The following is a 57,195-nucleotide window of genomic DNA, read 5'->3' as shown; positions in this document are numbered from 1 at the left end:
TTCGAGCCGGAGTCGGGATCAGAAGCCCCCTCCTTGACGTCGAATTCGCGCGCCTTCTCGATGATGAAGGCGACCTTGTCCGCGGAAATCGCAAGCTCTGGCATGGCTTCCCCTTCGGCGTCTGTCTCGGGTTCCGGCGATAACGCCGCACCGCGTCAGATGATCCATTGCGCTCGATGGCAGAAAATGTGCATGTTCCAGCGCAAGAGCAAGAATACGGGGAGGCGCCGGATGCAGTGGAAGGTCGGCAAGGTCAGGATCACGAAATTCGTCGAAATGGAGACGGTCGGCTCGACCCGCTTCATCCTGCCGGCAGCCACCAATGACGAGATCCAGAAGCTGCCCTGGCTGATCCCGCATTACGCCACAGAAGAAGGCCGACTGAAGATGTCGATCCATTCGCTCGTGGTGCAGACACCCTCGCGCCGCATCGTGGTCGATACCGGCCTCGGCAACGACAAGCAGGGCCGCAGCGTGCCCACCTGGAACAACCGCAGCTCGCCGTTCCTGGAGACGATGATTGCGGCCGGCTTTCCGCCCGACAGCATCGACACCGTGCTGTGCACGCACCTTCACGTCGACCATGTCGGCTGGAATACACGACTGGTCGATGGCCGATGGGTGCCGACCTTCCCGAAGGCGCGTTATGTCTTCGGCAAGACCGAATATGAGCATTGGCGTGATGACACGGCCGAGCCGGACAAGGTCGCGGTGTTCAACGATTCCGTGAAGCCGGTGGTCGATGCCGGCCAGGCCGAGCTGGTCCCGAGCGACCACCGGCTCTGCGAGGAGATCAAGCTGATTCCGACCCCCGGTCACAGCCCGGGGCATATGAGCGTCCTGATCGAATCCGACGGCGAGCAGGCGCTTCTGACCGGCGACGTCGCCCATCATCCGTGCCAGATGGCGCATCTGGAGTGGTGCTCGACGGTGGATACCAACCCCGCGCAATCGGCGGCAAGCCGGCGCGCGGTGTTCTCGCGCTTCGCCGACACGCCGACGCTGGTGATCGGCGGGCACTACTCGGCCGGGCATATCAAGCGGGATGGGGACGCGTTCAGGTTTGTGGCGCTGCAATCATAGGCTTCGTAGGGTGGGCAAAGCGAAGCGTGCCCACCGGTCCGGGCTAACTGGAAGAGATGGTGGGCACGGCGCCTTGCGCCTTTGCCCACCCTACGAGCGCCGGAATCGGGGGGCTGCAATGCGCCGCTTTTGAGCGGTTGAATTTCCTGCCGCCCTGTTCCAAGAAGCTATTCAACCGATCGGTCCAATCTCCAGGGAGAAACGAGAATGAAGCTTGTTCGTTATGGCGAGAAGGGGGCGGAAAAGCCCGGCCTGATCGACAGATCCGGCCAGTTGCGCGACCTGTCGGTGCATGTGAATGACCTCACGGGTGAGGCCTATTCGCCGGAATCTTTGAAGAAGCTGGCGGCGCTCGATCCCGCCTCGCTGCCCGCCGTGTCCGGCAAGCCGCGGTTCGGCGCGCCCGTCACCGGCATCTCGAAATTCGTGGCGATCGGCCTCAACTATTCCGATCATGCCAAAGAGACCGGCGCGGAGATCCCGAGCGAGCCGATCATCTTCATGAAGGCCAACACCTCGCTGTCGGGCCCGAACGATCCGGTCGAGAAGCCGCGCGGCTCGACCAAGCTCGACTGGGAGGTCGAGATCGCCGCCATCATCGGCACCCGCGCCAAATACGTCTCGGAAGCCGACGCGCTGAACCACGTCGCGGGCTATTGCGTCTGCAACGACGTCTCCGAGCGCGCCTTCCAGATCGAGCGCCTGGGCCAGTGGACCAAGGGCAAGTCGCACGACACGTTCGGCCCGCTCGGGCCGTGGCTCGCGACCAAGGACGAGATCAAGGACGTGCAGAACCTGTCGATGTGGCTCGACGTCAACGGCCAGCGCCGCCAGACCGGCTCGACCAAGACCATGATCTTCTCGATGGCCAAGTGCATCTCCTATGTCTCGCAGTTCATGACGCTCCTGCCCGGCGACGTCATCACCACCGGCACCCCTCCCGGCGTCGGCCTCGGCATGAAGCCGCCGACCTTCCTCAATGTCGGCGACGTCGTGACGCTCGGCATCGAAGGTCTCGGCGAGCAGCGCCAGGAGATCATCGCGGCGTAAGGCCTCCGCTCTCTCCCCGGCATTGCGAGCGAAGCGAAGCAATCCAGAATCCCACCGCGGCGACACTCTGGATTGCTTCGTCGCCAGCGCAAAATTGCTTTGCAATTTGTCGCGGGCTCCTCGCAATGACGAAAACCAATTGCCGGTCACCGCGCAGGACATTCCCATGAAGCTCACCTTCTCCCCCGCCTCGCCCTTTGCCCGCAAGGTGCGCATCGCTGCGATCGAGCTCGGGCTGATCGACAAGATCGAGCTCGTGCCCGCGAGCGTCGCGCCGGGCACGGCCAACGCGGACTATTCGAAGATCACGCCGCTGAAGAAGCTGCCGGTGCTGATCACCAACGACGGCGACGTGATCCTGGATTCCTACGTCATCGTCGAATATCTCAACGAGATGGCCGGCGGCAGCCTGATCCCGGATTACGGCCCGCGGCGCTGGAAGGCCAAGACCAATCACTCGCTGATCAACGGCATGCTCGATTCCATGCTGCTGTGCCGCTACGAGAAGATGGTGCGGCCGCAAGGCCTGCAATGGCAGGCCTGGTCGGACGATCACTGGAACAGGGCCTGGACCGGCATGGCGCGCTTCGAGAACATGCCCGACGTGCTGAACGGCCCGTTCGACATCTCGCAGATCGGCCTCGTTTGCGTGCTCGGCTATGCCGACTTCCGCTTCGCCGATTGCGGCTGGCGCAAGGCCTATCCGAAGCTCGACGCCTTCCACCAGAAGATGCTGGAGCGGCCCTCGGTGAAAATCTCGGTGCCGCCGCCCGCATAAAATTTCGGGAGTTCTCATGAGCCTCAAATTCTCGGTCGGCGATCTCACCATCCATCGCGTCATCGAGCAGGAGACCTCGTTCGTCCCGGCGCTGGAGATGCTGCCGGGACTGACGGCGGACGTGCTGGCCGAGAACCGGGCCTGGATGCGCGAGGCGAAGGCGCTGGACGAGCAGGACGTGCTGCTGCTGTGCTTCCAGTCCTACGTGGTGAAGACACCGCACCACACCATCCTGATCGACAGCTGCATCGGCAACGACAAGCCGCGCCCCAATCGGCCGAAATGGAACATGAAGACCGACGACACGTATCTGCGCGGCCTCAGCGCCGCCGGGTTCGGGGTCGACGACATCGACTTCGTGATGTGCACACATCTGCATGTCGACCACGTCGGCTGGAACACGCGGCTTCAGAACGGCCGCTGGGTGCCGACCTTCCCCAAGGCGCGTTACATCTTCGCCAGGCAGGAATTCGATCACTGGTCCGAGCAGAATGCGAAGACGGAGGTCCCGCCTTTCGCTGACAGCGTGTTGCCGGTGGTCGAGGCTAACAGGCACGAGCTCGTCGGCAACGACCACGAGATCGGCGACCACGTCCGCATCCTGCCGACACCCGGCCACACGCCCGGCCATATCGCCATCACGATGGGCCGCGGCAAGGACGATGCGGTGTTCTCCGGCGACCTCATGCACTCGCCGCTGCAGACGCTCTATCCGGAGCTGTCGATCAAATTCGACGTCGATCCGGCCGCAGCCGCGAAAACGCGCCGCAGCTTCCTGGAACGCTATTGCGACACCGACACGCTGTGCTGCACGGCGCATTTTCCCTCGCCGTCGGTTGGGAAGATCCGGCGCAAGGGCAACGCGTTCGTGTGTGAGTCGGTGTGATTTAGCCGAGCTCGCACGGCGAACTTCCAGTCCTCCCCTGGAGGGGGAGGATCGGTTCGCATGCAGCGAAGCGGAATGCGAACCGAGGTGGGGTGACGGTCTATCCTCGTTGAATACTGCCCGAGTGGAGAGATCACCCCACCCCGCTCGCGCTTCGCGCGATCGACCCTCCCCCCAGGGGAGGGTAAGAGACGCTCAAGTGGAGTAAACGATGACCGCACTCCCCGACATCCCCCTCCCCGCCGGGATCCGCTCGCGCTACGTCGACGGCATCAACGGCTTGCGGATGCATGTGCTGGAGGCCGGCTTCGAGACCAAGGGCCGGCCCTGTATCCTGCTGCTGCACGGCTTTCCCGAGCTTGCCTTCTCCTGGCGCAAGGTGATGCCGACACTCGCCGCGGCCGGCTACCACGTGATCGCACCGGACCAGCGCGGCTATGGCCGCACGACGGGATGGAACGCGGAGCATGGCGACGATCTCGCGCCGTTCTCGCTCTTCAATCTCGTGCGCGATGCGCTCGGCCTGGTGTCGGCGTTCGGTTACAGGCAGGTCGATCTCGCCGGGCACGATTTCGGCAGCCCGGTTGCGGCCTGGTGCGCCTTGATCCGGCCCGACGTGTTTCGCTCGGTGACGCTGATGAGCGCGCCGTTCGGCGGACCGCCGCCGTTGCCGTTCGGCACCGTCGACAATCCGGCAAAGCCCGCGGAGGAAGACCCCGTGCATCGCGAGCTCGCCGCGCTGCCGCGGCCGCGCAAGCACTATCAATGGTACTACGCGACCCGTCCGGCCAACGCCGACATGCAGCACGCGCCGCAAGGCGTGCATGATTTCCTGCGCGCCTATTATCATCACAAGAGCGCGGACTGGACCGACAACAAGCCCTTTCCGCTGCAAGCATGGTCGGCGCAGGAGCTGGCGAAGCTGCCGACCTATTACGTGATGGACTTGCACGAGACCATGGCGGAGACGGTCGCGAAGGAGATGCCCTCGCCCGCCGCAATCGCCGCGAACCTATGGCTGCCGGACAGCGACCTCACCTATTACAGCGCCGAATACAGCCGCACAGGATTTCAGGGCGGGCTGCAATGGTACCGCTACGGCACGTCGGGCATGCTCAACAACGAGATGCAATTGTTTGCCGGCCGCAGCATCGACGTGCCCTCCTGCTTCATCTCGGGCAAGCAGGATTGGGGCACTTATCAGCGGCCGGGCGTATTCGAGGCGATGCAGGGCCGCGGCTGCACCAAGATGCTCGGCTGCCATCTCGTCGACGACGCCGGCCATTGGGTGCAACAGGAGCAGCCGGCCGCGGTGAGCCGGCTGCTGCTCGACTTCCTCGCAAAAGCCCACACGGCCTGATTTGACCCGCAACCGGCAGCGCCCTATAGTTTAGAACTATTCTAAACTATAGTGACAGGGCCGCCGTGAAGACTTTTGCCGATCTGACTGAGCGCGAGGTGCTGGCGGTCGCGATCTCCTCCGAGGAGGAGGACAGCCGCATCTACATGACCTTCGCCGAAGATCTGAAGGAGCGCTATCCGGACTCGGCAAAACTGTTCGAGCAGATGGCCGAGGAGGAGCGCGGCCATCGCCACATGCTGCTGGAATTGTACGAGCAGCGCTTCGGGCAGCACCTGCCGCCGATCCGCCGCGAGGACGTCAAAGGCTTTCTGCGCCGCCGCCCGATCTGGCTGACCAAGAACCTGCCGCTCGACACGATCCGCCGGGAAGTCGAGACCATGGAGCTCGAGGCCGAGCGCTTCTACGCCAAGGCCGCCGAGCAGGCCGAGGACGTCAACGTACGCCGGCTGCTCGGCGATCTCGCCGAGGCCGAGAAGAGCCACGAGCACACCGCGGCGAGGCTGACCGACGAGATCCTGAAGCCCGACGTGCGCGCCGAGGAGGACCGCACGCGCCGGCGCATGTTCGTGCTGCAATATGTGCAGCCGGGCCTCGCCGGCTTGATGGACGGATCGGTCTCGACGCTGGCACCGCTGTTTGCGGCGGCGTTCGCCACGCACCAGAACTGGCAGACATTCCTGGTCGGCCTTGCCGCCTCGATCGGGGCCGGCATCAGCATGGGGTTTGCGGAAGCGCTGTCCGACGACGGCTCGCTGACGGGGCGCGGCTCGCCCTGGCTGCGCGGCATCACCTGCGGCGCGATGACGACGCTCGGCGGGCTCGGCCACACCGCGCCTTATCTGGTACCCGACAGCTGGGCCAATGCGTTCTGGATTGCAACAGCGATCGCCTGCGTCGTCGTGTTCTTCGAATTGTGGGCGATCGCCTTCATCCGCTCGCGCTACATGGACACGCCGTTCCTCCAGGCCGTGTTCCAGATCGTGCTCGGCGGCGCCATCGTGCTGGCGGTGGGGATCGTGATCGGGGCGGCGTAGTTCGCATCACATTCGCTGTCATGCCCCGGCTTGACCGGGGCATCCAGTACTCCGCGGCGGCAGTTCACTCACACAACTGGCGCCGCGGAGTACTGGATCGCCCGGTCAAGCCGGGCGATGACACCGACTTGGTGTTGGCTGTGCCGCTAAGGGCTAGCAGCATATCAATCTCGATCAAACAGACGTTGCGAGGTTGGGCCAAACTGCGCATCATCCTCGAACAACCAGAGCGGGAGAAGCGCGTGGCCGGATCGGAATGGAGTTTCAAGAGCGCGGTCGAATTGTCGGCCGCATTGAATGCGAGGAAGGTCTCGGCGGTCGAGCTCACGCAGGATGCGATCGCGCGTATCGACCGGCACGACGGCAGCATCAACGCGGTGTGCGTGCGCGATTTCGATCGCGCGCTCGTCGCGGCGCGCGAAGCGGATGCGGCGCTGGCGCGCGGCGAGCGCAAGCCGCTGCTCGGCCTGCCCACGACAATCAAGGAATCCTTCAACATCGCCGGCCTGCCGACGACCTGGGGATTCGTGCCGCAGAAGGACTTCAAGCCCGTGGAAGACGCGCTGGCGGTGGCCCGCATCAAGCAGGCCGGCGGCGTGATCCTCGGCAAGACCAACGTGCCGGTCGGGCTCGGCGACTGGCAGAGCTACAACGACATCTACGGCACCACCAACAACCCCTACGATCTCGGCCGCACGCCGGGCGGTTCGTCCGGTGGATCGGCGGCAGCCCTCGCCGCAGGCTATTGCGCGCTCGCCACCGGCTCGGACATCGGCGGTTCCCTGCGTGCGCCGGCATTTCATTGCGGCGTCTTCGCCCACAAGCCGACCATCAATCTCTGCGCGGCGCGCGGCGAGACCCCGCCGCCGTTTCCAGCGATTCCGCGCGAGGGCGACCTCGCCGTCATCGGACCGATGGCGCGCACGGCGGCGGACCTGTCCTTGCTGCTCGACGTCATGGCGGGACCCGATCCGCTCGACGGGGGGATCGCCTACAAGCTCGACTTGCCTGCCGCACGGCATCAATCGCTGCGGGATTTTCGTGTCCTGGTGATCGACAGCCATCCGCTGCTGCCGAGCGACCAGGATGTCCGCGGCGCGATCGACAAGCTTGCAACCGACCTTGCAAAGGCCGGCGTCGCCGTCGCACGCGAGAGCGCGCGGCTTCCGGACTTCGCGGAGACGTCGCGGCTCTACATGCGCATGCTGCTGGGCTTCCTCGGCGCGTTCTTACCTCCCGACGAACTGGCGGATGCGCAGGCAGGGGCAAGCCAGCTCTCGCCGGAGGACACGAGCCTCGGCGCCGAGCGACTGCGCGGTATCACCGCGAGCCACCGCGCCTGGGTGCTCGATGCGGGTAGCCGCGCCGTCCTCCGCGCGCAATGGCGGGCATTGTTCAAGAGCTTCGACGCGGTGATCTGCCCGATCATGCCGACGCCGGCCTTTCCGCACGATCACTCGCCGGAGCAGCGCCTGCGAACGATCAGCATCGACGGCAAGGACTACCCCTATTCCGACCAACTCGCCTGGCCGGGCATCGCAACGCTTCCGGGCTTGCCTGCGACGGCGGTTCCGCTCGGCCTGTCGAAAGGCGGCCTGCCCGTCGGCATGCAGATCGTCGGTCCGTGGTTAGAAGATCGGACGCCGCTCAAGCTCGCCGAGCTGATCGAGCGGGAGTTCGGCGGCTTCGTGCCGCCGCCACTATTTGGTGATTAGTCCTTCCCGTCATTGCGAGGAGCTCTTGCGACGAAGCAATCCAGACTGCGTCCGCGGAGACATTTCTGGATTGCTTCGCTTCGCTCGCAATGACGGAGTAAGATAACAATCGAGATTCCAGGTTCGCGCTCCGCGCGCCCTGGAATGAGGGGGAGGAAGCACCATGAGTCAGGATCTCGAGCAGCTCACCGCACTCAATCGCGACTACGTCGCCGCCGTGCAGAACTGCGACGTCAAGCGCTTCGACGAGATCCTGGCCCCGGAGTTCTATTGCTCCAATCCCGACAAGACGCTGGTCGACCGCGCCGCCTTCCTGGAGCAGACGGCGCGGCCGATCGCGATCCGCAATTTGCATGCACACGACGTCAAGATCCGCATTATGGGCGACTTCGCGATCATCCACGCCGCGACGAGTTACACGACGGCGGACGGTCAGCAGGCGAGCGGGCGGTACACCGACTGCTGGGCAAAGAAGAACGGCAAGTGGCTCGCGGTGTCCGCGCACGTGTCGCGGTGAAGAAGGCACACTGACCACACACTCTCCGCTGTCATGCCCCGGCTTGACCGGGGCATCCAGTACGCCGCGGCAGTCGTTCATTCACACAAGTCCCGCCGCGGCGTACTGGATCGCCCGGTCAAGCCGGGCGATGACACCGTCACGGCCGCTAATTATCGAACACGATCACGCTGCGCAGCGTCTTGCCGGCTTTCATGTTGGCAAAGCCTTCGTTGATCTCACTCAGCTTCAGCTTGGCGGAGATCCAGTCCTCCAGATGCAGCCGGCCGCGCAGGTAGAAATCGACCAGGCGCGGCATGTCCACGCGGAAATGGTTCGAGCCCATCGAGGAGCCCTGGATCTTGCGCTCGCGCAGGAAGTCGAAGCCGTGCAGCTCGATCTTCTGGCCGAACGGGATCATGCCGACGATCGTGGCGGTGCCGCCGGAAGCGAGCATGCCGAACGCCTGCTCGGCAGTCTCCTTGCGGCCGAGCACCTCGAAGGAATGATGCACGCCGCCATTGGTGAGGTCGCGGACCTGCTTCACGACATCGCCGTCGGCCGGGTTGATGATGTCGGTCGCGCCCAGCTTGGTCGCGAGCTGGAGTTTTGCGGGATTGGTGTCGATGGCGATGATACGGCCGGCGCCGGCGATCTGCGCGCCGTTGATCGCGGCCATGCCGACGCCGCCGCAGCCGATCACGGCGACGGTCTCGCCGGCCGTCACCTTCGCCGTATTCACCACCGCGCCATAGCCGGTGATGACGCCGCAGCCGATCAGCGCGGCGAGATCGAGCGGCATGTCCCTGCGGATCTTCACGATGGCGTTCTCGTGCACCAGCATCTGCTCGGCGAAGGAGGAGAGATTGAGAAATTGGTGCAGCTTCTCCGGCTTCGACCATTGCATGCGGTTGGAGACGCCCGGCAGCATCTTCACCGTCGCGTCGGTGCAGAGCACGGTGCGGCCGGTGGTGCAATTGTCGCAGGTGCCACAGAAGACGGAGAGACACGTGACGACGTGGTCGCCCGGCTTGACATAGGTGACGTCGGAGCCGACCTGCTCGACCACGCCGGCGGATTCGTGCCCGAGCACCGCAGGCAGCGGATGCGGATAGAGCCCTTCCATGAAGTGCAGATCGGAATGGCAGAGGCCAGCGACCGCGGTGCGGATCAGCACCTCGCGCGGGCCAGGCTTCGGCAGGCTGATGTCCTCGATGACGAGCGGCTGGTTGACTTCATAGAGGACGGCGGCCTTCATCGGTGTTTCCTCGTTGTTTTTGTTTCACTCGTCGTCGACTCTGCACCTCTCCCGAAGGGAGAGGTCGGAAGCGCATCGAAGATGCGATTCCGGGTGAGGGGTTCGGGTCTCACGTGAGCGCGTAATCCCTCACCCGGATCGCTTACGCGATCCGACCTCTCCCTAGGGGAGAGGTGAACTGCGCTCGCTGCCACAGTTAGCCTACGCCGCCAGGACCAGTTCGCCAACCTCGCTCATGCTGGCTGCGCGATCGCCGAGCAGAAGTTCGGCGATCTTCGCCTGCGCGGCATTTTCCGTCAGCCGGAACGGATCGCTCGGCGTCACGCGATGGTCGATCACGAGGCGCGACAGCAGCAGCCGGCGCGCATCGCCGCGCATGTCGTGGATTCGGTGTGCTTCCCAGGCGAGGGCGACTGCGCTGGCGACGTGATAGAGCACGCTGGTGGCGCGGCGCGCATCCGCCTCGTTTTCGGACTTAGCCGCGACTTCGCGCGCGAAGCCGACGGCGCGGTCGGTGAGGCCACGCAGATGATCGCGCCAGGCCTGCGGCACCGAGGCGCTGTCGTCGAGCCGGGCGTGCAGATCGGCCGCGAGTGCGGATTCCGCGCCGTGACGACCGACCGCCCGCCGCAGCGCATCGATCGCGACGATGTTGCCGGTGCCTTCCCAGACCGAGCCGAGATGCGCATCGCGCAGCAGGCGGGCGGTGGCGAATTCCTCGATATAGCCGATGCCGCCGCGCATCTCGAGCGCATCGCCGCAGACTTTTCGCGCATCCCGCGTGGCGCGGAATTTCAGCGTCGGGGTCAGGATGCGCAGCAGCGCCGCCGCATCCTGGCTGCCGGCCTCGGCGCGGTCGAGCGCGTCCGCAGTGAGGAAGCTCATCGAGAGGCCCTGCTCCACCGGCAGCATGATCTTCAGCATCTGCCGCCGGCCCAGCGGCAGGTCGATGATGCGCTGGCCGAACACGACGCGGCTCTTCGCCACCGTCATCGCGTCATGATAGGCGCGGCGCATCAGCGCGGTGGACTTGACGCCGTTGGAGAGCCTCGAGGAGTTCACCATCTCGGCCATCTGCACGAAACCGCGGTCGAGCTTGCCGACGGCGTAGGCGATCGCACCTTCGAGCTTGATCTCGCCCGAGGCCATCGAGCGCGTGCCGAGCTTGTCCTTGAGGCGCACGATCCGGTAGTGGTTCTGGGTGCCGTCGTCGAGGAAGCGCGGCATCAGGAACAGGCCGACGCCGCGCGTGCCGGGCCCGGCACCTTCGGGCCGCGCCAGCAGCATCACGACTTTCGCATCGGCATTCGAGCAGAACCATTTCTCGCCATAGAGACGCCAATGGTCGCCCTCCTGCACCGCACGCGTGGTCAGCGTGCCGACGTCGGAGCCGCCTTCCTTCTCGGTCATGAACTGGCCGCCCTGCGTCAGCTTGCTCATGTCGGTCGAGGTCAGGCCGTCGAGATATTTCGCCTTCAGCGCCTCGCTGCCGAAATTCGCCAGGAGCTTGGCGCAGCCGTCAGTGACGTTGATCGGGCAGCCCATGCCGAATTCGGTCTGGTTGAACAGGAAGGTGAAGGCATGCTTGGCGACAACAGGGTATTTGTCCGGCCAGCCCATGATGCCCTTGGCGATCGAGAGCGCGTGGATGCCGAACTGGCCGAACGCGGCGTTCTCCAGCTCGCGATAGGCCGGGTGATATTCGATCCATTGCACGTCGCGGCCGAACTTGTCGCGCTGGTGCAGGATGGGCGTGTGGCGGTCGGCAAGCCGCGCGCATTCGTCGAGATGGCCGCCGGCGAGCTCGCCGAGGCGATCGAGATGCGGCTCGATGTGGCGGAACAGATTCTCCGGCAGATGAATGCGGAGCAGGTCCGTCAGCGCGGGATCGGCGCGGTAGAAATTCATGCCTGATGTATCGGGCGCCAGCAGGCCGGAGGGTGCGGCCGCGATATCTTTTGGCTGCGCTGTGACCGGTCCGGGCATGATCGTCCTCTTCGTTTCCGTCCGACGGCAATTCTTTGCGCTTGCCGCTTTGGATGATGTCGATCATGCTCCCGTCGCGGACAGCGATAAAGCCGCAAAATATCAGGGCGGCATGATCGCCGCGCGGGAGCAATTCGCCCTGCGGAATTGTGGCCGCGCCGGCTGGTTGTCCGCACGGACCGTGCCTAGATCAACGGCTCCTGTCTGCGAGAGATCACCAAATGGAACATCCGAAATACAAGATCGCCCTCATCGTCGGTGCCGGCGAAGGCCTCAGCGCATCGCTGGCGCGCCTGCTTGCGGCGCAGGGCATCCGCCTCGCCCTCGCTGCACGCAAGATCGAGAAGCTTGGCGCGCTCTGCACCGAGACCGGAGCGAAGGCCTATGCCTGCAACGCCACCGAGCCCGACGAGGTGGAGCGGCTGTTCGGCCTGGTCGAGCGCGAGATCGGCACGCCCGACCTCGTCGTCTACAATGCCTCCGGCCGGACGCGCGGGCCGTTCGTCGACCTCGTGCCGGCCGACGTCGCGCAGGCGATCGCGGTCAGCGCCTATGGCGGCTTCCTGGTGGCGCAGCAGGCGGCCAAGCGCATGCTGCCGAACCAGCACGGCGCGATCCTGTTCACCGGCGCCTCCGCCAGCGTCAAGGGCTATGCGCAGTCCGCTCCCTTCGCGATGGGCAAGTTCGCGCTGCGGGGCCTTGCGCAGAGCATGGCGCGCGAATTGTCGCCGCAGGGCATCCATGTCGCGCATTTCGTCATCGATGGCGGCATCAGGAGCGCGACGCGAAGCGAGCCGGCGGACAAGCCGGATTCGATGCTCGATCCCGACGCGATCGCACAGAGCTATTGGAACGTGCTGCAGCAGCCGCGCAGCGCCTGGAGCTGGGAGCTGGAGCTGCGGCCCTGGGTGGAGAGGTTTTGAAGCAAGCTAGCAACAACACCCGTCATTGCGAGGAGCGAAGCGACGAAGCAATCCAGACTGCCTCCACAGAAGGATTCTGGATTGCTTCGCTTCGCTCGCAATGACGATAGAGAGGGAGGCGACATGACCACGGAAACCACCATCGATACCGGCACCAATGAGCTCCTCTGCACGATCCGCGACCGCGTCGCGATCATTACGCTGAACCGGCCGGAGGCGCGCAATTCGCTGTCGGATGCGCTGACGCCGGCGCTGCGCACCATGATCCGGACCTGCGCAGAGGATCCGAACGTTGGCGCGCTGCTGCTGACCGGCGCGGGCGAAGCCTTCTGCGCCGGCGGCAACGTCAAGGGCATGGGCGCGCATCGCGATCCCAAGAAGCTCGAGATGTCGCTGGACGGTCGCATCGCCGATCTGCAGGAGCGGCAGCGGCTGCTCACCGGCGCGCTGGTGTCGGTGCGCAAGCCGACCATCGCTGCGCTCCCCGGCCCCGCGGTCGGCGCCGGGCTTGCCATCGCCATGGCCTGCGACATCCGCATCGCCGCGCAATCGGCCTTCGTCGCCACCGGCTATGCCCGCGTCGCGCTCAGCGGCGATTACGGCATCGCCTGGCTGCTGACTCGGCTGGTCGGCACCGCGCGGGCGCGCGAATTGATGTTCACCGGCGACCGCGTCGATGCCGCGCGCGCCGAAGCGATCGGGCTCGTCAACCGCGTCGTGCCCGACGACAAGTTGCAGACCGAGGCGTTCGCGCTGGCCAGATCGCTGGCCGGAGGCCCGCGCCTCGCGCTGCGCTACATGAAGGACAATCTCGACGAGGCCCTGCTGTTCGACTTCGAAACCGCGCGCGACCACGAAGCCGAACGGCTGGTCCGCCTCACCACGACCGCGGATCACAAGGAGGCGGTGCAGGCCTTCATCGAGAAGCGCAAGGCGGTTTTTACGGGGAAGTAATTAGGACCGTCATTCCGGGGCGATGCGCAGCATCGAGCCCGGAATCCATTGGGCTCCAAAACGCGCGGTGAAATGGATTCCGGGTTCGCGCTACGCGCGCCCCGGAATGACAATGGAGAGAGAGTGCGAAAGCACAAAAAAATGCCCGGCTCTGGCTTGGCCAGGCCGGGCTGCAGTCATGTCAGGCCGAGGCTGAGGGGCTGTCGGCCTGACGGGAAACGGCGGCGAGGCGCCAGCTCGCACAGGGAATGTCCTGCGGCGCGAGGTTGATCTCCTTGTCGAAGCGCACCAGCTTCCAATCATCAGGATGGTTGACGAACGTGAAGCCGGATTTGCGCGCGAGCGAGACCATGGTCTCGTTGGAGCGCAGCGTGTCGCCGAACATGTGCTCGGCTCGAAGCGCGGCGGCGCGGCATTCGAGGTTCTTCATCAGCGCGGTGGCGATGCCGTGGCCCTGCCAGCGGTCGTCGACCGAGAGGCCGAACTCGAGCGCCGCGGTCTCGGCATGGAAGGCATAGCGCGCTTCCGCCACGATAGTCTCGAATCCGTCGACCGTCATCGTCGCCACGACGGTGAAGCGATCGCGCTCGCCGACCTCGAGGAAATCGTGCAGCAGGCCCTTCGGCAATTCGCTGATCGCGCCGAAGAAGCGGTTGTAGCGGGAGCGGGTCGAGAGCGAGCGGAAATAGTGCTGGAGCTCGTCGGTGTCGCGCGGCTCGACGAAGCGGACATTGAGCCGCTCACCGTGCCTTGTGCGCAGCACGTCCGAATATTGCTTGAGGTCTTCGAGGCGAAGGGTGCTCATGACGCATGCCCTGCGGAAAGGGACCGCCGGCGCCCCTGTGCGCAGGCGGCGCCGGCCTGGCGGCCTATCAGGCCCGCCAGAAGGGTTTATCGGCCTCGTAGGCGATGTCGGACCAGGACAGCCCGACGTCGTGGAGGTCGCGGGCAGTCCAGTTGGTCAGCTCGCGCCGGGTCCGGTAGCGTTCGTGCCAGACGTGAAGGATCTCGCCGATCTGGTAGAAGACGCCGTGCGCATGATGATTTGTCATCGAGTTGTCGGTCAATGTAGACATTTTCAGCTCCTGGAGCTACGTTGACCGCTAATATCTGCCTCCTGTTGCGCCGCGACAAACGACAATTTGTACCTTTTCGCATGAAATAACGTCATGTATCCTGCTGCCAAATGACTGCCAGATTGCCCTCCCTGAACGGATTGCGGGCGTTCGAGGCCGCCGCACGCCATCTCAGCTTCACGCTCGCAGCCAGCGAGCTGAACGTGACCCAGACCGCGATCAGCCATCAGATCCGCAGGCTGGAGGAGGAGCTCGGCATCCGGCTGTTCATCCGGCAGAACCGGGCGTTGGCGTTGACGCCGGAGGCGCGCGACTATCTCCCGGGCGTCCGCGCCGCCTTCAACGATTTGCGCCTCGCCACCGACCGTCTCTTGCGCAAGGACGACGACAAGGTGCTGACGGTGTCGACGCTGGCCTCGCTCGCGGCCAAATGGCTGCTGCCGCGGCTGACCGACTTCCAGGAGCAGCATCCCGGCATCGACGTGCGCATCACCACCTCGACCAGCCTCGTCGACTTCCAGCGCGACAATGTCGATGCCGCGATCCGCTATGGCCGCGGCCAGTGGCCGGGCCTGCGTGCCGACTGGCTGATGGCCGACGAATTGTTTCCGGTGTGCAGCCCCTCGCTGCTGCGCGGCGACAAGCCGCTGCGCCGGCCCGAGGATTTGCGCAACCATCCGCTTCTGCACACGTCGAGCACCAACAGCGACGACTGGCGGCTATGGCTGACCGCGGCGGGCCAGCCGGCCGACATCGCACGGCACCCCGGCATCACCTTCGACATGATCTTCATGACCATCCAGGCCGCGATCGACGGCATCGGCGTCGCGATGGGCCGGACCTCCTACGTGCAGGACGATATCGCCAAGGGCCGGCTTGTTGTCCCCTTCAAGATCGCACTGCCCGCGGACGCCGGCTTCTACCTGGTCGCGCCGGAAGGCCATCGGGAGGCGCCGAAGCTGGCCGCGTTCCGACAATGGCTGATTGCTGCAACGCAAAATAAGGCCTGAAAAATCAGCAGCTTCCTCTGCAAAACGGATTGACTCGCCGCTTCTCGCGCGGGAAGGGGTATGACAGATTGTCGCAGCATCAATCTGTCGCCTTGCCGTGGATGATTCCCGGTCCGGCCACGTCTTGAAGGGGAGCAATGCCATGGCTGGACCAGCCACCTCAACCAATTCGCCCGCCATCAAGTCTCGCATCGGCGCGATCCTGCGCGCCACGAGCGGCAATTTCCTCGAGCAGTTCGACTTCTTCCTGTTCGGCTTCTATGCCGCCGCGATCGGCAAGGCGTTCTTCCCGTCCACCAACGAGACGGCGTCGCTGCTCAACACGTTCGGCGTGTTCTGGCTCGGCGCCCTGATGCGTCCGGTCGGCGCCATCGTGCTCGGGGCCTATATCGACCGCATCGGCCGCCGCCAGGGCCTGATCGTCACGCTCGGCATCATGGCCTTCGGCACCGTGGTGATCGCATTCTGCCCGAGCTATGCGACCATCGGCATCGCGGCGCCGATCATCGTGCTGATCGGCCGGCTGCTGCAAGGCTTCTCCGCCGGAGTCGAACTCGGCGGCGTGTCGGTGTATCTCGCGGAAATCGCAACGCCCGGCAATCGCGGCTTCTACACCTCGTTCCAATCGGCGAGCCAGCAGGTCGCGATCTTCGTGGCGTCGATCCTCGGCTTCATTCTTTCCGAGGTGATGCCGGCCGACACCGTCGCCGCCTGGGGCTGGCGCATTCCCTTCTTCGTCGGCTGCCTGATCATTCCCCTGATCTTCGTGCTGCGGCGGACGCTGGAGGAGACGCCGGCCTTCCTCGCCATGAGGAAGCATCCGACGACGCGCGAGGTGTTCGCCTCCGCGCTCGCCAACTGGCGCATCGTCGTCCTCGGCATGATGATCGCGATCCTGACCACGACGACGTTCTACTTCGTCACGGTGTACACGCCGACCTTCGGCAAGACCGTGCTGAAGCTATCAACGCAGGACGCGTTGCTGGTCACGTTGCTCGTCGCCGTCACCAATTTCATCTGGAATCCGGTCGGCGGCGCGCTGTCCGACCGCATCGGCCGCAAGCCGGTGCTGCTCGCCATCGCGGGCCTGTCGCTCGTCACCGCCTATCCGGCGCTGCACTGGCTGGTGGCGGCGCCGACCTTCGGCAAGCTGCTCGCGGTCGAGATGATGTTCTCGTTCTATTTCGGCGTCTACAGCGGCACCATGCTGGGCGCGCTGGTCGAGATCGTGCCGGCGCATGTGCGCACCACCTGCTTCTCGCTCGCCTTCGCGCTCGCCGCCGCCTTGTTCGGCACATTCACCCCGTTCGCCTCGACCTGGCTGATCGAACGCACCGGCGACAAGGCCTCGCCCGGTTTCTGGCTGATGTTCGCCGCGCTGCTCGGCATCATCGCGGCCTCGACGGTATACCGCGGCGGCGGCAAGGCGGTGCCGACCTATGATGCGGTGCCGGAGCCGGTGGCGGGGCGTTGATCGTCGTTCCGGGCGCTCCCTTCACCCTCCCCTGTAGGGGGAGGGTCGGTGCGCATGAAGCGAAGCGGAATGCGGACCGGGGTGGGGTGACGGTCCCTCCGCATCGAACGCCGCCCGTGAGGAGAGATCACCCCACCCCGCTCGCGCTTCGCGCGATCGACCCTCCCCCTCCAGGGGAGGGTAAGAGCGGGGCCTACAACTCCACCACCACGTAATCGCTCTCGACTTTCACTGGGATGGTCTCGGCGACATACGGTCCCTTCACCACGCTGGCGCCTGGCTCGACATGGGCCGGATAGGCCTTGACGCGAAAGCGGCGGGGATCGCAATAGGACTGGCCGGTGCGAATGTCGAACTCCCAGCCGTGCCAGGGGCAGCGGATGATCTCACCCAATTTGGTGTATTCGATCTCGCCGGGATTGCTCGACTGTGCGAGCCCGATCAGTGGCCCCTCGCACAGCGCCGCGCCCTGATGCGGGCAGCGGTTCATCAGGCCGAAATATTCGCCCTTGATGTTGAAGACGGCGATCGGTCGCCCGTCGATCTCCAGGAATTTTCGCGTGCCGGGCGGAAGCTCGTCGACCGCGGCAATCACATGCCGCGCCATCAATTTATGCCATATAGCTTCTTTGCATTGCCGAGATAGAACGCCTCGCGATGGGCTTCGCTGACGCCGGCCGGCAAGACGCGCGAGGGCTCGTCATAGTCCCAATGCGGATAATCGTCGCGAACAGCAGGCGGTCCCAGCCGATCCATTTGATGACGTCGAACAGATCCTCGCGGCTTTCAGGATCCTCCATCGGCTGGGTCGTCCACCACACCTGCTCGCGGATATATTCCGACGGCGGCCGTTTTACATGCGGCACCTCGCTCCTGAGCCGCTGCCAGGCCTTGTCGAGCCGCCACGCCAGCGACGGCGCCCAGCCGAAGCCGGCCTCGATCATCACCATCTTCAGTTTCGGGAAGCGCTCGAACACGCCCTCCAAAACCAGGCTCGCCAGCGCCGATTGCTGGCACTGCGAATGCCCGACCATCTCCTCGATGTAGTAGGACGGCCAGCCCGACGGCGTGATCGGGTTGCCACCGAAGCCGAAGGCGTGGACGCCGACGGGAAGGCCGGCCTCTTCCGCAGCCTGATAGATCGGCCAATAGCGGCGCTGGCCGAGCGGCTCGACATTGCGGCTGAGCAGCAGCACCTGCACGAAGTTCTTGTCGCCGGCGCGCTCGCGGATCTCGGCTGCGGCCGACAGCCCGTCCTCATTGCCCACGACGATCGAGGCTTTCAGCCGCTTGTCCTTGCTGGTCCATTTGTCGATCTGCCAGTCGTTGATCGCCGAGCACAGAGCGGCCGAGAGCTCGTGATTGCGGATACCCTGCCCGGTGTTGAGCGGATTGAGCACGCCGAGCTGGACGTTGTTGGGATCGAGCAATTGCTTCTGCATGAAGGCGAGCGAGGAGCCCTGCGGGCCGCCTTCCGGCGGATAGGCATCGCGGCGCGAGGCGTTGGGCTGGGCCTTCGGATAGGGCGGACCTTCCATCATGCCCTGATAGGCATGGACGCCGTAGACTTCGAGGTGATGCTGCCAGCGTTTGGCGAGATAGGGATAGAGCTCGGTACGGGTGGCGCGTGCCGGATGGATGTCGCAGTCCGCGATCGCGGTTTTGACGGTCAGTGGGGAAGCGGCTTCTTGGTTCTCGCGGAACTGGATATTCATCGCCTTGCCTCCTTTGGCAGCGGGCTCATTTCAGGCGGGGATAGGTTGCATGCGGATTGTCGATCATGATCTTGCGCACGAGATCGGGGGACAGACCTTCGGGCAGCGCGTCCTGGTCGTCGAACTGCCAGTGCGGATAGTCCGTGGAGAATAAGACCAATTCGTCCGACTGCATATGATCAAACAGGCGAATTAATGTCTCGGGTTCCGGCGGCGCATCAAATGGCTGTAACGAGAAGCGGATGTTGCTGCGCACAATCTCCAGCGGTGCGCGATCGACCCACGGCGTCTCCATCCGCACCCCGCGCCAGAACTTGTGCAGGCGCCAGAGATAGGGCGCGATCCAGGACACGCCGGACTCCAGCATCACCATTTTCAGCCGCGGATATTTGACGAACACGCCCTCGACGATCAGGCTGGTGAGCTGGGTCTGGAACGCCTGGGCCTGCCCGACATAATCCTCGATGTGATAGGACCCCCAGCCCACGGCGGTCGGTGGATTGTGATAGGCGGAACCGGCGTGGATGCCGACCGGGAGTTCCAGACGTTCCGCGGCCTCGTAGATCGGCCACAGCGCGCGCTTGCCGAGCGGCGTGTCGCCCATCACCAGCATCAGCACCTGCACGAAGCGCTTGTCCTGTGCGCAGCGCTCGATCTCCGCAATGGCTTTCTCGACGCTTTGCGTGGGGATCACGATGGAGCCACGCAGCCGGGCGTCGCGATCGAGCCATTCCTTCGTCAGCCAATCGTTCAGCGCGCGGCAGAAGGCCGCCTGCATGTCCTCGGAGAACACCATCTGCACGCCATACAGCGGATTGCAGATGGCATGCTTGAGCTGGAAGGGATCGAGCACGTGGCGTTGCATGGCCTGCAGACTCTCGCCGGGCTTGCCGGTCGCGGGGCGCCAGTCCGGCCGCGCGGTGATCGGCGAGTTCTGCGGATAGGATTGCGAGATAAGGTCGACCATGCCGCGCGTCGTCACCTGATCGCGCCAGTAATCGTTCAGGTACGGCAGCAGGCTGGTCAGATGTGGCACGGCCGGATGCACGTCGCAATCGATGCCGCCGGCGATCAGGGATGCCATCACGTCTCCCTTCTCACGTTTCCTCGCATGTCTCTTCTTGTCCCCGCCATTGAAGCAGGCCTGCCCGTCGCCCGCAACTCGGCCAAGCGTCCTGCCATATGCTAGGAAGGCTGAGCTCGGTTGCGAAGGAATGAGGGGTTGCGAAATGAAAGAGCTCGTCGGCATTGCGGAACAGGTCGCGGCCAAATTGATCGCGCGCAAACAGACCATTGCGGTTGCCGAATCCTCCGCCGGCGGCCTGATCGCGGCCAGCCTGCTCGCGGTGCCCGGCGCATCCGCCTATTTCCTTGGTGGCGCGGTGGTCTATACCCGCGATGCCAGGCGCGTGCTGATGGATATTTCGGACGAAGGAATGAAGGGCCTTCGGTCCTCGTCGGAGCCCTATGCGCAATTGCTGGCCGAGCAGATGCGCAGCCGCTTTGGCTGCGACTGGGGCCTGTCCGAAACCGGCGCCGCCGGCCCCAGCGGCAACCGCTATGGCGATGCCGCCGGCCACAGCTGCATGGCAGTTGCGGGACCGGCGTCAGAGGTGATGACGCTAGAGACTGATAGCAACGAACGGCTCGCGAACATGCAGGTGTTTGCAGCGACGGCGCTGAAGTTGTTGTTGAGGAAGCTGGAGGGGTGACGCTGGCTGTGCGGACGAAGTTAGCCAGGACAAGCTCACCACAACACTGCTCATGCCTCGCGAAGGCGGGGCATCCAGTACGCTGGGCCCATGGATTGAACAACAACCGTCTCGGAGTACTGGATCGCCCGGTCAAGCCGGGCGATGACGACCGAATATGACGCGACAGCTACCTTCGCAGATGCCGCATGAAAATCCGCACCACATAGCCCGGAAATCGCGGCGCCTCGTCGTACAGATCCGACGCAATCCGCTCGATGGTCTCGCGCAGCGACAGGAATTGAGCCTGACGCGCGCTGCTTTCGGTGCCCTGCATGCCCGCGAGTTCGTCCATTGCAGCGTCGCTGATCTGGCACTGCACGACCTCACCGTCGTTCAGCATGGTGAAGCGAAAGGCCAGCCGTTCCAGATCATGGCCGATGATCTTGTCGCGCGTCAGCGGCATCCAATTGTCCCGTTCGCGCCCCCGAACGGGACAATGCTGAAAATCTGGCGCCCTGTCACTATCGGAACCAAAGGACATGGCTATCATCTGAAGCCCGTCAGCAGCACGGCTCGCTGAGCCGGCTGCGCTCCAGCCTCAGTAGACGAGCGCCGAGCCTGTCGGCTGATCCAGTGCCGCAGCCAGCGATCTATACTCCTGGCAATCGGTTCCGCAGATCGACGCAATTCGACCGAGGTGATAGAGCGCTTGCTCGCGATTGCCGCGCTCGAGCTGCCACAATCCATAATATTGCCACGTCAGCACGTGGTTCGGATCGGCCTTCAATGCGCGCTCGTACCAGGCTTGGGACTGCTCGTAGTCGCCGAGCTTGCGATAGGAGTAACCGATCAGGTTGGCGACGTTCGGATGGTCGTCATGGCCAAGCGACTTCAATTGCGCGATCGCGGCAGCATAGTCGTTGCGCTCGTAGATGGTGTCATAGGCCATACGGTAGCCGGCCGCGAATGCAGGATCGCCGATGCTGGACTGGTTGTTCGGCTTCTTGCCTTTGTGTGTGGACTTGGCCCCCGGGCGCTTCGGATAGGTCGGCTGCGGCCTCTGATCCGAATAGGTGCTGCCAAACGGATCCGTGCCGGGGCCGCCGCCTCCGCCACCGCCGCCGCCGCCGCCGCCTCCTGCGGCAAGGGCCGGCGGGCTCAACGATGCTGCCGCAAACGTACCAAGCGCGACGAGTCTGATCATTGCTGTGATCATGTCTGTCTCCTGTACTGCTTCGAGCGACCCCGGACGAGGTGATAACCCTGCCTTGGCGGCAATATTCCGGGGCGCTGCGTTCACGGAGACGTCAGCGTTCGTACGACAGCTCTGTTGCCCTTTACTGAAACGCGACTTCCGCAAAGCTGCGGAGCTTGCGCGAATGCAGCCGTTCCGATTCCTGCTGCTTGAGCCGCTCCAGCGCCTTGAGGCCGATCTCGAGATGCTGGCCGACGCGGCGGCGGTAGAATTCACTGGCCATTCCGGCGAGCTTGATCTCGCCGTGCAGTGGCTTGTCGGAGACGCACAGCAGCGTGCCGTAGGGCACGCGGAAGCGGTAGCCGTTGGCGGCAATCGCAGCCGATTCCATGTCGAGCGCGACCGCGCGAGACTGCGACAGGCGGCGGATCACCTCCCGCCCGGAGATCTCCCAGTTGCGGTTGTCGACGCTCGCGACAGTGCCCGTGCGCATCAGGCGCTTGAGCTCGAAGCCTTCGAGACCGGTGACGTCCTCGACCGCCTCCTCGAGCGCGACCTGCATCTCGGCCAGCGCCGGGATCGGCACCCACAGCGGCAGCTCGCGGTCGAGCACATGGTCCTCGCGCACATAGCCGTGCGCGAGCACGTAGTCGCCGAGGCGCTGCGTGTTGCGCAGGCCCGCGCAATGGCCGAGCATCAACCAGGCATGCGGCCGCAGCACCGCGACGTGATCGGTGACGTTGCGCGCATTGGAGGGACCAGTGCCGATGTTGATCAGCGTGATGCCGCGATAGCCGGGTGCGGCCAGGTGGAAGGCCGGCATCTGCGGTGCGCGAGCCGGCGCGGTGCCGCTGATGGCGCCGCCGCTGGTCGTGATCACGTTGCCGGGCGCGACGAAAGCATCGAGCCCGGCTTCGCCGGACTGCAGCCGCTGCTGGCACGCTTGCGCGAATGCGTCGACATAGAACTGATAGTTGGTGAAGATGACGAAGTTCTGGAAATATTCGGGATCGGTGCCGGTGTAGTGATAAAGCCGGCGCAGCGAGTAATCGACGCGGGCGGCGCGGAACAGGGACAGCGGCTCCGGCGCGCCCGGCTGGAGCTCGAAGGTGCCGTCGGCGATCGAATCATCCATCGTCGCGAGATCGGGCACGTCGAACGCATCGCGGAGCGAGCGTGTGACGAGCGACTTCTCGCTGGTGGTGATGGCGGCTTCGATATTGATGTCGCGGCGATAGGCGAAGTGGATCGGGATCGGTTCGGCGGACTCGCCGATCTCGACGGGCACGCCGTGGTTCTGGATCAAGAGGCCGATCTGCTCGGTGAGATAGCTGCGGAACAGATCCGGCCGCGTCACGCTGGTTTCATGCACGCCGGGACCGGCGACGAAGCCATAAGCAAGACGCGAATCCAGCCGCGCATGCGTCGCGGTGGTGAGACGGACGAAGGGATAGTAGGCGCGCACCCGCGTCGTGATCGCTTCGCCACCGACATAGGCCTCGAAACGTTCGCGCAGGAATTTCGTGTTGCGCTCGTAGATTTCCTCGAGGCGGGCAACGGCGAGGTCCGCCTCGGTGAAGGATTGGGTGGCGATGGAAGGAGGGGACTGCATGGTTCGACCGCCGTGTTGCTGGGTTTGAGTCGAACTATAGCAAAGAAGGCGGTGCCGTAGGGTGGGCAAAGCGAAGCGTGCCCACCAATATGCGCGTCGTAAGAAAGATGGTGGGCACGGCGCGTTGCGCCTTTGCCCGCCCTACGAGACTACCAGACTGCTTGCCCTCGCAGTATAGCAAACTGACGGCCAAGTCGTCATTGCGAGCGCAGCGAAGCAATCCAGAAATCTCACCGCGGAGACAGTCTGGATTGCATCGCTGCGCTCGCAAAGACGGGGAAGATGACGCGCTTTTCGCGCGTCACTTCTCGCGGAACGCCCGCATCAGCTGGTCGTGAAACGGCTTCATCAGATAGGACAGCATGGTGCGATCGCCGGTCTGGACGAAGGCTTCCACGGGCATGCCGGGAATCAATTTGACGTCGCCGAGACGGGCGAGCTCCTCGGCCGGCATCGATACGCGGATGGTGTAATAGCCTTGGCCGGTGCGCTGGTCGGTGGTGACGTCGGGCGAGACGCGGCTGACGAGGCCGTTGAGCTCTGGCGTGGTGCGCTGGTTGAACGCGGACAGGCGCAGCAGCGTCTTCTGGCCGATCTGAAGCTTGTCGATGTCGACCGGATTGACCTTGGCCTCGACCTGGAGATCGTCGGCCTGCGGCACGATCAGCATCAAGGTATCGCCGGCGGTGATGACGCCGCCGATCGTGTGCACCGTCGATTGCAGCACCATGCCGTCCTGCGGCGCGCGGATGTCGACGCGGCGGAGCTGGTCCTCGGCCGCGACCTTGCGCTCGATCAGCTCGCCGATCTTGTCGTTGGTCTCGCGCAGGTCCTTGGAGACCTCGCTGACCACGTCCTTGTCGATCTGGATGATCTGCAGCTCGGTCTCGGTGATCTTGCCCTTGGCCTGGGCGCGCGAGGCGATGTACTGCGCGCGCTCGCCGTTGAGACGGGCCGAGTCGCGCTCGAGCTGGGTCAGGCGCGAGATCTGCACCAGACGCTTGTCGTAGAGCTCGCGCACGCCGGTGAGCTCGTTCTGCACCAGCGCGATCTCCTGGTCCTTGGCCTTCTCCTGGGCGCTGAGACCGGCGATTTCCTCGTTGAGCTGCGTGATGCGCTCGCGAAGCTGCGCCTTCTGCCCGGTGCGGCCGTTGACGCGGACCTCGAACAGCTTGGTTTCTGCGGCGAGCAACGCCTTGACGTCGGGATCGCTCGCACGCTCGATGAGGGTTTGCGGGAATTCGATCCGGTCGAGCCCGCGCTGCTCGGCTTGCAGTCGCGCCGCACGCACCTGCGCGGCGTCGAGATTCTTGGTGACGATGGCAAGGTTGGCCTTGGTGACGGTGTCGTCGAGCCGCACGACGATGTCGCCGGACTTGACCAGGTCGCCGTCGCGGGCGCGCACCTCGCCGACCACGCCGCCGGTCGGATGCTGCACCTTCTTGACGTTGGATTCGACCACGATCTGGCCCGGCGCGATCAGCGCGCCCGAGATCAGGACGGTCGAGGCCCAGCCGCCGAGGCCGACCACCAGGACCACCACGATCGCGAGGCCGAGCATCAGGTGAAACTTGATGGAGTCGCGTACGGTCTTCTTCGCGGCCGCCTTCGTGCCGCCGATGGCCATCGTGCTCATGGCTTTGTGCTCATGGTTTGGCCACTCCGCCTTCGCTGACGATCTTGATCGGGGCCGGCGGCGTCACCCGCGGCTGCAGCACCTGGGCGAGCACCTGCTCCTTGGGGCCGAATGTCTGCATGCGGCCGTCGCGCAGCACCAGGATCTGGTCGACCGCCTCGACGCCGATCGGCCGGTGCGCCACCACGACGACGATGGCACCGCGCTCGCGCGCCGCGCGGACGGCGCGGGTCAGCGCCTCGTCGCCTTCGGTGTCGAGATTGGAATTGGGCTCGTCGAGCACGATCAGGAAGGGGTTGCCGTAGAGCGCGCGCGCCAGCGCCACGCGCTGGGCCTGGCCCGCGGAGAGCGCGGCGCCCTGCTCGCCGACCTGCGTGTTGTAGCCCTCGCGCATCTTGATGATCATCTCGTGCACGCCGGCCTCCTTGGCCGCGGCGATGATCGCCTCGGAGGTGGCCTCGGGATCGAACCGGCTGATGTTCTGCGCGATGGTGCCGCCGAACAATTCGACGTCCTGCGGCAGATAGCCGATGTGGCGGCCGAGCGCGTCGCTCGACCATTGATCGAGCGCCGCGCCGTCGAGCCGCACCTTGCCGCGCACCGGCTGCCAGACCCCGACCAGCGCGCGGATCAGCGACGACTTGCCGGAGCCGCTCGGGCCGATCACGCCGAGGCCGTTGCCGGCGGTGAGCGCGAAGGTGACATCCTGCACCACGAGACGCTGATCGCCGGGCGGCACCATGGCGACGCCTTCGACCGAGAGCCGGCTGGTCGGCGCCTGCAACTGGGTCGGCGTCGCCTGCGCCGGCATCTGCTCCAGCAGGCGCGTCAGGCGATGCCAGCTCTGCCGCGCCGCGACGAAGGATTTCCAGTGCGCGATGGCAAGATCCACCGGCGCGAGCGCGCGGGCGGACAGGATCGAGCCGGCGATGATGATGCCGGCGGTCGCCTCCTGGTGGATGACGAGATAGGCGCCGACCGCGAGCACGGCCGATTGCAGCATCATGCGCAGCACCTTTGCGACCGCGCCGAGACCGCCGGCGACGTCGCTCGCCCGCTGATTTCCGGCGAGGTATTTTTCGTTGGCCTCGCTCCAGCGCTGGTTCATCCGGCCGGCCATCCCCATCGACACCATCACTTCGGCGTTGCGGCGGCTGGCCTGGGCGAGGTCGTTGCGCTGGGCGGCGAGGCCCATCGCCTCCTTCGCCGGCTGGCGGGACATGAACTCGGTCACCAGCGTCAGCCCGACCAGGATGACGGCGCCGACCAGCGCGGTGACGCCGATCATGACGTGGAAGGCAAAGCAGATGGCGAGATAGAGCGGCAGCCAGGGCAGGTCGAAGAACGCGCTCGGGCCCATGCCGCCGAGGAAGGAGCGGACATTGTCGAGATCGCGCAGCGGCTGCAGGCCCTCGTTGCGGCTGCCGACCAGCAGCGGCAGACGCACGATGGTGTCGAACACGCGCTTGTTGAGAGCCTCGTCCAGCGAGGTGCCGATCCGCCCCAGGATGCGGTTGCGGATCATGTCGAGCACGCCCTGCGCCATGTAGAGGAAGCTGGCGAGGATGATCAGGCCGACCAGGGTCGGGATGCTGCGGCTCGGCAGCACCCTGTCGTAGACCTCCAGCATGAAGATCGACCCGGTCAGATAGAGCAGGTTGATCATGCAGCTCATCAGGGCGACGCCGATGAAGGCCGTGCGACAAGCGCGCAAGGCATCACCGAGCTCCGAACGGCGGACGCCAGGGATGGCTGCCATCAGTCTGATCTCTTTCGGCTAAAGGGCAAAGCCCTGATTTCAAAGGCGATTCAAGGAGTACTCGCCTCGGATTAACATCTGTTTTCCAGCCGTCCGACACGGCCGAATTTAATCCGCGGCCTGATGGGCCACATCTACCCCCGACAGCCGTCCGCGCAAGTCCGGAATTTCACAGGCTTGCGGCTTTTTCTTGCAGGCTTTCAGCCGCTTCCGGGAAAGGTGCGGCTCGAGTTCCACTCAGCCGAAGGCGGAGCTAGAGCCGGCCCCCGCCGCGCACCAGCCGGACCACCAGCAGCAGGATGACCGCGCCGATCGCGGAATAGACGATCTCGGAGATCAGGCCGGTGCCGAGGCGGATTCCAAGCTTTGGAAACAGCAGGCTCGCCACCAGCGCACCGCAGATGCCGATCACGATGTCGCCGATAATGCCGAACCCGGCGCCCCGCACGATCTTGCCGGCGAGCCAGCCGGCGACGAGGCCGACGAACAGGATGACGAGCAGGCCTTCGTTGGAAATGTGCATCTGTGAGGTCCCTCTCCGTGAGCGGGGGCCATGGAACGGGAACCGGGATGAATGGGGTGTGAATGCTGGGAACGCTGGCGCCGCCCGCGTCAACTCATCCGAACTACGACCCCATGGTGACCGGCTCCGCCAGGACGCATCTGGCCACCCGGCCCGGGCCGACCTCCACATTCCCCGGCAATTGCTCCAGGCAGCGCGGCTCGGCCAGCTTGCAGCGGGGAGCGAACGAGCAATTGTGCGGCTTCTCGGCCAGCGACGGCGGCGTTCCGGGGATGGTCTCCAGCCGCTGGCCCCGCTTGGCGCCGTGTATGGTGGAGGCGAGCAGGCCCTTGGCATAGGGATGCACGGGCGAGCGGACGATGTCGCGCAGGGTCCCCTGCTCCACGATCTGGCCGGCATACATCACCGCGACGCGGTCGCAGATCTCGATGGCGACGCCGATGTCGTGGGTGACGAAGATGACGGACATGCCGAACTCGCGCTGAAGCTCGCGCAGCAGCAACAGGATCTGGATCTGCACGGTGGCATCCAGCGCGGTGGTCGGCTCGTCCGCGAGCAAGATCTTTGGCCGGCAGGCCAGCGCCAGTGCAATCATGGCGCGCTGGCGCATGCCGCCCGACATTTCGTGCGGATAGGCGTCTAACCGCCGCCTGGCCGAGGGAATGCGCACGACCTCGAGCATTTCGAGCGCGCGTGCGCGTCCTTCCGCAAAACTCTTGCCTTCATGGCGCATCACGCTTTCGGCGATCTGCGCGCCGATCGTGTAGACCGGATCGAGCGCGAGCGCGGGCTCCTGAAAGATCATCGAGACAGTCTGGCCGCGGAACGACGACAGCTCCTCGTCGTTCATCGCGAGCACATCGCGGCCCATGACATTGACCGTGCCGGAGATCTGCGTGCGCTTCTTCGGCAGCAGCCGCATCAGCGCACGCAAGGTCACGCTCTTGCCCGAACCGGACTCGCCGAGCAGGCCCAGCACCTCGCTGTTGCCGAGCGAGAGGCTGAGGTCGTTCACGGCATAGACCGTGCGCTCGCCGGTGAAGCGGATGTTGAGGCCTGAGATCTCGACGAGGTTTGTCATGACGGCAGTTTCGGCAATCGGTCGTGATAGTCGGTCGCGCGCTGGAACGCGGCGCCGATGGTGAGCAGGGTGGCTTCATCGAAAGAGCGGCCGATCAGCTGCATGCCGACCGGCAGGCCGGCCTTGGTGAAGCCCGATGGAATGGTCAGCGACGGCAGCCCCAGAAAGTTCACCGGGCGGGTGAACAGCGTGAGCCGCTGCAACAGCGCCGGCGCGTTCGGGCCGCCGCCGACGTCGCTCTCCTCGATCGTCGGCGCCGGCACAGGGGACGCCGGCGCGATCACCGCATCGACGCCTGCCGTCGCGGCATTGTGGGCCGCGAGCGCCGGCCCGCGCCAACGCATCGCCTCGATATAGGTGATGGCGGGAACGGCGAGGCCGTTCTGGAGGCGCATCAATGTCTGCGCGCCGTAATCCTGCGAACGCTCGATCAGCCAGCGCTTGTGGAAGGCGGCGGCTTCAGCGGCCAGCACGAGCTGGCTCGCCGCCTGCAATTGCCGCTGGTCCGGCAGCTCGACCTTGACGATGTCGGCGCCCTCGCGCTTGAGCACCGCGATGGTCTCGTCGAGCACGCGCGCGACCTCGCTGTCGAGATCGTCGACATAGTAGGTCGCGGGCACGCCGATCTTGAGGCCGTTCAGGGATCCCTTGGTCGCGGCGACGTAGTCCGAGAGAGGCTCGAGGCTCGCGGTCGGATCCTCCGGATCCGGGCCGGCCGTCAACGCCAGCAGCAGCGCGCAATCCTCCGCGGTGCGGGCGAGCGGGCCGACCGTGTCGAGCGATTGCGACAGCGGCATGGCGCCGGCGCGGCTGACGCGGCTCCAGGTGGTCTTGAGCCCCGTGACACCACAGAAATGCGAGGGCATGCGGATCGAGCCACCGGTGTCGGAGCCGAGCGCGGCATAGGTCAGGCGCGCTGCGACCGCCGAGCCGGAGCCCGAGGACGAGCCGCCGGTGATGTGCGCCACGTTCCAGGGATTGCGCACCGGGCCATAATGGCTGTTGTGCCCGGTCGCACCATAGGCGAACTCGGCGAGATGCAGCGTGCCGAGCCGGATTTGGCCGGCGTCCTTCAGCCGCTGCAAGGCGGTCGACGTGACGTTCGGCACGAAATCGCGGCGGATCAGCGAGCCACAGGTCGCGACGTGGCCGGCGTCGTAATACATGTCCTTGTGCGCGAGCGGCACGCCATGCAGGGGGCCGCGGACATTGCCCTTGGCGAGCTCGGCATCGGCGGCATCCGCCGCTTTCAATGCCGTCTCGGCCTCGATCGACATGAAAGCGTTGAGATGCGGTTGCCACTGCGCGATGCGCTGCAGCAGCGCGCGCGTCGCTTCGTGCGAGGACACCTGCTTCATCGCGATCGCGCGCGCGACCTCGGTGAGCGTCATCAGAGCGGGCTCACGGCTCATTTCGATACCTTCTGTGTCTGCACGAGCACATAGGTGGCCGGCTCCAGATCGAACGGCAGCGTGCCGGCGATGGCGGCGAAGCCTTCGAAGGCGGGGCCGATGGCATTGGAGATGCGGGTCGCGATCTCGTCGTCAACAGGCACGCCGGCGACATGCGCGATCGGCTTGATCTCTTTTGGTGTCGGTCTCGTCATGCGGTTTCTCCCCTGGGGGCACGGCTATGGCCCGAACCCGGTATCGCCATGTAGCACGCGGCCTCGTGGCCCATATTATCCAGCGCGGTGAGCTTTGGTGTCGCATTTGCGCAGAGCGGCTCCGCAAACGGGCAACGGGTGTGGAAGCGGCAGCCGGAGGGCGGATCGATCGGATTGGGCGGATCGCCCGTGATCGGCGGCGTCTCGGTGCGGCTATCAGGATCGGAGGACGGCATCGCGGCGAGCAGCGCCCGGGTGTAGGGATGCGCCGGGCTGTCCCAGACCTGGTCGACCGGGCCAAGCTCGACGACCTCGCCGAGATACATCACCAGCACGCGGTCCGAGATGTAGCGGACGACGTTGAGGTCGTGGCTGATGAAGAGATAGGTGAGGCCGAATTCGCGCTTGAGATCGGCGAGCAGGTTGAGCACCTGCGCCTCGACGGATTTGTCGAGCGCGGAGACGGCCTCGTCCAGGATCACCAGCCGCGGCGACAGCGCCAGCGCTCGCGCGATGTTGACGCGCTGGCGCTGGCCGCCGGAGATCTCGTGCGGGTAGCGGTTGGCGAAGTTTTCCGGGCGCAGGCCGACCTTGCCGAGCAGCTCGCGCGCCAGGTTGCGCGCCGCGCCGTCGGCCATGCCGTGAACCTTGGGGCCGAAGGCGATGGATTCCTCGATCGTCAGGCGCGGATTGAGCGAGGCGTAGGAGTCCTGGAACACCATCTGCATGCCGCGGCGCAGCTCGCGCAAGCTCAGCGACTGGCCGACGCTCATGCCGTCATAGATGATGTCGCCATCATCGCGCGGCATCAGGTGCATCAGGAGGCGCGCGGTGGTGGACTTGCCGCAACCGGACTCACCGACGATGCCGACCGTCTCGCCCTTGGCGACGGAGAAGGAGACATTGTCGACGGCACGCACGGTGCGTTTTGCGGCGAACAGGCCGCCGCGCACCGGAAAGTGCTTGGTCAGGCCGTTGACCTGAAGCAGCGGCTGCGCGACGCCGCCGCGGTCCTCGACCGGCTCCAGCATGGCGACGGAGGCGTTGGTCTCGCTCATGGCCGTTGTCCTTCACCTCTCCCCATCGGGGAGAGGTGTACGGAGGACGCCGCGACAGTGTGCTTGCGCATCATGATCTCTAGTTCCTGATGTCCATGGCGCTGCGCAGGCCGTCCGAAAGGAGATTGAAGCAGATCGAGACTGCGAAGATCATCGCGCCCGGCAAGGCTGCGACCCAAGGATTGACGTAGATCGCGGTGCGCAGGGTGTTGAGCATCAGGCCCCATTCCGGCTCCGGCGGTTTGGTGCCGAGGCCGAGGAAGGACAGGCCGGCCGCCAGGATCATCGAGACCGAAATGAGACTGGTGGCATAGACGAAGATCGCGCCCAGCACGTTGCCGAGGATGTGCACGCGCATGATGGTGAAGGCGCCCGCGCCGGAGGCACGCGCCGCCTCGACGAAGTCCATGTTGCGCACGCCCGTGGTGACGCTCTCGGCGACGCGGGTGATCTGCGGCACGAACACGATGGTGAGCGCCACGATGGAATTGAGGATGCCGGCGCCGAGCGCGCCGGAGATCGCGATCGCCAGCAGCACCGAGGGGAAGGCGTAGAACACGTCCACCGTGCGCATGATCGCGGTGTTGAGCTTGCCGCCGACATAGCCGGCAATGATGCCGAGCGAGGTGCCGATGCAGAAGGCCAGGATCACCGGCAAAATGCCGATCACCAGCGACAGCCGGCCGCCATAGATCAGCCGCGCCAGCATGTCGCGGCCGAGCTCGTCGGTGCCGAGCGGATAGCCCGTGGTGCCGATGTGGCGGAGGCGGCGGATCATCGAACCCTTGTAGGGGTCTTCGAGACCGAGCCACGGCGCGAGGATCGCGGAGAGGAAGATCAGCAGCAGCACCAGCGCGCAGGCCATGCTGACCTTGTCGCGCATGATGCGGCGGCCGACGGTCGCCCAATAGCCCCGCGCCTTGGTGGCGGGCGCGGCCTGCAGCGCGGCATCGGCGGTGGCGGACAACGGAAGCTCGCTCATCGGCTGGCTCCCGGTGCGCATTGTTTCAATCGATGCAAGCCCGGAAGGCGGTGCACCTCTCCCGCTTGCGGGAGAGGTCGCGCCGCAGGCGCGGGTGAGGGCTTTCGCCTCTTGGGGGTTCTCGATTGCGGAGACACCCTCTCCCCGACCCTCCCCCGCAGGCGGGGGAGGGAGCGCACCGTTTGCGTGGCGACAGCTGGGCTCATGCCATCAGCCCCGCTTGATGCGCGGGTCGATCGCGGCTTGGGCAATGTCGACCAGGAGATTGAGGAACACGAAGAACAGCGCCAGGATCAGGATCGTGCCTTGCAGCAGCGGCAGGTCGCGCTGGAAGATTGCGGAGTTGAGCAGGAAGCCCGAGCCCGGCCAGGAGAACACGGTCTCGATCAGGATCGAGCCGCCGAGCATATAACCCAACTGCAGCCCCATCACCGCGAGCGCGGTGGGCGCGGCGTTCTTGATGACGTGACGGAACACGCCGGTTTCGCGCAGGCCCTTGGCACGCAGTGCTTCGACGAAGTCCTGGCTGAGGATATCGCCGGTGAGCGCGCGCACCGTGCGGGTGACGATGCCCATCGGGATCACCGAGGTCGTGATCGCCGGCAACACGAGATATTTGAGGTGCGCCCAGTCCCAGGCCCAGGAGTTGGAGCCGCTGGGCCCGGCGCCGACCGCGGGCAGCCAGTTCAGCTGGACCGAGAAGATGATGACCAGCAGCATGCCGAGCCAGTAATGCGGCACGGAGACGCCGGCGATGGCAAAGGAGGTCGCGACCTTGTCGACCCAGGTCTCGCGGAAATAACCGGCGATCAGGCCGAGCAGGATGCCCATGGTGAAGCCGATGATGGCGGCGGCAATCGCGAGCGTGACGGTGTTGCCGACCGCGCGCATGACCTCGGCCAGCACCGGACGCCCCGTCGCGATGGAATTGCCGAGATCGCCATGAAGGGCACGCAGCAGCCACAGGCCGAACTGCACCGGCAGCGGCCGGTCGAAGCCATAGGCGGCGCGCAGCTGCGCGGCGAGCTCCTGCGACGCATCGGCCGGCAGCACGGCAACCAGCGGATCGCCCGGCGTGATGTGCACGAGCAGGAAGCACACCAGCGCGACGCTGATGACGATGGGGACGACGTAGACAATGCGTCTGGCGGTATAGGCGAGCACGTTTGGTTCTTTTCTTCCCTTCTCCCCTTGTGGGAGAAGGTGGCGCGAAGCGCCGGATGAGGGGTTCTATCCCCGGATACAGTCGTTACGACGCGAAAGGGACATCCGCGGAGAGAGACCCCTCACCCGGCTTCGCTAAAGCGAAGCCACGCTCTCCCGCAAGGGGAGAGGGTGCAGCGAGTGCGCGGCGCGAATTACTGCGCGATCGACACCGGCGAGAAGTCGATGAACCAGCTCTTCGGCTGCACGACGCCTGTCACCTTCGGGCTCATCGCGCGTGGGCCGACGTCGTGGGCCACATAGAGGAAGGCGGCATCATCGACGGAAGCGGCGTGCAGCTCGGCGAGCGCGGCGTCGCGCGCGGCGGGATCGAAGGTCTGGCGCGCCTTCTTCACCAGCTCGTCGAACTTGGGGTTGTTGATGAAGCCCCAATTGTTCGAGACCGGCGGTGCCATGCCCGATTGCAGGAAGCGCACCAGCGCGAAGAACGGGTCCATCGCCGCATAGGTGACGTTGGTCGCGTGCGAGCCGTTGGCACTGGGATCCTTGGCGCCGCGACGCCAGTTGGTGAACAGCGTGTTCCACTCGATGACGTCGAGCTTTACGTCGAAATAGCATTCGGCCAGCGCCTGCTGGAGGTATTCGTTCATCGGCAAGGGCTGCATCTGGCCCGAGCCGGACGCAGACGTCTGCGTCTTCACGGTCAGCTTCTTGTTGGGACCGTAGCCGGCCTCCTGCATCAACTTTTGCGCAGCCGCCTTGTCGTACTTGATCTCGAAGCTTGGCTTGCCGCGCCAGGGATGGCCGGGTTCGAAGGTGCCGGACGCCGGCACCATCAGGCCGGCGAGCAGGCCGTCCTTGAGGCCTTCGCGGTCGACGCAGAGGTTCGCCGCCTTGCGCACCCGGATGTCGTTCCAGGGCGAACCCTCGACGCGGGAGAACTGCCACGGCCAGACATGCGGCTGCTCATTGGCGTAGAGCTTGAAGCCGCGCTGCTTGAGCTCGGGCAGCGCGTCCGGCGCCGGCGCTTCGACCCAATCGACCTGGCCGGACAGCAGCGCCGCGGTGCGCGCGTTAGCTTCCGGCATCGGCAAGAGCACCATCTTGTCGATCTTGGGCACGCGGGCCTTGTCCCAGTAGCTCGCGTTCTTGACCAGCTCGAGCCGCTCGCGCGGCGTGAAGCTCGCCATCTTCCACGGGCCGGTGCCCGAGGCGTCCTTGGCGAACGCGGTCCATGCGGCTTGCGACTTCGCCTTGGCGTCCGCGCCTTCGGCCTTGTCGTAGAAGGCCTGCCACTTCGCCGGGCTCGCCATGAACAAATTGGTGAGGTTGATCGGCAGGAAGCTGTCGGGCTCCTTGGTGGTGAGCTCGACGGTCATGTCGTCGATCTTCCTCGCGGAGGCCAGAGTCGGCATGCGCGAGGCCGTGACGCCGACCTGGCTGGCGTCGAATTGCGGCGCATCCTGCTTCAGCACCTTCTCGACGTTCCACACCACGGCGTCGGCGTTGAACGGCGAGCCGTCATGGAAGGTGACGCCGGGGCGCAGCTTGAAGGTCCATTTGGTCTTGTCGGCATCATCGACCTTCCACTCGGTGGCAAGGCCGGGGATCACCACGCTGGGCTTGTCCGCCGAGGACAGATCCCAGCTGGTCAGCGCGTCATACATGGTGAGGCCGGTGAAGCGGTTGCCCTCAAACCCCTGATCGGGCTGGCCGAGGGTGCGCGGAATATCGGCAGCGGTCATGCCGATGCGCAGCACAGTTTCCGCGACTACCACGCGCGGCCATGCGGCCGCACTGCCCAGCGCCAAGAGCGCGATCAGCGCCGCCCGTGTCTTCTTGTTCTTGATAAGCATCGCCTCGATCCTTCTTCGGCTTTCGATGATTAATTTTGATGCAATCGTATGCAATGGCTATGCCAAGGAGAAACTTTTTCTGCGAATTGCGCCTGCGACGACAAGTCCTTGTGATCGATTGAAGACAGAGCAGCCCGGCTGCCTATTCTGGCATCAAGATTGCAAGTTTGGCCCCGAAATCCCCTGGGAGCTTTGGGCCATGCGTATTCGTCTATCGACCTGTCTCGCCGTGCTTGCGCTGGCAGTTTCCGCGATCTCGGCGCGCGCCGAAACCGTTGTGCGCTATGGCATCTCGATGGCGGACATTCCGCTCACCACCGGCCAGCCCGATCGCGGCGCCGGCGCCTATCAGTTCACGGCCTATACGATCTACGATCCGCTGGTGGCCTGGGAGATGGACGTTGCCGATCGCCCCGGCAAGCTGGTGCCGGGCCTCGCCACCGAATGGAAGGTCGACGATGCCGACAAGACGAAGTGGCGGTTCACCCTACGCAAGGGCGTGAAGTTTCACGACGGCAGCGAGTTCAACGCCGATGCGGTGATCTGGAATCTCGACAAGGTGCTCAACGACAAGGCGCCGCAATTCGACAAGCGGCAGAGCGCGCAGGTGAAGACCCGCCTCCCCTCCGTCGCCAGCTACGCCAAGATCGACGACTTCACGGTGGAGATCACCACCAAGACGGTCGATTCCTTCTTTCCCTATCAGATGCTGTGGTTCCTGGTCTCGAGCCCGGCGCAATATGAAAAGCTCGGCAAGGACTGGGACAAGTTCGCCAGCCAGCCCTCCGGAACCGGTCCATTCAAGCTGACCAAACTGGTGCCGCGCGAGCTTGCCGAGCTAGCCAAGAATCCGGACTACTGGAACAAGAAGCGCATTCCGAAGGTCGACAAGATCGTGCTGGTGCCGATGCCGGAAGCACTGACGCGCACCAACGCGCTGCTCGCCGGGCAAGTCGACCTGATCGAGACGCCGGCGCCGGATGCCGTGCCGCAGCTGAAGGCGGCCGGCATGAAGCTGGTCGACAACGTCACGCCGCATGTCTGGAACTATCACCTCAGCGTGCTGCCGGGCTCGCCCTGGACCGACATCCGCCTGCGCAAGGCGCTGAACCTTGCGATCAACCGCGACGAAGTCGTCGGCCTGATGAACGGCCTTGCCAAGCCCGCCAAGGGCCAGGTCGACCCGTCGAGCCCCTGGTTCGGCAAGCCAAGCTTCGAGCTGAAATATGATCTCGCTGCCGCCAAGAAGCTGGTGGAGGAAGCGGGCTATTCCAAAGCAAAGCCGCTGAAGACCACCTTCATCATCGCGCAGGGCGGCACCGGCCAGATGCTGTCGCTGCCGATGAACGAATTCCTGCAGCAAAGCTTCAAGGAGATCGGCATCGAGATCGACTTCAAGGTGGTCGAGCTGGAGACGCTCTATACGCATTGGCGCAAGGGCGCGGCGGACGAGATGAACGCCGGCATCACCTCCAACAACATCGCCTATGTGACCTCGGATCCGCTCTACGCCATCGTCCGCTTCTTCCATTCCGGCCAGATCGCGCCGGTCGGCGTCAATTGGGGAGGCTACAAGAATCCGAAGGTCGACGCGCTGATCGACGAGGCCAAGCAGACTTTCGACAGCACCAAGCAGGACCAATTGCTGGCGCAGGCGCACGCGCTGATCGTCGACGACGCCGTGCTGGTCTGGGTCGTCCACGACACCAACCCGCACGCGCTGTCGCCGAAGATCAAGCAGTTCGTGCAGGCTCAGCACTGGTTCCAGGACCTGACGACGATCGGGATGGAGTGAGCAACAGGCAAGGGTGGGCACGGCGCTTGGCGCCTTTGCCCAACCGGGATAGCCGCGCGGCGCGCGATCACCGCCCCTTGGTCGGGATCTTGTTGTACGGCACGTCCTTGTCGACGCGGATGTCGCCCGGCAGGCCCAGCACGCGCTCGGCGATGATGTTGCGCAGGATCTCGTCGGTGCCGCCGGCAATGCGCATCGAGGGCGAGGACAGCAGCATCTGCTGGAATTGGCCCTGGGCCGTTTCCTCGTCGTTGCCGGTGAGAACACCGGCCGCGCCCTGCAGGTCCATGGCGTAGGTCGCGATGTCCTGCAGCATCATGCCCGAGACCAGCTTGCCGATCGAATTCTCCGGGCCCGGCCGCTCGCCTTTCGAGAGCGCCGAGATCGTGCGGTAGCTGGTGTATTTCAGCCCGTTCGACTTGGCCGCCCAGCTCGCGAGCTTCGAGCGCACGGCCGGATCATCGATGGCCGGGCCATCCTCCAGCATCAGGTTGGAGCAGAGCTCGAACATCTCGGGCACGCCGGTCGCGAGCCGCGCGCCGATCGACATGCGCTCGTTCATCAGCGTGGTCAGCGATACGTTCCAGCCGTCGCCGACGGCGCCCAGCCGCTGGCTATCGGGAATCACCACGTCGGTGAAATAGACCTCGTTGAACTCCTGCATGCCGTTGGCCTGCTTGATCGGCCGCACCTCGACGCCGGGGCTCTTCATGTCCAGGAAGAACATGGTGAGGCCCTTGTGCTTGGGCACGTTCGGATCGGTGCGCGCGATCAAAAGGCCATAGTCGGAATAATGCGCGCCCGAGGTCCAGATCTTCTGGCCGTTGACGACCCAATTGTCGCCATTCTTCTCCGCGCGCGTGCGCAGGCCCGCGACGTCCGAGCCGGCGGACGGTTCGGAGAACAGCTGGCACCAGATCTCCTCGCCCGAAGCCAGCTTCGGCAAGTAACGGCGCTTGGCGTCCTCGCTGCCGAACGCCATCACGGTCGGGCCGCACATGCCTTCGCCGATCTGGAACGGCTGGGTCAGCTTGCCGTAAACGCCTTCCTCCTGCTGCCAGATCACCTTTTCGATCGGCGTAGCACCGCGGCCGCCATACTCCTTGGGCCAGTGCAGGCAGGCCCAATTGCCCTCGAACTTCTTCTTCTGCCAGGCCTTGCCGACATCGACGATGTCGTGATTGGCAAGGCGAATGCGGCCGAGCGAGGATTTCGACAGCTCGGCATGCAACTCCCTAGGCGCATTGGCCTCGATCCATTTGCGCGCGGTCTCGCGGAATGCTGCTTCCTGCGGGGTATCGTCGAAATTCATGGCGGACCTCTCAATCCTTGCGCGGTGCGTAGGGTGGGCAAAGCGAAGCGTGCCCACCGCCTTCCCTCGATAGAATACGTGGGCACGGCGCGTACCGCGCCTTTGCCCACCCTACGATTTCAGCCTCTTCCCTTCGTCGGGATCTTGTTGAACGGCACGTCCTTGTCGACACGGATATCGCCGGGCAGCCCCAGCACCCGCTCGGCGATGATGTTGCGCATGATCTCGTCGGTGCCGCCCTCGACGCGGGTGCCCGGCGCACGCAGCAGCATGGCCTGGAAACGGCCGGCCAGCTCACCATCCTCGCCGCTGACGACGCCGGCCGCGCCCTGCAGATCCAGCGCGTAGGTCGCAACGTCCTGGATCATGGAGCCCGCCACCAGCTTGCCGATGGAGTTTTCCGGCCCCGGCCGCTCGCCTTTCGACAGCGCCGAGATCGCGCGCATGCTGGTGTACTTCAGCCCGCTTGCCTTCACCGCCCAGTGCGCCAGCTTCGAGCGCACCGCGCGATCCTCGATCGCCGGGCCGTCGTCGAGCATCAGGCTGGAGCAATACTCGAACAATTCCGGGAAACCGGTCGAGACGGCCGCGCCGATCGCGCTGCGCTCGTTCATCAGCGTGGTCAGCGACACGTTCCAGCCGTCACCGACCTCGCCGAGGCGCTGATGGTCGGGGATGCGCACGTTCGTGAAATAGACCTCGTTGAAATCCGAGGCGCCGCTCGCCTGCTTGATCGGCCGCACCTCGACGCCGGGGCTCTTCATGTCCAGGAAGAACATGGTGAGGCCCTTGTGCTTGGGCACGGTCGGATCGGTACGGGTGAGCAGAATGCCGTAGTCGGAATAATGTGCGCCGGAGGTCCAGATCTTCTGTCCGTTGATCACCCAGTCATCGCCGTCCTTCTCCGCGCGCGTGCGCAAGCCCGCGACGTCCGAGCCGCCGGCGGGCTCGGAGAACAGCTGACACCAGACCTTCTCGCCGGAGGCGAGCGGCGGCAGATAGCTGCGCTTATGCTCCTCGCGCGCGAACGCCATCATGGTCGGCCCGCACATGCCGTGGCCGATGATGAACATGCGGGACAGCTGGCCGAACGGCCCCTCCTCCTGCTGCCAGATCACGCGTTCGATCGGCGATGAACCGCGGCCGCCATATTCCTTTGGCCAGTGCAGGCAGGCCCAGCCGGCGTCGGCCTTTTTCTTCTGCCAGGCCTTTGCGACCTCGAGAATGTCAGCGTTCTTGAGCACGGTGCGGCCGAGCGAGGATTTGCGCAACTCGTCCTCGTATTGCCTGGGCGCGTTCGCGCTGATCCAGGCGCGCGCCGTGGCGCGGAACTCGGCTTCCTGCGGGGTGTCGTCGAAGTTCATGGCAACTCTCTCGCATTTCGTAGGGTGGGTTAGCCGAAGGCGTAACCCACCTCTTTGGTTTCCAAATCGGAAGAAGAGGTGGGTTACGCCAAGCGACTTGCGCTTCGCGCAATCCGCTCGGCTAACCCACCCTACGCACCTGTCATCACGCCGCGTTCTTCTTCCGCATCCGGTCGATCAACTGGTCTTCCCAATAGGACAGGCTGCCGAGGCCCAGCGCCATGGCGTTGGCGCGGCGGTAGTACATGTGGCAGTCGAACTCCCAGGTAAAACCCATGCCGCCGTGAACCTGGATGTTGTTCTTGGCGCAGTGCTGGAACGCCTGCGTCGCGCTGATGCGCGCGGCGGCGGCAGCCTCCGGCAGCTCGGCCGCATTGGTCGAGAGCGCCCAGGCGCCGTAATAGCTGTTGGAGCGCGCCAGCGTCGCCGACACGTACATGTCCGCGAGCATGTGCTTGACGGCCTGGAAGGAGCCGATCTGCCGACCGAAGGCGATGCGGTCCAGCGCGTAGTCGCGGCCCATCTCCAAGGCGCGATCAGCACCTCCGACCTGCTCGAACGCGCACAGCACGGCGGCGCGGTCGAGCACCTGGGTGAGGATGCTCCAGCCTTCGCCGGCAGCTCCCAGCGGCTCGGCTTTGGCGTCCTTGAAGGTGATCTCGGCCTGTCCGCGGGTCGGATCGAGATTGGTGAGGCTCTTCACGTCGACGCCGCCGGCCTTGAGATCGACCAGGAACAGCGAGATGTCGTTGTCGCGCCCGCTCGATCCGGTGCGTGCGGCGACCACCGCGAAGTCGGCGATGCCGCCGTCGGCGACCGGCTTCTTGACACCATTGAGCACCCCGTTCGCAGCCGTCAGCTTGACGTTCTTCGGCGACGGATTGCCCTTGCCCTCGAACAGCGCCAGCGTGCCGATCGCCTCTCCGGCAGCAATCGCGGGCAGCCATTTCTTCTTCTGCGCGTCGCTGCCCGCGATCAGCAGCGCTTCGGCGGCGAGGTACACGGTCGAAGAGAACGGCACAGGCGCATTGGCCCGCCCCATCTCCTCCGCGATCACGCACAGCTCGAGATGGCCCGCACCCGCGCCGCCGAACTCTTCCGGAATGGCGACGCCGAGAAAACCCATCTCGGCGAGGCCCTTCCACAGCTCCTTGTCGTAAGGCGCCTTGCCGTCGAGCACGATTCGCACCGCCTTGGGCGAGCATTTTTCCGCGAGGAACTTGCGCGCCTGGTCGCGGAGCTGCTTTTGATCGTCGGAGAAATCGAAGTTCATGGCGGCTTACCTCTTATTGTTTGTCGCTGGTATTGATGCCGTCATTCCGGGGCGCCGCGTAGCGGCGAGCCCGGAATCCATTTCGCCGCGCCTATGCGGCCTGATGGATTCCGGGCTCGCGCTGCGCGCGCCCCGGAATGACGAGTTGAGAGAGCGGTGCGTCATCGCAGCACGATCACATCTTCATCCGGCTTGTCCGCATAGAGCCGCTCCACCAGCGCGGCGCGGCGTTCGAGGCCGGCGCGCTGGTTGATGTAGCCCTTGTCGGTGAGCTCGTTACCGTCGATCGAGGGCGGCTCGACCATCAGCATCGCGCGTGCGATGACACGGCTGCTGGCGCCTTCGCACTCCCGGTTATGCGCTTCCAGGCCACGCCTGAAGCAGGCGATCACCTCGGGATGCTTCACCGCATCGGCAAAGCCCAGATCTGGATTGCCGACGAGCTGGCGGCAGGCGTGCAGGTTCGGCCAGGCCAAGAGGCCGATGAACGGGCGGTCCTGACCCGCGACCAGCGCGTCGTGCACGACCGGCGTTGCGGCAGCGATCGCATCGGTCCGCAGCGAGCCGACATGAACGAACGTGCCGGTGGTGAGCTTGAAGTCCTCCACCACGCGGCCGGCAAAGATGATGCCTTGCACCGGATCGGAATCGTCGACGAAGATTCCGGCATCGCCGATGCAGTAAAAACCTTCCTCATCGAACATCTTCTTCGTCAGCTCCGGCTGACCGAAATAGCCGGGCGTGACGTTGACGCCGCGCAGCCGCAATTCGTATTTCGAGCCGCACGGCACCATCTTCAGATCCACGCCGGGGAACGGCAGGCCGATCAGGCCGACGCGCTCGGTGTCCCAATAGGTGCCGGTCGAGGTCGGCGCGGTCTCGGTCGAGCCCCAGCCGGTATAGAACACGATGCGCTCGCCGGTGGTCTTCACCGCCAGCGCCTGCATGCGCTCATAGAGATCGTCGGGCAGGCGCGCGCCGCCATAGGCCATGATCGAGAGATTCTTGAAGAACGAGCGGCAGAGCGCATCGTCCTTCTCCATGGCGGCTGCGAGCGCGGCGTAGCCGGCGGGCACGTTGGCGTAATAGGTCGGCGAGATCTCGCGCAAATTGCGCAGCGTCTCCTCGAACTGGCCCGGCATCGGCCGGCCGTCGTCGATATAGAGCGTGCCGCCGTCGACCAGGATCGGGTGGAACGCCGCGTTGCCGCCCATGGTGTGGTTCCAGGGCATCCAGTCCAGCATGGTCGAGATCGGCCCGTGGGGATCACGCGGCCGCACCTGCATCATCATCGCCGCGTTGGCACACATCATCTCCTGCGTGTTGATGACGGCCTTGGGCATGCCGGTCGAGCCTGACGTGAACAGCAGCTTGCCGACGGTCTGCGGCCTGATCTTCGCGATCGAGGCCTCGACATCAGCGGTAACAGGCGTGGCCGCAAGCTCGGCGAAGCTGACGCTCTTGATGCCCTCGCAGGGCCGCGCGACGTGAACCACGGTGACGCCGCTGAGGTCGAGCGCCTTCAGCGCCTTCTCGAAGGTCGGGCCGTCCTGCACCATCACCACGGCCGGCTTGATCAGGTCGAACAGGTATTTGAGCTTGACGTGATCGTGGCTCATCAACGAGTAGGCCGGCGACACCGGCGCTGCCGGGACGCGCGCCTGCATCGCAGCCTGCGTCATCAGCGCATGCTCGATCGAATTGCCGGAGAGGATCGCGACGGGCCGGCCGTCGAGTTCGAGATTGAGCAGGCCTTGCGTCAGCGCGTCCACGATGCGCTTGGCTTCGCCATAGGACACCTTGCGCCATTCGCGGTTCGGACCGCCACGCTGCGCCAGCCAGATGCGCTCGGGTGCTTCCTTGGCCCATTTCGCCAGCGAGGCCGGGATGTGCTTCTCGTAAGGCTGCAGCGGAATGCGCGACTTCAGCACCACCGTGCCGTCGCCGCGGCGCTCGACCTTGATGTCGCGCGCGAGCCACTGAACCTTGCGAAAGGCGGGCTTCGTCATCACTTCCGCCGCGCTTCCACTCATTTTGCGTCTCCCGGAATTATTGTCCTTTGCGGATCTTGATCGTTCAGCGCCTGATATAGACAGGCTTTCGCTTCTCAAGGAAGGCCCTGATGCCTTCCGAAAACTCTTCCGAGCGGCTGCACAGGACCTGGTTGCGATCCTCCATCGCAATCGCCGCTTCGAGCGAGCCGGCATCGACGCTCATGTTGAGACATTCCTTGGATAGCCGCAGGCCCACGGGCGAGGCCGTCATCATCGCCTCGACATAAGGCTCGGCCGCGTCATCGAGCTTGTCCTCGTCCACGACCTCCGAGACGAGGCCGACCGCGAGCGCGCGCTCGGCGCCGATGAAGCGCCCGGTGAGGATCAGCTCGGATGCGACGGAGACACCGACGAGGCGCGGCAGGAAATAGCTGGTGCCGATGTCGCAGCCGCCGAGACCGAGCTTGATGAAGGCGCAGTTCATCCGCGCCGATCTCGTTGCGATGCGGATGTCGGAGGCCAGCGCCAGCGCAAAGCCGCCGCCGGCCGCGGCGCCCTGCACCAGCGCAAGGATCGGCTGCGGACAGCGCCGCATCAGCATCACGATGTCGGCGATGCGGCGCTGGGAATCCAGCGCCTCCGTAACGCCGGGCGGCTCCTGCTGTCCGGCCCGGCGCGCCACCGCTGCTTTGAGATCGAGGCCGGCACAAAAATTCTTGCCGGCGCCCTTGAGCACGACGACGCGCGTGTCGCGATTGCGTTGCAGGCCCTGGAAATAGGTGTTGAGCGCATCGATCAGCGCGGGATCGAGCGCGTTGAGGTGCTCGGGCCGATTGAGCGTCACCCGGTCGACGCCGTCGTTGTGCTCGATCAGCAGCGGTTGGGACATGGGGCCTCGTGCTAGCCGCGGGTCGCGGCGCCGATTGCTGCGCCCTCTCCCCTTGTGGGAGAGGGCATGTACATCGCTAGCCACATACTCGCTTGGGTGAGGGGTCTGTCTCCGCAGATGAGATCGCGGAGAGAAACCCCTCATCCGGCGCTTCGCGCCACCTTCTCCCACAAGGGGAGAAGGAAGAAAGCGCGTTACCGCGGCGCCATGCGGATGGCGCCGTCGAGGCGGATGGTCTCGCCGTTCAGCATCGGGTTCTCGACGATGTGCACCGCGAGCATGCCGTATTCGGCGGCGTCACCGAGACGCGAGGGATGCGGCACCTGGGCGCCCAGGCTCTTGCGGGCCTCTTCGTTCAAGCCCATCAGCAGTGGCGTGAAGAACAGGCCGGGCGCGATGGTGTTGACGCGGATCTTCTGGCTGGCGAGATCGCGCGCGGCCGGCAGCGTCAGGCCGACGACGCCACCCTTCGACGCCGAATAGGCGATCTGGCCGATCTGGCCTTCGTAGGCCGCAACCGAGGCCGTGTTGATGATGACGCCGCGCTCTTCGCCGACCGGCTCGATCGTGACGAGGCGCTCGGCGAATAGACGCAGGCAGTTGAAGGTGCCGATCAGATTGACGTTGATGATGCGCGCGAACTTTTCCAGCGGATAGACACCGTCGCGACCGACGATGCGCTGCGAGCCGCCGATGCCGGCGCAGTTCATCAGCACGCGCGCGACACCGTGCGCGGCTTCTGCTTTCGCGATCGCAGCCTTGATCTGCTCCTCGCTGGTGACGTCGGCATGCAGCGCCACGCCCTTCACCTCAGTGGCGACCTTCTCGGCGTTTTCCTTGCTCTGGTCGATCACGCCGATCTTGGCGCCCTTGGCCGCCATGGCGCGAGCGGTCGCGGCACCGAGGCCCGAGCCACCGCCGGTGATGAGAACGGCTACGTCTTTCAATTGCATCGCAGATACCTTTCCTTGGGCGTTTCTTCTCTAGACTTGTGACGTGTTGGCCGGACTATCCGGCCGCGGCAGCTTCCCCGGCTTGCGTGAGGATGCCGCCGCAGATCAGCGTTTCCATGTGCTTGATGTATTGCCGGCAGACATCATCGGTGACCGGGCCGACGCCGGTCGCGCGGGACATCGCGTGCCGGCCGAAGAACAGATGATCGCAGGCACCGATCAGGCTGGTGTAGAACAACACCGGATCGGTCGGGCGGAATTCGCCGCGGCTGACGCCCTCGGCCAGCAGGCGGCGGTGGAAGTCCAACAGCGGCGCAACGAAGAACTTCGAGACTTCATCGGCAGAACTCGCGCTGGTCTCGTGCAAGAGATAGTGGATCAGCCGGTTCATATAGGGGAACCGGTGATAGGCGCGGATGATGCCGCCGATATGCAGCTTCAGCTTCGCCGTCGACGTGATCGGCTGCGCCAGCAAATATTCGAGATTGGACATCTCGGTCGCGGCATCCCGCGCCAGCAGCGCCAGCAACAGGCCGTCCTTGTTGCCGAAGTGATATTTGACCAGCGCGGCGTTGGCGCCCGACTTCTGCGCGATGTCGGACAGCGAGATCTCGATCGAGGAGCGTTCGATCATCAGCTCGCTCGCGGCCACTAGCAATTTCTCTGCCGTGGAATTTTTCCCGGCGGGGAGCCTGTTCGGAACGCTGGTAGCCACGGAGATCCCTGTTTGGCCGCTGGAAGCGGGGCGCAGATAAGCGCAAGCAGCGCCTCATCACAAGAGTTAATTGATCGATTGACTAAACGATCTCCGGTCCCTTAAATCCGTCCCCGACAACCAAACCCAATCAAGAATTCAGGGAGAGACCGACATGGCCGAGGCTTACATCGTCGCCGCCGCGCGTACCGCCGGCGGGCGCAAGGGGGGCCGCCTCGCCGGCTGGCATCCGGCCGATCTTGCCGCGAAGGTGCTGGACGAGCTGGTCGACCGCACCAAGGTCGACCCCGCCCAGGTCGAGGACGTGATCATGGGCTGCGTCATGCAGGTCGGCGAGCAGTCCAACAACGTCGCGCGCAACGCGATCATGGCGTCAAAGCTGCCGGAGAGCGTGCCCGGCACGTCGATCGACCGCCAGTGCGGCTCCTCGCAGCAGGCGTTGCACTTCGCCGCGCAGGCGGTGATGTCGGGTGCGATGGATGTCGTGATCGCCGCCGGCGTGGAGTCGATGACGCGCGTGCCGATGGGCCTGTCGTCGCAGCTTCCCGCCAAGAACGGCTTTGGCAATTACAAGAGCCCGGGCATCGAGAAGAAGTATCCGAACATCGTGTTCAGCCAGTTCACCGGCGCGGAGATGATGGCCGAGAAGTACGGCCTCTCCAAGGATGAGCTCGACCAGTATTCCTACGACAGCCATCAGCGCGCGATCGCGGCGACGCAAGGAGGCCACTTCAAGAAGGAGATCGTGCCGCTCGACATCACCCGCGCCGACGGCAGCAAGGACACCCACCACATCGACGAAGGCATCCGCTTCGATGTCACGCTCGACGGCATCAAGGGCGTCAAGCTGATCGCCGAGAACGGCAAGCTGACCGCGGCCAGCGCCAGCCAGATCTGCGACGGCGCCTCCGGCGTCATGGTGGTGAACGAGAAGGGCCTGAAGCAGCTCGGCGTCAAGCCGCTCGCGCGCATCCATCACATGACCATGACGGGCGGCGATCCCGTGATCATGCTCGACGCTCCCTTGCACGCGACCAAGCGTGCGCTGGAGAAGGCCGGCATGAAGATCGGCGACATCGACCTGTTCGAGGTCAACGAGGCCTTCGCCTCGGTGCCGACCGCATGGCTGACGACCACGGGCGCCGATCCTGATAGCCTCAACGTCAACGGCGGCGCCATCGCGCTCGGCCACCCGCTCGGCGGCTCCGGTACCAAGCTGATGACGACGCTGGTCCACGCCCTGCACCAGCGCGGCAAGCGCTATGGCCTGCAGACCATGTGCGAAGGCGGCGGCATGGCCAACGTGACGATCGTGGAACGGCTGTAGGCCGCGGCCATACAAACGGTGTCGTCCCGGACAAGCGCGCCTCAAGCGCGCGCCGATCCGGGACCCATAACCACAGGAGACTGTGGTTATGCTGCGCCGGAGCTCCATCTCGTTTCAACAGCCGAGGCCTGTGGTTATGGATCCCGGCCTTCGCCGGGATGACACCTTTTTTGTTGCGAGATCTCGACCATGACCCACCCCTCCATCCACGCCAGGACGACGCCCGACAAGATCGCCTACCAGATGGCCGGCACCGGCAAGGCGATCACCTATCGGGAGCTCGACGAGCTCTCGAACCAGGGCGCGCAGCTGTTCCGCTCGCTTGGCCTCAAGGCCGGCGACCACATCGCGCTGTTGATGGAGAACCGCCTCGCCTTCATGGAGCTCTGCTGGGCCGCACAGCGGAGCGGGCTCTATTACACCGCGATCAGCCGCTACCTGAAGCAGGACGAGATCGACTACATCATCGCCGATTGCGGCGCCAAGGTCGTGATCACCACACCGAAATGCGCCGAGCAGATCAAGGGCCTGATCAAGGGCACGCCCGGCGAGCCGATCTTCTACATGATGGACGACCCCCTGCCCGGCTTCCGCTCCTACGACAAGGAGGCCGCGGCGCAGCCGACCACGCCGATTGCGGATGAGGTCGCCGGCTACGACATGCTCTATTCGTCGGGCACCACCGGCCGCCCGAAGGGAATCAAGAAGGCATTCGAAGGCAACAGGATCGACGTGCCGAACGCCTTCCTGCGCGTGCTCTGCGCCGACATGTGCGGCATGAACGCGGAGAGCACCTATCTGTCACCGGCCCCCCTCTATCACGCGGCGCCCCTGCGCTTCAACATGATGGCGATCGTGCTCGGCGGCACCTCCATCATCATGGAACACTTCGATGCCGAAGAGTTCTTGAAGCTGGTCGAGAAATACAAGGTGACGCAATCCCAGCTGGTGCCGACCATGTTCGTGCGCATGCTGAAGCTGCCGGACGAGGTGCGCGCCAAGTACGACGTCTCCACGCTGAAGGGCGCGATCCACGCCGCTGCGCCCTGCCCGGTCGACGTCAAGGCGAAGATGATCGAATGGTGGGGACCCATCCTGATCGAGTATTACGCCGGCTCGGAAGGCAATGGCGTCACCGTCTGCAACTCGCAGCAATGGCTGGAGCACCGCGGCAGCGTAGGCCGCGCCGTGGTCGGCAAGATCAAGATTCTCGACGAGAACGACGAGGAGCAGCCTGTCGGCGAGATCGGCACCGTCTATTTCGCCGACGCACCCGCCTTCACCTATCACAACGATCCCGAGAAGACGAAGAAGGCCTACAACGCCAGGGGATGGTCCACACTCGGCGATGTCGGCTATCTCGACAAGGACGGCTTTCTCTACCTCACCGACCGCAAGTCCTACATGATCATCTCCGGCGGGGTGAACATCTACCCGCAGGAGACCGAGGACGTGCTGATCACGCACCCCGAGGTCGCCGACGTCGCCGTGTTCGGCGTGCCGAACGAGGAGATGGGCGAAGAGGTCAAGGCGGTGGTGCAGCCGCACGACATGCGCCGCGCCGGCAAGGCCCTTGAGGCCGATTTGATCGCCTACTGCAAGAGCCGCCTCTCCGCCATCAAGTGCCCGCGCTCGATCGATTTCGAAGCCGAGCTGCCGCGCACGCCCACGGGCAAGCTGGTGAAGCGACACCTGCGCGATCGCTACTGGCCGAAGACGGCGGCGAAGATTTAGCTAAGGTCTCGTAGGGTGGGCAAAGGCGCGAAGCGCCGTGCCCACCACCTGTCCAAGCTACGATCGGTTTGGTGGGCACGCTTCGCTTTGCCCACCCTACGAGATCAGCGCAAGCCACCTCAATCAAACAAGCTCGGCGTGTGGTTCACCAGCGCGCCTTCGATCTCGAGCATCTTCAGCTTCGTCACCACGCCGCCGTTTGCCGAGAAGCCGCCGGGCTTGTTGCCGGCGGCGAGCACGCGATGGCAGGGCACCACGATCGGGCACGGGTTGCGGCCGAGCGCCTGGCCAACGTCGCGCGACAGCTGGACGCCGCCGAGCTGTTTTGCGATGTCGCCATAGGTGATGGTCTTGCCGGGCGGGATCGCGCGGGCGATCTCGTAGACGCCGCGATTGAACTCGGGCACGCCGTCGAGGTCGAGCGGGATGTCGGTGAGATCATCCGGCTCGCCCGCGAGCAGTCTTGTCATGCGGTCGATCGCCTCTCGCACCTCGGCGGTCGGCTCGGCTTCGGTGGCGTCGGCATGGCGCTGGCTGATGCGGGTGCGGATCTTCTGCTCGCCGCCCATCGGCAATTGTGTGCCGTTGATGCCGCGCGGACCCCAGGCGATGGCACACAGGCCGATCCGTGTGTCGAACAGGGCAAAATGCTGGTCGCTCATGGCTTGGTTCCTGGCTTGCTTTCGTTGCAGGCCCCACTTTCAACTCACGCCAAATCTAGGCTTGGAAATAGTTGCGATCCACCCGGTTTCCGGGAATCTTGCACAGAAGTTCCGATCCTCTCTCGCGAGTCCATAATGCAGAGCCTTCACGTCAACGGATACGACATGCCCTATCTCGACGTGGGCGAAGACAGGGGCCGACCGCCGCTGGTCTGCGTGCATGGATCGCTGAATGATTTCCGGGTCTGGGGCTGCGTGCTGGGCCCGTTGACGCAGCGGCATCGGGTGATCGCCGTCAGCCTGCGCCACTTCTTCCCGGAAAAATGGGATGGGGTCGGCGACACCTATTCGATCGCCCAGCACGCCAGCGACGTCATCGCCTTCGTCGACAAGCTCGATCTCGGGCCGGTCGATTTGATGGGCCATTCCCGCGGCGGGCATATCTGCTTCCGCGTGGCGCAGCAGCGGCCCGATCTCTTGCGCCGGCTGATCCTGGCCGAGCCCGGGGGCGAGCTCGATGCGAGCCTTGATCCGGATTACGTCGGCGGCCCCTCGCCGCTGCTGGCGCGCTTCACGGCCTCGGCCGAGAAGATCGCTGCCGGCGATGTCGACGGCGGGCTCGCCGTCTTCGTCGACACGCTGGAAGGCCCCGGCACCTGGCCGCGGCTGCCGGCGATGGTGAAGCAGAATTTGCGCGACAACGCCTACACGCTGATCGGCCAGGTCCGCGACAATCGCCCGCCGTTCTCCAAGGTGGACGCGGAGGCGATCAAGATGCCGACGCTGTTCATCCTGGGCGCGCGGACCAAGGGCCTGTTGCCAAAAGTGCTGCATGCGCTCGCGGCGCATGTGCCCTATTCCAAGACGGCGATCATCCCGAACGCGACACATCCGATGTTCGAGCAGGCGCCGCAGAAATTCTCCGAAGTGGTTCTCGATTTTCTGGCGAGCTGATCCATGCAGAGCTTTCGCGTCAATGGTTACGACATGGCCTATCTCGAAGTCGGTGAGGGCCCGCCGCTGGTCTGCGTGCACGGTACGCTGGGTGATTTTCGCACCTGGTATTCGGTGCTCGGCCCGTTGTCGAAATCCCATCGTGTGATCTCGGTCAGCCTGCGGCATTTCTTTCCCGAGCATTGGGACGCGATCGGCGACGACTACAAGATGGCGCAGCATGTCGCGGACACGATCGCCTTCATCGAGCAGGTCAAGCCTGGCCCCGTCGACCTGATGGGCCATTCGCGCGGCGGCCACATCGCCTTCCGCGTGGCGCAGGCGCGGCCTGATCTGCTGCGCAAGCTGGTGCTGGCCGAGCCCGGCGGCGATCTCGACGCATCCCTGCCAGTGCCCGAAGGCACGCCCGCGCATCCGCCGCTGGCGGCCCGCACCGCGCGATCGGTCGAGATGATCCGCGCCGGCGACCTCGAGGGCGCGCTGCAGAACTTCTACGAAGGCATCGAAGGCGACGGCTCCTGGCGGCGCGTGCCGGCTGCGGCCAAGCAGCAACTTCGCGACAACGCGCTCACCTTCCTCGGCCAGATCAACGAGCAGCGCCGGCCCTACACGCTGAGCGATGCGCAGGCCATCAGGACGCCGACGCTGCTGATCGGCGGCGGCGCCACCACCGGCAGCCTGTCGGTGATGTGGCGCGTGCTGGCCGCGCACATCGCGGGCGCCGAGACGGCGGTGATCGCGAACGCCGGCCATTGGATGTTCGAGCAAGCACCGCTGGAGTTCGGCGAGGTGGTGAACGGGTTCCTGGCGAAGTAGCTCCTCCCGTTTCGACGAAACAACCCCATGCGCAGTAGACGGCCCAAGCAATATCAATAGCTTAAGCAGGGCCTAACATTGGGCGTGTGACGCGGTCAGCCGTGCTTGACCCCCGCCCGTCCCGGGCGTAGCTTCGAACACGGAATTCCGTATTCCATTTTGGAGCTGACGGCGTGATTCCTCTCGACCCGCTCCCGAACCTGATCGACCAGGTCTATTCGCGGATCCTGGAGGCGATCTCCGACCGCACGCTCCAGCCCGGCCAGCGCATCCGGCAGAACGAGCTCGCCGACAGGCTCGGCGTGTCGCGCCAGCCGGTATCGCATGCGCTGCATCTGTTGCACCGGCAGGGCCTGGTCGCCGAGAGTGGCCGTCGCGGCTTTGAAGTGACCCAGCTCGATCCTGCGCGCATCCGCCAGCTCTACGAGGTGCGCGGCACCATCGACGCGCTGGCGGCCCGCCTTGCGGCGACACGCGCGGCCCGCGACGCGGCGGGACGCGCGCGACTGGAGACAGCGCTCGCCGCCGGGCGCCGCAGCGACCACAACACGATGCTATCCGAGCTCATCACCCTCGATGTCGATTTTCACCGCGCGATCTATCAGCTCGCCGGCAATCCCGTGATCGAGGAGACCATGGCGCCGCAATGGCCGCACATGCGGCGCTCGATGGCGACGGTGCTCTCCGAGCTCGACTATCGGGCCAAGGCCTGGGCGGAGCATGCCGATATTGCCGGAAACATTCTAAGCGGCAATGCCAAAGCGGCCGAACGCGCCGCGCTGGCGCACGCGCAGACGGCCGGACGAATGACCGAGGAGAGATTGAGAGCGACTGACGAGGCGGCGGCGTAGCGACAGCCACCGTCATTCCGGGGCACGCGAAGCGTGAACCCGGAATCCATTGAGCGGCAGGGACTGTAGATGAATGGATTCCGGGCTCGCGACTTCGTCGCGCCCCGGAATGACAAAAAACAACGCAAGGAGGACGACCCCATGAGACTGTCCCAGGAGCAATTGGAGTTCTTCCACCGCGAGGGCTGGCTGTTCCTGCCCGAATTGTTTGCCCAAGAGGAGGTCGACCTGCTCGCGCGCGAGGCGGTCGGCATCTACGACGCCAACCGTCCCGAAGTCTGGCGCGAGAAGAGCGGCGCGCCGCGCACGGCCTTTGCCGCGCATCTCTACAACGAGGCGTTCCGCATCCTCGGCGCGCATCCGCGCATGATCGAGCCGGTCGAGCAATTGTTCGGCGAGCCCGTCTACATGCACCAGTTCAAGATCAACGCGAAATCGGCCTTCACTGGCGACGTCTGGCAATGGCACCAGGATTACGGCACCTGGAAGCGCGACGACGGCATGCCGGAGCCGCGGGCGATGAACATCGCGATCTTCCTCGACGAGGTGATGCCGATCAACGGCGCCTTGATGCTGGTGCCGCGCAGCCAGAATGCCGGCGATCTCGAGGCTTCGCATGACCTCGCCACTACGTCCTATCCGCTGTGGACGCTGGACGAGGACACGGTGACGCGCCTCGTCAAGCAGGGCGGCATCGTCGCGCCCACCGGCAAGCCGGGCGGCATGCTGATGTTCCACGGTAATCTCGTGCACGGCTCCAGCGGCAACATCACGCCCTATCCGCGCAAGATCGTATACCTGACGCTGAACGCGGTCTCGAACCATATCCGCACACCGACGCGGCCGGACTACATCGCGCACCGCGATTTCACGCCGATCAAGACAGTGGACGACGACGCGCTGCTGCGGCTGGCACGGGCACCGCGGCAGGCGGCGGAGTAACCTGTCATTCCGGGGCGACGCGCAGCGTCGAGCCCGGAATCCATCGGGCCGCAGACATTGTGGATGAATGGATTCCGGGCTCGCGCTTCGCGCGCCCCGGAATGACGAGCTTTGATTGTTGCACCTACGGACCCCCCCCATGAACCTCTTCCGCCTCCTCCAGGCCCGCGCGTCCGCCGGCAAGCCCGTTCGCGTCGCGCTGATCGGCGCCGGCAAGTTCGGCTCGATGTTCCTCGCACAGGTGCCGCACACGCCGGGGCTGGAGGTGCCCATCATCGTCGACATCGACCGCGACCGGGCGCGCGAGGCCTGCCGCACGGTCGGCTGGGACGCCGAGCGGATCGCCGCCACCGTCTTCACCGATGACGGCGCGCGCGCCATCGCCGGCGGTGCCATGGACGTGGTGGTGGAGGCGACCGGCAATCCCGCAATCGGCATCCGCCACGCGCGCGCCGCGATCGCGGCGGGCAAGCATATCGTGATGGTCAATGTCGAAGCGGACGTGCTCGCGGGCCCGCTGCTCGCCGAGGAAGCGCGTAAAGCCGGCGTGGTCTATTCGCTCGCCTATGGCGATCAGCCGGCGCTGACCGCGGAGATGGTCGATTGGGCCCGCGCCACCGGCTTTCACGTCGTTGCCGCCGGCAAGGGCACGAAGTACCTGCCGGCCTATCACGACGTGACGCCCGACGGCGTCTGGCAGCATTACGGCCTGACCGCGGGTGAAGCGCAGTCGGCCGGCATGAATCCGCAGATGTTCAACTCCTTCCTCGACGGCACCAAGTCGGCGATCGAGATGGCCGCGATTGCCAATGCCTGCGGCCTCGACGTGCCCGTAGACGGCCTGTCGTTTCCGCCCTGCGGTGTCGACGATTTGCCGCATATCATGCGGGCGCGCTCGCGCGGCGGCGTGCTGGAGCGATCAGGCCTCGTCGAAGTCGTCTCCTCGCTCGAACGCGACGGCCGGCCGGTGTTTCGCGACCTGCGCTGGGGCGTCTATGTCGTGCTGGAGGCACCGAACGACTATGCTGCCGACTGCTTCCGGCAATATGGCCTGAAGACCGACGCCAGCGGACGCTTCGCCGCCATGTACAAGCCCTATCATCTGATCGGGCTCGAGCTGAACATCTCGGTGCTGGCGGCGGCGCTGCGGGGCGAGGCCACTGGGCAGCCTTACGGCTTCCGCGGCGACGTCGTGGCCGTGGCCAAACGCAATCTGCGTGCCGGGGAGATGCTGGACGGCGAAGGCGGCTACACGGTGTGGGGCAAGCTGTTACCGGCGGCCGCGAGCCTCAAGGCCGGCGCCCTGCCGATCGGGCTCGCACATCGCTTGAAGCTGAAGCACGACGTCGCCCACGGCACGGTGGTGCGCTGGAGCGATGTCGAGTTCGATGCAAACAACGAGACGATCAGGGTGCGAAAAGCGATGGAGACGGCTTTCGCGAAGGAGCGGTAAGGGACGAGATCGGCGCCACGGGCGCCTCGCCTCTCGCGCTTGCGGGTGTCTGTCGCGCATTCGCAGGCGCGAGATGGCAGGTGGCTTGATTATCGCGAGACGAACGGTCATCCTTGCTGACGGAATGCCATCATAGTGGGGATTCCAACAAGAAGAGGCCCATCAGGGTCGTTCGGAAACGCTATCAAACCTCAAACAAAACAACGCCGAGTCTCAAAAAGAACGAACGATCAAGTTCGTTCCCTGTCGAAGGCATCGGCATAGCGGAGGGTCCGCATGAAACGTCGTGATTTCCTGAAGGTAACGGGCGCGAGCCTGGCAGCGAACACCGCAGTGGCGGCGCCCGCGATTGCGCAAAGCTCGCCCGAGATCAAGTGGCGGTACGCCACGAGCTGGCCGAAGGCGCTCGATACGCTCTATGGCGGCTGCGAATATTTCTGCAAGCAGGTCGCCGAGCTCACCGACAACAAATTCCAGATTCAGCCGTTTGCGGCCGGAGAGATCGTTCCAGGCCTGCAGGTACTGGACGCCGTCTCCAACGGCACGGTCGAGATCGGCAACACCGCGCTCTATTACTACTGGGGCAAGAATCCGGCCTTCACCTTCGCAACCGCACTGCCGTTCGGCTTGAACACGCGGCAGCAGATTTCCTGGCTGTTGTGGGGCGGTGGGCAGGATCTCGTCAACGACCTGCTTAGGGAGCACAACGTTTATGGCATCCCGACCGGATCGACCGGCGCGCAGATGGGCGGCTGGTTCAGGAAGGAGATCAAGAGCCTCGACGATTTGAGGGGCCTGAAGATGCGCATCGGCGGTTTCGCCGGCACGATCCTCTCCAAGCTCGGCTGCGTGCCACAGCAACTCGCTGGCGGCGACATCTATCCGGCGCTGGAGAAGGGCACCATCGACGCCGCCGAATGGGTCGGCCCCTATGACGACGAGAAGCTAGGTTTCGTGAAGGTCGCCAAATACTACTACTACCCCGGCTGGTGGGAAGGCACGAGCCAGGGCCACAACATCATGAACATCGAAAAGTGGAATGCGCTGCCCAAGCATTACAAGGCGGCGATCGACGCGGCATCGCGCGATACCTTCACCTGGATCACCGGCAAATACGATGCAGTGAATGCGCCGGCGCTGAAGCGGCTGATCGTGAACGGTGCAATCGTCAGAGGCTTCCCGCAGGAGGTGCTCGAGGCCTGCTACAACGCCGCCAACGAGATCTACGCGGACCTCTCCAAGTCCAATTCGCATTTCGGCAAGATGCATGCGAGCATGATGGCGTTCAAGAACGACTCGCTGCCCTGGACGCAGGTTGCGGAGCTGAGCTACGACAGCTTCATGGCGCGGATGCGCGCCAAGACATGAGGCGCTGAGACCCCCCACGACTAAAGACGAAGAAGCCCCGGAGATGCCACCATCTCCGGGGCTTTGGTCGTTTTGCCGGTCGTTTCGGGCCGGAAGCGGCGGTCAAACCTCGGCTTCGCAATTGCGAGCGCACTGACGGCGCTTGATTATCGCAAGGCGACCGGTCATCCTGACGCCATTCCGCAATGCGCGGAATCCAAAAAGAGCCCGAAGGGCCTTCGGAAACGCCAAAATATTTTAAAACACCCACGTCGATCATCGGCGACGCAAAGACGACACCAAGATCGTTCCCTTGTCGAAGAATCGGCGCAACGGAGGGATACGCATGAAACGTCGTGATTTTCTCAAAGTGACCGGGGCTGGGCTGGCCGCAAGCACGGCCGTTGCCGCGCCGGCCATCGCACAATCGTCGCCGGAAGTGAGATGGCGCCTCGCGGCGAGCTGGCCCAAGGCGCTCGATACGCTCTATGGCGGCTGCGAATATTTCTGCAAGCGCGTCGCCGAAGCCACCGACAACAAATTCCAGATTCAGCCGTTCGCCGCCGGTGAGATCGTGCCAGGCCTGCAGGTGCTCGACGCCGTCTCCAACGGCACCGTCGAGATGGGCAACACGGCGCTGTATTATTACTGGGGCAAGAACCCGGCGTTCACCTTCGGCACGTCGCTGCCGTTCGGATTGAACACGCGCTCGCATATTGCCTGGCTGCACTTCGGCGGCGGCACCGACATGCTCAACGACCTCCTGAAGGAATACAACGCCGTCGGCATTCCGACCGGTTCGACCGGCGCCCAGATGGGCGGCTGGTTCCGGAAGGAGATCAAGTCGATGGAAGATTTCAGGGGACTGAAATTCCGCGTCGGCGGCTTCGCCGGCACGATCATCGCCAAGGTGGGCGGCGTGCCGCAGCAGATCGCAGGCGGCGACATCTATCCGGCGCTGGAAAAGGGCACGATCGACGCGGCCGAATGGGTCGGACCTTACGACGACGAGAAGCTCGGCTTCGTGAAGGTCGCCAAGTATTACTACTATCCGGGCTGGTGGGAAGGCACCGGCCAGGGCCACAACATCATGAACCTCGACAAGTGGAACGCGCTGCCGAAGCAATATCAGGCCGTGATCGAGACGGCGTCGCGCGACACCTTCACCTGGGTCACGGGCAAGTACGACTACGTCAATCCGCCCGCGCTGAAGCGCCTGCTGGTGGCCGGGGCGATCCTGAAGCCGTTCCCGCAGGAAGTGCTCGAGGCCTGCTACAATGCCGCGGGCGAGATCTACGCCGATCTCGCCAAGAACAATCCGCACTTCAGCAAGATGTATTCGAGCCTCACCGCCTACCGCAACGAGACGCTCGCCTGGCAACAGGTGGCGGAGCTCAGCTTCGACAGCTTCATGATGCGGATGCGGACGCGGACGTAAGCACATCGCGCTGCGCGCAGCGAAACGACAAAAGCCCCGGAGCTGGCTTCGGGGCTTTTTTAGAGGGCAGAATGCTCGTGCCCCGGACGCAGCGCAGCGTCCCTTCGACGGTGCGTTGCAGAGCCGGGGTTCACGCTACTGCGAATCCGCGGCTCTCTGGGTCCCGGCTCTGCGGAGCGGTACTTCGTACCGCACCGCGTCCGGGACACGAGAGCGACGCTCTCAGTTCTCGTCGTCGCCGAGCGCGGCAACCAGCTTGTCGTAATACTTGGCGACGAGATCGATGTTTGCCTTGTTCTCGACCGGCGGCACCGGCGTCTTGAGCGCCTGGTTGAGCTCGTCGAGGGCTTCCTTCTTGTCCTTGGCCGGCATCTTCTTGTCGGTCTGGATCTGCGCGATCTGCGCTTTG

The 57,195-nt window shown here is 64.9% G+C and carries 52 protein-coding genes and 1 pseudogene (2 of these 53 running past the window's edge); 23 read left to right on the top strand and 30 right to left on the bottom strand.

The window, feature by feature from the left end:
* Positions 1-104: the beginning of a DUF3775 domain-containing protein gene (locus DCG74_RS08395; protein WP_172787046.1), read on the bottom strand. The gene continues 373 nt to the left of window position 1, outside the view; 104 of the gene's 477 nt are visible here — the first part of the coding sequence; it begins with the start codon at positions 102-104; its stop codon lies off the left edge, out of view.
* Positions 105-231: 127 nt separating this feature from the next.
* On the opposite strand from DCG74_RS08395, the gene DCG74_RS08390 reads away from it, so the two are divergent.
* The 8 genes from DCG74_RS08390 to DCG74_RS08355 all read left to right on the top strand — a co-directional run bounded on the left by DCG74_RS08390 (position 232) and on the right by DCG74_RS08355 (position 8,426).
* A complete protein-coding gene (locus DCG74_RS08390; RefSeq protein WP_172787045.1) occupies positions 232-1,083 on the top strand; it encodes an MBL fold metallo-hydrolase in 852 nt (283 codons plus the stop codon).
* Positions 1,084-1,290: 207 nt separating this feature from the next.
* Entirely contained in the window at positions 1,291-2,133 is an 843-nt protein-coding gene (locus DCG74_RS08385) for a fumarylacetoacetate hydrolase family protein (protein WP_172787044.1), read from the top strand.
* Between the two features lie 166 nt (positions 2,134-2,299).
* Complete coding sequence (locus tag DCG74_RS08380; RefSeq protein ID WP_172787043.1) at positions 2,300-2,911, top strand: glutathione S-transferase family protein; 612 nt, start codon at positions 2,300-2,302, stop codon at positions 2,909-2,911.
* Between the two features lie 16 nt (positions 2,912-2,927).
* Positions 2,928-3,797, top strand: coding sequence for an MBL fold metallo-hydrolase (locus DCG74_RS08375; RefSeq protein WP_172787042.1), 870 nt, complete (start codon positions 2,928-2,930; stop codon positions 3,795-3,797).
* Positions 3,798-4,008: 211 nt separating this feature from the next.
* Positions 4,009-5,157: an alpha/beta fold hydrolase gene (locus tag DCG74_RS08370; RefSeq protein ID WP_172787041.1), complete on the top strand. Its 1,149-nt coding sequence runs from the start codon at positions 4,009-4,011 to the stop codon at positions 5,155-5,157.
* Positions 5,158-5,222: 65 nt separating this feature from the next.
* Positions 5,223-6,194 (top strand): iron exporter MbfA, encoded by a 972-nt coding sequence (gene mbfA, locus DCG74_RS08365; RefSeq protein WP_172787040.1) that lies wholly within the window; start codon positions 5,223-5,225, stop codon positions 6,192-6,194.
* 242 nt (positions 6,195-6,436) lie between these two features.
* Complete coding sequence (locus DCG74_RS08360) at positions 6,437-7,909, top strand: amidase (RefSeq protein ID WP_172787039.1); 1,473 nt, start codon at positions 6,437-6,439, stop codon at positions 7,907-7,909.
* Between the two features lie 163 nt (positions 7,910-8,072).
* Entirely contained in the window at positions 8,073-8,426 is a 354-nt protein-coding gene (locus DCG74_RS08355; RefSeq protein WP_172787038.1) for a nuclear transport factor 2 family protein, read from the top strand.
* Positions 8,427-8,574: 148 nt separating this feature from the next.
* Here the strand turns inward: DCG74_RS08355 and DCG74_RS08350 are convergent, their stop codons facing one another.
* A complete protein-coding gene (locus tag DCG74_RS08350; protein ID WP_172787037.1) occupies positions 8,575-9,663 on the bottom strand; it encodes a Zn-dependent alcohol dehydrogenase in 1,089 nt (362 codons plus the stop codon).
* Positions 9,664-9,864: 201 nt separating this feature from the next.
* The gene (locus DCG74_RS08345; RefSeq protein ID WP_172787036.1) at positions 9,865-11,649 is read right to left on the bottom strand and encodes an acyl-CoA dehydrogenase family protein; all 1,785 of its coding nucleotides are present in this window, start codon (positions 11,647-11,649) and stop codon (positions 9,865-9,867) included.
* A gap of 221 nt (positions 11,650-11,870) precedes the next feature.
* Here DCG74_RS08345 and DCG74_RS08340 point away from each other — a divergent pair, with 221 nt between their 5' ends.
* Positions 11,871-12,572 (top strand): SDR family oxidoreductase, encoded by a 702-nt coding sequence (locus DCG74_RS08340; RefSeq protein WP_172787035.1) that lies wholly within the window; start codon positions 11,871-11,873, stop codon positions 12,570-12,572.
* Between the two features lie 123 nt (positions 12,573-12,695).
* Positions 12,696-13,526 (top strand): enoyl-CoA hydratase, encoded by an 831-nt coding sequence (locus tag DCG74_RS08335; protein WP_172787034.1) that lies wholly within the window; start codon positions 12,696-12,698, stop codon positions 13,524-13,526.
* Between the two features lie 181 nt (positions 13,527-13,707).
* Here DCG74_RS08335 and DCG74_RS08330 read toward each other — a convergent pair whose 3' ends face one another.
* The gene (locus tag DCG74_RS08330; RefSeq protein ID WP_172787033.1) at positions 13,708-14,331 is read right to left on the bottom strand and encodes a GNAT family N-acetyltransferase; all 624 of its coding nucleotides are present in this window, start codon (positions 14,329-14,331) and stop codon (positions 13,708-13,710) included.
* Positions 14,332-14,398: 67 nt separating this feature from the next.
* Positions 14,399-14,602, bottom strand: a complete 204-nt coding sequence (locus DCG74_RS08325) for a DUF1127 domain-containing protein (RefSeq protein WP_172787032.1) — start codon at positions 14,600-14,602, stop codon at positions 14,399-14,401.
* A gap of 110 nt (positions 14,603-14,712) precedes the next feature.
* On the opposite strand from DCG74_RS08325, the gene DCG74_RS08320 reads away from it, so the two are divergent.
* Together DCG74_RS08320 and DCG74_RS08315 are read left to right on the top strand one after the other, a co-directional pair.
* Positions 14,713-15,612, top strand: a complete 900-nt coding sequence (locus tag DCG74_RS08320) for a transcriptional regulator GcvA (protein ID WP_172787031.1) — start codon at positions 14,713-14,715, stop codon at positions 15,610-15,612.
* Positions 15,613-15,754: 142 nt separating this feature from the next.
* Positions 15,755-17,086, top strand: coding sequence for an MFS transporter (locus DCG74_RS08315; RefSeq protein WP_172787030.1), 1,332 nt, complete (start codon positions 15,755-15,757; stop codon positions 17,084-17,086).
* A gap of 193 nt (positions 17,087-17,279) precedes the next feature.
* Here the strand turns inward: DCG74_RS08315 and DCG74_RS08310 are convergent, their stop codons facing one another.
* The 3 genes and pseudogenes from DCG74_RS08310 to DCG74_RS08300 form a co-directional block, all read right to left on the bottom strand.
* The gene (locus DCG74_RS08310; protein ID WP_036040510.1) at positions 17,280-17,693 is read right to left on the bottom strand and encodes a Rieske (2Fe-2S) protein; all 414 of its coding nucleotides are present in this window, start codon (positions 17,691-17,693) and stop codon (positions 17,280-17,282) included.
* Positions 17,693-18,801, bottom strand: a pseudogene (locus DCG74_RS08305) (amidohydrolase family protein). The gene DCG74_RS08310 and the pseudogene DCG74_RS08305 overlap by 1 nt, the downstream one beginning before the upstream one ends.
* 25 nt (positions 18,802-18,826) lie before the next feature.
* Entirely contained in the window at positions 18,827-19,885 is a 1,059-nt protein-coding gene (locus tag DCG74_RS08300) for an amidohydrolase family protein (RefSeq protein ID WP_172787029.1), read from the bottom strand.
* Positions 19,886-20,030: 145 nt separating this feature from the next.
* Here DCG74_RS08300 and DCG74_RS08295 point away from each other — a divergent pair, with 145 nt between their 5' ends.
* A complete protein-coding gene (locus tag DCG74_RS08295) occupies positions 20,031-20,513 on the top strand; it encodes a CinA family protein (protein WP_172787028.1) in 483 nt (160 codons plus the stop codon).
* Between the two features lie 169 nt (positions 20,514-20,682).
* Here DCG74_RS08295 and DCG74_RS08290 read toward each other — a convergent pair whose 3' ends face one another.
* From DCG74_RS08290 to DCG74_RS08230, 13 genes are all read right to left on the bottom strand, one after another.
* The gene (locus DCG74_RS08290) at positions 20,683-20,958 is read right to left on the bottom strand and encodes a DUF1488 family protein (RefSeq protein WP_172787027.1); all 276 of its coding nucleotides are present in this window, start codon (positions 20,956-20,958) and stop codon (positions 20,683-20,685) included.
* A gap of 135 nt (positions 20,959-21,093) precedes the next feature.
* Positions 21,094-21,711 (bottom strand): lipopolysaccharide assembly protein LapB, encoded by a 618-nt coding sequence (locus DCG74_RS08285; protein WP_172787026.1) that lies wholly within the window; start codon positions 21,709-21,711, stop codon positions 21,094-21,096.
* A 121-nt stretch (positions 21,712-21,832) separates the two neighbouring features.
* Complete coding sequence (locus tag DCG74_RS08280; RefSeq protein WP_172787025.1) at positions 21,833-23,302, bottom strand: AMP nucleosidase; 1,470 nt, start codon at positions 23,300-23,302, stop codon at positions 21,833-21,835.
* A gap of 301 nt (positions 23,303-23,603) precedes the next feature.
* Positions 23,604-24,938 (bottom strand): HlyD family type I secretion periplasmic adaptor subunit, encoded by a 1,335-nt coding sequence (locus tag DCG74_RS08275; RefSeq protein ID WP_172787024.1) that lies wholly within the window; start codon positions 24,936-24,938, stop codon positions 23,604-23,606.
* A gap of 10 nt (positions 24,939-24,948) precedes the next feature.
* Positions 24,949-26,697, bottom strand: coding sequence for a type I secretion system permease/ATPase (locus DCG74_RS08270; RefSeq protein ID WP_172787023.1), 1,749 nt, complete (start codon positions 26,695-26,697; stop codon positions 24,949-24,951).
* Between the two features lie 253 nt (positions 26,698-26,950).
* Complete coding sequence (locus DCG74_RS08265; protein ID WP_025033652.1) at positions 26,951-27,220, bottom strand: GlsB/YeaQ/YmgE family stress response membrane protein; 270 nt, start codon at positions 27,218-27,220, stop codon at positions 26,951-26,953.
* A 103-nt stretch (positions 27,221-27,323) separates the two neighbouring features.
* Positions 27,324-28,301 (bottom strand): ABC transporter ATP-binding protein, encoded by a 978-nt coding sequence (locus tag DCG74_RS08260; RefSeq protein ID WP_172787022.1) that lies wholly within the window; start codon positions 28,299-28,301, stop codon positions 27,324-27,326.
* Positions 28,298-29,713: an amidase gene (locus tag DCG74_RS08255; protein ID WP_172787021.1), complete on the bottom strand. Its 1,416-nt coding sequence runs from the start codon at positions 29,711-29,713 to the stop codon at positions 28,298-28,300. The genes DCG74_RS08260 and DCG74_RS08255 overlap by 4 nt, the downstream gene beginning before the upstream one ends.
* Positions 29,710-29,907, bottom strand: a complete 198-nt coding sequence (locus DCG74_RS08250; protein WP_172787020.1) for a hypothetical protein — start codon at positions 29,905-29,907, stop codon at positions 29,710-29,712. Before DCG74_RS08250 ends, DCG74_RS08255 begins: the two co-directional genes overlap by 4 nt.
* Positions 29,904-30,965, bottom strand: coding sequence for an ABC transporter ATP-binding protein (locus DCG74_RS08245; protein ID WP_172787019.1), 1,062 nt, complete (start codon positions 30,963-30,965; stop codon positions 29,904-29,906). The genes DCG74_RS08250 and DCG74_RS08245 overlap by 4 nt, the downstream gene beginning before the upstream one ends.
* Before the next feature lie 79 nt (positions 30,966-31,044).
* Positions 31,045-31,947 carry an ABC transporter permease gene (locus tag DCG74_RS08240; protein WP_057028343.1) on the bottom strand — a complete coding sequence of 301 codons (903 nt, stop codon included), beginning with the start codon at positions 31,945-31,947 and terminating at the stop codon, positions 31,045-31,047.
* Positions 31,948-32,157: 210 nt separating this feature from the next.
* Positions 32,158-33,111, bottom strand: a complete 954-nt coding sequence (locus DCG74_RS08235) for an ABC transporter permease (protein ID WP_172787018.1) — start codon at positions 33,109-33,111, stop codon at positions 32,158-32,160.
* 194 nt (positions 33,112-33,305) lie between these two features.
* Positions 33,306-34,967, bottom strand: a complete 1,662-nt coding sequence (locus DCG74_RS08230) for an ABC transporter substrate-binding protein (RefSeq protein ID WP_172787017.1) — start codon at positions 34,965-34,967, stop codon at positions 33,306-33,308.
* 199 nt (positions 34,968-35,166) lie between these two features.
* Here DCG74_RS08230 and DCG74_RS08225 point away from each other — a divergent pair, with 199 nt between their 5' ends.
* Positions 35,167-36,762: an ABC transporter substrate-binding protein gene (locus DCG74_RS08225; protein ID WP_172787016.1), complete on the top strand. Its 1,596-nt coding sequence runs from the start codon at positions 35,167-35,169 to the stop codon at positions 36,760-36,762.
* 67 nt (positions 36,763-36,829) lie between these two features.
* Here the strand turns inward: DCG74_RS08225 and DCG74_RS08220 are convergent, their stop codons facing one another.
* The 7 genes from DCG74_RS08220 to DCG74_RS08190 form a co-directional block, all read right to left on the bottom strand.
* Entirely contained in the window at positions 36,830-38,074 is a 1,245-nt protein-coding gene (locus tag DCG74_RS08220) for an acyl-CoA dehydrogenase (protein ID WP_172787015.1), read from the bottom strand.
* 119 nt (positions 38,075-38,193) lie between these two features.
* Entirely contained in the window at positions 38,194-39,438 is a 1,245-nt protein-coding gene (locus tag DCG74_RS08215; protein ID WP_172787014.1) for an acyl-CoA dehydrogenase, read from the bottom strand.
* Between the two features lie 145 nt (positions 39,439-39,583).
* Entirely contained in the window at positions 39,584-40,711 is a 1,128-nt protein-coding gene (locus tag DCG74_RS08210; protein WP_172787013.1) for an acyl-CoA dehydrogenase family protein, read from the bottom strand.
* 161 nt (positions 40,712-40,872) lie between these two features.
* Complete coding sequence (locus DCG74_RS08205) at positions 40,873-42,744, bottom strand: AMP-binding protein (protein ID WP_172787012.1); 1,872 nt, start codon at positions 42,742-42,744, stop codon at positions 40,873-40,875.
* A gap of 43 nt (positions 42,745-42,787) precedes the next feature.
* Positions 42,788-43,594 carry an enoyl-CoA hydratase/isomerase family protein gene (locus DCG74_RS08200; protein ID WP_172787011.1) on the bottom strand — a complete coding sequence of 269 codons (807 nt, stop codon included), beginning with the start codon at positions 43,592-43,594 and terminating at the stop codon, positions 42,788-42,790.
* Positions 43,595-43,788: 194 nt separating this feature from the next.
* Positions 43,789-44,547: an SDR family NAD(P)-dependent oxidoreductase gene (locus tag DCG74_RS08195; RefSeq protein WP_122400817.1), complete on the bottom strand. Its 759-nt coding sequence runs from the start codon at positions 44,545-44,547 to the stop codon at positions 43,789-43,791.
* Between the two features lie 55 nt (positions 44,548-44,602).
* Positions 44,603-45,181 carry a TetR family transcriptional regulator gene (locus tag DCG74_RS08190; protein WP_246708891.1) on the bottom strand — a complete coding sequence of 193 codons (579 nt, stop codon included), beginning with the start codon at positions 45,179-45,181 and terminating at the stop codon, positions 44,603-44,605.
* Between the two features lie 235 nt (positions 45,182-45,416).
* Here DCG74_RS08190 and DCG74_RS08185 point away from each other — a divergent pair, with 235 nt between their 5' ends.
* Positions 45,417-46,589, top strand: a complete 1,173-nt coding sequence (locus tag DCG74_RS08185; RefSeq protein WP_172787009.1) for an acetyl-CoA C-acetyltransferase — start codon at positions 45,417-45,419, stop codon at positions 46,587-46,589.
* Positions 46,590-46,778: 189 nt separating this feature from the next.
* Complete coding sequence (locus DCG74_RS08180) at positions 46,779-48,323, top strand: acyl-CoA synthetase (protein ID WP_172787008.1); 1,545 nt, start codon at positions 46,779-46,781, stop codon at positions 48,321-48,323.
* A gap of 119 nt (positions 48,324-48,442) precedes the next feature.
* Here DCG74_RS08180 and DCG74_RS08175 read toward each other — a convergent pair whose 3' ends face one another.
* Positions 48,443-48,985 (bottom strand): methylated-DNA--[protein]-cysteine S-methyltransferase, encoded by a 543-nt coding sequence (locus tag DCG74_RS08175; protein WP_172787007.1) that lies wholly within the window; start codon positions 48,983-48,985, stop codon positions 48,443-48,445.
* Between the two features lie 135 nt (positions 48,986-49,120).
* Between DCG74_RS08175 and DCG74_RS08170 the strand changes: the two genes are divergently transcribed.
* The 7 genes from DCG74_RS08170 to DCG74_RS08140 all read left to right on the top strand — a co-directional run bounded on the left by DCG74_RS08170 (position 49,121) and on the right by DCG74_RS08140 (position 56,786).
* Positions 49,121-49,939: an alpha/beta fold hydrolase gene (locus DCG74_RS08170; RefSeq protein ID WP_172787006.1), complete on the top strand. Its 819-nt coding sequence runs from the start codon at positions 49,121-49,123 to the stop codon at positions 49,937-49,939.
* A 3-nt stretch (positions 49,940-49,942) separates the two neighbouring features.
* Entirely contained in the window at positions 49,943-50,755 is an 813-nt protein-coding gene (locus tag DCG74_RS08165) for an alpha/beta fold hydrolase (RefSeq protein WP_172787005.1), read from the top strand.
* A 173-nt stretch (positions 50,756-50,928) separates the two neighbouring features.
* Positions 50,929-51,606 carry a GntR family transcriptional regulator gene (locus tag DCG74_RS08160; protein ID WP_172787004.1) on the top strand — a complete coding sequence of 226 codons (678 nt, stop codon included), beginning with the start codon at positions 50,929-50,931 and terminating at the stop codon, positions 51,604-51,606.
* A gap of 141 nt (positions 51,607-51,747) precedes the next feature.
* Positions 51,748-52,548, top strand: coding sequence for a phytanoyl-CoA dioxygenase family protein (locus tag DCG74_RS08155; RefSeq protein WP_172787003.1), 801 nt, complete (start codon positions 51,748-51,750; stop codon positions 52,546-52,548).
* A 139-nt stretch (positions 52,549-52,687) separates the two neighbouring features.
* On the top strand, positions 52,688-54,001 hold the full coding sequence (locus DCG74_RS08150; protein ID WP_172787002.1) for an NAD(P)H-dependent oxidoreductase: 1,314 nt from the start codon (positions 52,688-52,690) through the stop codon (positions 53,999-54,001).
* Positions 54,002-54,277: 276 nt separating this feature from the next.
* Complete coding sequence (locus DCG74_RS08145) at positions 54,278-55,369, top strand: TRAP transporter substrate-binding protein (protein WP_172787001.1); 1,092 nt, start codon at positions 54,278-54,280, stop codon at positions 55,367-55,369.
* Positions 55,370-55,694: 325 nt separating this feature from the next.
* The gene (locus tag DCG74_RS08140) at positions 55,695-56,786 is read left to right on the top strand and encodes a TRAP transporter substrate-binding protein (protein ID WP_172787000.1); all 1,092 of its coding nucleotides are present in this window, start codon (positions 55,695-55,697) and stop codon (positions 56,784-56,786) included.
* A 222-nt stretch (positions 56,787-57,008) separates the two neighbouring features.
* On the opposite strand, the gene DCG74_RS08135 is transcribed toward DCG74_RS08140, so the two are convergent.
* On the bottom strand, positions 57,009-57,195 hold the final stretch of the coding sequence (locus DCG74_RS08135) for a hypothetical protein (RefSeq protein ID WP_172786999.1). It continues 410 nt past the right edge of the window; the window shows 187 of its 597 coding nt (coding positions 411-597); the start codon falls outside the window, past its right edge; the stop codon is at positions 57,009-57,011.

Origin of the sequence: Bradyrhizobium sp. WBAH42, from assembly GCF_024585265.1 — a bacterium.
In the GTDB taxonomy this organism is placed as follows: Bacteria; Pseudomonadota; Alphaproteobacteria; order Rhizobiales; family Xanthobacteraceae; genus Bradyrhizobium.
Note: the sequence above shows the minus strand (reverse complement) of the source record. Positions and strands in the feature narration are given on the sequence as shown.

Bases quoted from the DNA above. Each gene is read 5' to 3' on its own strand.
- DCG74_RS08295 (WP_172787028.1), top strand. From the start codon at position 20,031: ATGAAAGAGCTCGTCGGCATTGCGGAACAGGTCGCGGCCAAATTGATC.
- DCG74_RS08260 (WP_172787022.1), bottom strand. From the start codon at position 28,301: ATGACAAACCTCGTCGAGATCTCAGGCCTCAACATCCGCTTCACCGGC.
- DCG74_RS08245 (WP_172787019.1), bottom strand. From the start codon at position 30,965: ATGAGCGAGACCAACGCCTCCGTCGCCATGCTGGAGCCGGTCGAGGAC.
- DCG74_RS08195 (WP_122400817.1), bottom strand. From the start codon at position 44,547: ATGCAATTGAAAGACGTAGCCGTTCTCATCACCGGCGGTGGCTCGGGC.
- DCG74_RS08225 (WP_172787016.1), top strand. From the start codon at position 35,167: ATGCGTATTCGTCTATCGACCTGTCTCGCCGTGCTTGCGCTGGCAGTT.
- DCG74_RS08140 (WP_172787000.1), top strand. From the start codon at position 55,695: ATGAAACGTCGTGATTTTCTCAAAGTGACCGGGGCTGGGCTGGCCGCA.
- DCG74_RS08320 (WP_172787031.1), top strand. From the start codon at position 14,713: ATGACTGCCAGATTGCCCTCCCTGAACGGATTGCGGGCGTTCGAGGCC.
- DCG74_RS08240 (WP_057028343.1), bottom strand. From the start codon at position 31,947: ATGAGCGAGCTTCCGTTGTCCGCCACCGCCGATGCCGCGCTGCAGGCC.
- DCG74_RS08185 (WP_172787009.1), top strand. From the start codon at position 45,417: ATGGCCGAGGCTTACATCGTCGCCGCCGCGCGTACCGCCGGCGGGCGC.
- DCG74_RS08270 (WP_172787023.1), bottom strand. From the start codon at position 26,697: ATGGCAGCCATCCCTGGCGTCCGCCGTTCGGAGCTCGGTGATGCCTTG.
- DCG74_RS08275 (WP_172787024.1), bottom strand. From the start codon at position 24,938: ATGAGCACGATGGCCATCGGCGGCACGAAGGCGGCCGCGAAGAAGACC.
- DCG74_RS08200 (WP_172787011.1), bottom strand. From the start codon at position 43,594: ATGTCCCAACCGCTGCTGATCGAGCACAACGACGGCGTCGACCGGGTG.
- DCG74_RS08315 (WP_172787030.1), top strand. From the start codon at position 15,755: ATGGCTGGACCAGCCACCTCAACCAATTCGCCCGCCATCAAGTCTCGC.
- DCG74_RS08165 (WP_172787005.1), top strand. From the start codon at position 49,943: ATGCAGAGCTTTCGCGTCAATGGTTACGACATGGCCTATCTCGAAGTC.
- DCG74_RS08230 (WP_172787017.1), bottom strand. From the start codon at position 34,967: ATGCTTATCAAGAACAAGAAGACACGGGCGGCGCTGATCGCGCTCTTG.
- DCG74_RS08290 (WP_172787027.1), bottom strand. From the start codon at position 20,958: ATGCCGCTGACGCGCGACAAGATCATCGGCCATGATCTGGAACGGCTG.
- DCG74_RS08380 (WP_172787043.1), top strand. From the start codon at position 2,300: ATGAAGCTCACCTTCTCCCCCGCCTCGCCCTTTGCCCGCAAGGTGCGC.
- DCG74_RS08155 (WP_172787003.1), top strand. From the start codon at position 51,748: ATGAGACTGTCCCAGGAGCAATTGGAGTTCTTCCACCGCGAGGGCTGG.
- DCG74_RS08255 (WP_172787021.1), bottom strand. From the start codon at position 29,713: ATGAGCCGTGAGCCCGCTCTGATGACGCTCACCGAGGTCGCGCGCGCG.
- DCG74_RS08190 (WP_246708891.1), bottom strand. From the start codon at position 45,181: ATGATCGAACGCTCCTCGATCGAGATCTCGCTGTCCGACATCGCGCAG.
- DCG74_RS08340 (WP_172787035.1), top strand. From the start codon at position 11,871: ATGGAACATCCGAAATACAAGATCGCCCTCATCGTCGGTGCCGGCGAA.
- DCG74_RS08180 (WP_172787008.1), top strand. From the start codon at position 46,779: ATGACCCACCCCTCCATCCACGCCAGGACGACGCCCGACAAGATCGCC.
- DCG74_RS08215 (WP_172787014.1), bottom strand. From the start codon at position 39,438: ATGAACTTCGACGACACCCCGCAGGAAGCCGAGTTCCGCGCCACGGCG.
- DCG74_RS08370 (WP_172787041.1), top strand. From the start codon at position 4,009: ATGACCGCACTCCCCGACATCCCCCTCCCCGCCGGGATCCGCTCGCGC.
- DCG74_RS08150 (WP_172787002.1), top strand. From the start codon at position 52,688: ATGAACCTCTTCCGCCTCCTCCAGGCCCGCGCGTCCGCCGGCAAGCCC.
- DCG74_RS08250 (WP_172787020.1), bottom strand. From the start codon at position 29,907: ATGACGAGACCGACACCAAAAGAGATCAAGCCGATCGCGCATGTCGCC.
- DCG74_RS08310 (WP_036040510.1), bottom strand. From the start codon at position 17,693: ATGGCGCGGCATGTGATTGCCGCGGTCGACGAGCTTCCGCCCGGCACG.
- DCG74_RS08170 (WP_172787006.1), top strand. From the start codon at position 49,121: ATGCAGAGCCTTCACGTCAACGGATACGACATGCCCTATCTCGACGTG.
- DCG74_RS08280 (WP_172787025.1), bottom strand. From the start codon at position 23,302: ATGCAGTCCCCTCCTTCCATCGCCACCCAATCCTTCACCGAGGCGGAC.
- DCG74_RS08285 (WP_172787026.1), bottom strand. From the start codon at position 21,711: ATGATCACAGCAATGATCAGACTCGTCGCGCTTGGTACGTTTGCGGCA.
- DCG74_RS08375 (WP_172787042.1), top strand. From the start codon at position 2,928: ATGAGCCTCAAATTCTCGGTCGGCGATCTCACCATCCATCGCGTCATC.
- DCG74_RS08345 (WP_172787036.1), bottom strand. From the start codon at position 11,649: ATGCCCGGACCGGTCACAGCGCAGCCAAAAGATATCGCGGCCGCACCC.
- DCG74_RS08385 (WP_172787044.1), top strand. From the start codon at position 1,291: ATGAAGCTTGTTCGTTATGGCGAGAAGGGGGCGGAAAAGCCCGGCCTG.
- DCG74_RS08210 (WP_172787013.1), bottom strand. From the start codon at position 40,711: ATGAACTTCGATTTCTCCGACGATCAAAAGCAGCTCCGCGACCAGGCG.
- DCG74_RS08265 (WP_025033652.1), bottom strand. From the start codon at position 27,220: ATGCACATTTCCAACGAAGGCCTGCTCGTCATCCTGTTCGTCGGCCTC.
- DCG74_RS08300 (WP_172787029.1), bottom strand. From the start codon at position 19,885: ATGGCATCCCTGATCGCCGGCGGCATCGATTGCGACGTGCATCCGGCC.
- DCG74_RS08175 (WP_172787007.1), bottom strand. From the start codon at position 48,985: ATGAGCGACCAGCATTTTGCCCTGTTCGACACACGGATCGGCCTGTGT.
- DCG74_RS08145 (WP_172787001.1), top strand. From the start codon at position 54,278: ATGAAACGTCGTGATTTCCTGAAGGTAACGGGCGCGAGCCTGGCAGCG.
- DCG74_RS08335 (WP_172787034.1), top strand. From the start codon at position 12,696: ATGACCACGGAAACCACCATCGATACCGGCACCAATGAGCTCCTCTGC.
- DCG74_RS08325 (WP_172787032.1), bottom strand. From the start codon at position 14,602: ATGTCTACATTGACCGACAACTCGATGACAAATCATCATGCGCACGGC.
- DCG74_RS08330 (WP_172787033.1), bottom strand. From the start codon at position 14,331: ATGAGCACCCTTCGCCTCGAAGACCTCAAGCAATATTCGGACGTGCTG.
- DCG74_RS08390 (WP_172787045.1), top strand. From the start codon at position 232: ATGCAGTGGAAGGTCGGCAAGGTCAGGATCACGAAATTCGTCGAAATG.
- DCG74_RS08205 (WP_172787012.1), bottom strand. From the start codon at position 42,744: ATGAGTGGAAGCGCGGCGGAAGTGATGACGAAGCCCGCCTTTCGCAAG.
- DCG74_RS08350 (WP_172787037.1), bottom strand. From the start codon at position 9,663: ATGAAGGCCGCCGTCCTCTATGAAGTCAACCAGCCGCTCGTCATCGAG.
- DCG74_RS08355 (WP_172787038.1), top strand. From the start codon at position 8,073: ATGAGTCAGGATCTCGAGCAGCTCACCGCACTCAATCGCGACTACGTC.
- DCG74_RS08220 (WP_172787015.1), bottom strand. From the start codon at position 38,074: ATGAATTTCGACGATACCCCGCAGGAAGCAGCATTCCGCGAGACCGCG.